38 protein-coding genes and 1 pseudogene (1 of these 39 only partly in view) are annotated in these 45,375 nt (G+C 59.7%); 18 read left to right on the forward strand and 21 right to left on the reverse strand.

The features are described 5' to 3' along the window. The 6 genes from tkt to fba form a co-directional block, all read left to right on the forward strand. Positions 1–1,814 carry the 3' portion of a transketolase gene (tkt, locus tag AD670_RS02660; protein ID WP_053128079.1) on the forward strand. 184 nt of this gene lie to the left of the window's left edge, so 1,814 of the gene's 1,998 nt are visible here — the last part of the coding sequence; its start codon lies beyond the left edge, outside the window; it ends in the stop codon at positions 1,812–1,814. A 138-nt stretch (positions 1,815–1,952) separates the two neighbouring features. Then, the gene (gene epd / locus AD670_RS02665; protein ID WP_053128081.1) at positions 1,953–3,008 is read left to right on the forward strand and encodes an erythrose-4-phosphate dehydrogenase; all 1,056 of its coding nucleotides are present in this window, start codon (positions 1,953–1,955) and stop codon (positions 3,006–3,008) included. A gap of 17 nt (positions 3,009–3,025) precedes the next feature. Then, entirely contained in the window at positions 3,026–4,189 is a 1,164-nt protein-coding gene (locus AD670_RS02670; RefSeq protein ID WP_053128082.1) for a phosphoglycerate kinase, read from the forward strand. A gap of 29 nt (positions 4,190–4,218) precedes the next feature. Further along, a complete protein-coding gene (locus AD670_RS02675; protein ID WP_053128084.1) occupies positions 4,219–4,446 on the forward strand; it encodes a hypothetical protein in 228 nt (75 codons plus the stop codon). Between the two features lie 60 nt (positions 4,447–4,506). After that, entirely contained in the window at positions 4,507–4,839 is a 333-nt protein-coding gene (locus AD670_RS02680; RefSeq protein WP_027606036.1) for an MliC family protein, read from the forward strand. A gap of 274 nt (positions 4,840–5,113) precedes the next feature. Beyond that, a complete protein-coding gene (fba, locus tag AD670_RS02685; protein WP_053128086.1) occupies positions 5,114–6,178 on the forward strand; it encodes a class II fructose-bisphosphate aldolase in 1,065 nt (354 codons plus the stop codon). A gap of 60 nt (positions 6,179–6,238) precedes the next feature. Here fba and AD670_RS02690 read toward each other — a convergent pair whose 3' ends face one another. Further along, complete coding sequence (locus tag AD670_RS02690; protein WP_053128088.1) at positions 6,239–6,532, reverse strand: hypothetical protein; 294 nt, start codon at positions 6,530–6,532, stop codon at positions 6,239–6,241. Positions 6,533–7,298: 766 nt separating this feature from the next. Between AD670_RS02690 and AD670_RS02695 the strand changes: the two genes are divergently transcribed. After that, positions 7,299–7,862: a hypothetical protein gene (locus AD670_RS02695; RefSeq protein ID WP_053128090.1), complete on the forward strand. Its 564-nt coding sequence runs from the start codon at positions 7,299–7,301 to the stop codon at positions 7,860–7,862. 330 nt (positions 7,863–8,192) lie between these two features. On the opposite strand, the gene AD670_RS02700 is transcribed toward AD670_RS02695, so the two are convergent. After that, entirely contained in the window at positions 8,193–8,858 is a 666-nt protein-coding gene (locus tag AD670_RS02700) for a polysaccharide lyase family 7 protein (protein WP_053128091.1), read from the reverse strand. Between the two features lie 309 nt (positions 8,859–9,167). On the opposite strand from AD670_RS02700, the gene AD670_RS02705 reads away from it, so the two are divergent. Genes AD670_RS02705 through AD670_RS02715 form a run of 3 tightly spaced genes read left to right on the forward strand, consistent with a single transcriptional unit; the run spans position 9,168 to position 12,133 of the window. After that, on the forward strand, positions 9,168–11,273 hold the full coding sequence (locus tag AD670_RS02705) for a bifunctional diguanylate cyclase/phosphodiesterase (protein ID WP_053128092.1): 2,106 nt from the start codon (positions 9,168–9,170) through the stop codon (positions 11,271–11,273). A gap of 43 nt (positions 11,274–11,316) precedes the next feature. Continuing rightward, complete coding sequence (locus AD670_RS02710) at positions 11,317–11,817, forward strand: M48 family metallopeptidase (RefSeq protein ID WP_027606033.1); 501 nt, start codon at positions 11,317–11,319, stop codon at positions 11,815–11,817. 19 nt (positions 11,818–11,836) lie between these two features. Continuing rightward, complete coding sequence (locus tag AD670_RS02715; protein ID WP_053128093.1) at positions 11,837–12,133, forward strand: helix-turn-helix domain-containing protein; 297 nt, start codon at positions 11,837–11,839, stop codon at positions 12,131–12,133. 106 nt (positions 12,134–12,239) lie between these two features. Here AD670_RS02715 and AD670_RS02720 read toward each other — a convergent pair whose 3' ends face one another. Continuing rightward, complete coding sequence (locus tag AD670_RS02720) at positions 12,240–12,692, reverse strand: GNAT family N-acetyltransferase (RefSeq protein WP_053128094.1); 453 nt, start codon at positions 12,690–12,692, stop codon at positions 12,240–12,242. Between the two features lie 201 nt (positions 12,693–12,893). Here AD670_RS02720 and AD670_RS02725 point away from each other — a divergent pair, with 201 nt between their 5' ends. Beyond that, on the forward strand, positions 12,894–13,631 hold the full coding sequence (locus AD670_RS02725; RefSeq protein ID WP_053128095.1) for an ABC transporter substrate-binding protein: 738 nt from the start codon (positions 12,894–12,896) through the stop codon (positions 13,629–13,631). A gap of 29 nt (positions 13,632–13,660) precedes the next feature. Here AD670_RS02725 and yccS read toward each other — a convergent pair whose 3' ends face one another. From yccS to betI, 10 genes are all read right to left on the reverse strand, one after another. Continuing rightward, a complete protein-coding gene (yccS, locus tag AD670_RS02730; RefSeq protein ID WP_053128096.1) occupies positions 13,661–15,844 on the reverse strand; it encodes a YccS family putative transporter in 2,184 nt (727 codons plus the stop codon). Positions 15,845–16,063: 219 nt separating this feature from the next. Beyond that, the gene (locus AD670_RS02735; protein WP_156338067.1) at positions 16,064–17,248 is read right to left on the reverse strand and encodes an NAD(P)/FAD-dependent oxidoreductase; all 1,185 of its coding nucleotides are present in this window, start codon (positions 17,246–17,248) and stop codon (positions 16,064–16,066) included. 92 nt (positions 17,249–17,340) lie between these two features. Then, on the reverse strand, positions 17,341–18,678 hold the full coding sequence (gene dbpA / locus AD670_RS02740; RefSeq protein WP_235865629.1) for an ATP-dependent RNA helicase DbpA: 1,338 nt from the start codon (positions 18,676–18,678) through the stop codon (positions 17,341–17,343). Positions 18,679–18,808: 130 nt separating this feature from the next. Next, entirely contained in the window at positions 18,809–20,236 is a 1,428-nt protein-coding gene (gene mdtD / locus AD670_RS02745; RefSeq protein WP_053128100.1) for a multidrug transporter subunit MdtD, read from the reverse strand. Between the two features lie 36 nt (positions 20,237–20,272). Further along, on the reverse strand, positions 20,273–21,163 hold the full coding sequence (locus AD670_RS02750) for an alpha/beta fold hydrolase (RefSeq protein WP_053128102.1): 891 nt from the start codon (positions 21,161–21,163) through the stop codon (positions 20,273–20,275). 225 nt (positions 21,164–21,388) lie between these two features. Beyond that, the gene (locus AD670_RS02755) at positions 21,389–22,705 is read right to left on the reverse strand and encodes a TldD/PmbA family protein (RefSeq protein WP_053128104.1); all 1,317 of its coding nucleotides are present in this window, start codon (positions 22,703–22,705) and stop codon (positions 21,389–21,391) included. Then, positions 22,705–24,147 (reverse strand): TldD/PmbA family protein, encoded by a 1,443-nt coding sequence (locus AD670_RS02760; RefSeq protein ID WP_053128106.1) that lies wholly within the window; start codon positions 24,145–24,147, stop codon positions 22,705–22,707. Before AD670_RS02760 ends, AD670_RS02755 begins: the two co-directional genes overlap by 1 nt. A gap of 205 nt (positions 24,148–24,352) precedes the next feature. Next, entirely contained in the window at positions 24,353–26,056 is a 1,704-nt protein-coding gene (gene betA / locus AD670_RS02765) for a choline dehydrogenase (RefSeq protein ID WP_053128108.1), read from the reverse strand. A gap of 142 nt (positions 26,057–26,198) precedes the next feature. Continuing rightward, positions 26,199–27,671: a betaine-aldehyde dehydrogenase gene (gene betB / locus AD670_RS02770; protein WP_053128111.1), complete on the reverse strand. Its 1,473-nt coding sequence runs from the start codon at positions 27,669–27,671 to the stop codon at positions 26,199–26,201. 110 nt (positions 27,672–27,781) lie between these two features. Next, positions 27,782–28,375, reverse strand: a complete 594-nt coding sequence (gene betI / locus AD670_RS02775) for a transcriptional regulator BetI (RefSeq protein ID WP_053128113.1) — start codon at positions 28,373–28,375, stop codon at positions 27,782–27,784. A 390-nt stretch (positions 28,376–28,765) separates the two neighbouring features. On the opposite strand from betI, the gene AD670_RS02780 reads away from it, so the two are divergent. Next, entirely contained in the window at positions 28,766–30,700 is a 1,935-nt protein-coding gene (locus tag AD670_RS02780) for a BCCT family transporter (protein ID WP_256243849.1), read from the forward strand. 152 nt (positions 30,701–30,852) lie between these two features. On the opposite strand, the gene choV is transcribed toward AD670_RS02780, so the two are convergent. From choV to AD670_RS02795, 3 genes are all read right to left on the reverse strand, one after another. Continuing rightward, positions 30,853–32,031 (reverse strand): choline ABC transporter ATP-binding protein, encoded by a 1,179-nt coding sequence (gene choV, locus AD670_RS02785; protein WP_053128117.1) that lies wholly within the window; start codon positions 32,029–32,031, stop codon positions 30,853–30,855. Next, entirely contained in the window at positions 32,028–32,873 is an 846-nt protein-coding gene (gene choW, locus AD670_RS02790; protein WP_015886271.1) for a choline ABC transporter permease subunit, read from the reverse strand. The genes choV and choW overlap by 4 nt, the downstream gene beginning before the upstream one ends. A 66-nt stretch (positions 32,874–32,939) precedes the next feature. Next, positions 32,940–33,887: a choline ABC transporter substrate-binding protein gene (locus tag AD670_RS02795; protein WP_053128119.1), complete on the reverse strand. Its 948-nt coding sequence runs from the start codon at positions 33,885–33,887 to the stop codon at positions 32,940–32,942. A 415-nt stretch (positions 33,888–34,302) separates the two neighbouring features. On the opposite strand from AD670_RS02795, the gene AD670_RS02800 reads away from it, so the two are divergent. Together AD670_RS02800 and AD670_RS02805 are read left to right on the forward strand one after the other, a co-directional pair. Then, positions 34,303–35,679 carry an L-serine ammonia-lyase gene (locus AD670_RS02800; protein WP_053128121.1) on the forward strand — a complete coding sequence of 459 codons (1,377 nt, stop codon included), beginning with the start codon at positions 34,303–34,305 and terminating at the stop codon, positions 35,677–35,679. Between the two features lie 456 nt (positions 35,680–36,135). Then, complete coding sequence (locus AD670_RS02805) at positions 36,136–37,239, forward strand: GlxA family transcriptional regulator (protein WP_053128123.1); 1,104 nt, start codon at positions 36,136–36,138, stop codon at positions 37,237–37,239. Positions 37,240–37,389: 150 nt separating this feature from the next. Here AD670_RS02805 and AD670_RS02810 read toward each other — a convergent pair whose 3' ends face one another. The 5 genes from AD670_RS02810 to AD670_RS02830 form a co-directional block, all read right to left on the reverse strand. Continuing rightward, positions 37,390–37,653, reverse strand: a complete 264-nt coding sequence (locus AD670_RS02810) for a hypothetical protein (RefSeq protein ID WP_053128125.1) — start codon at positions 37,651–37,653, stop codon at positions 37,390–37,392. Positions 37,654–37,903: 250 nt separating this feature from the next. Further along, the gene (locus AD670_RS02815; RefSeq protein WP_053128127.1) at positions 37,904–38,380 is read right to left on the reverse strand and encodes a thioesterase family protein; all 477 of its coding nucleotides are present in this window, start codon (positions 38,378–38,380) and stop codon (positions 37,904–37,906) included. A gap of 13 nt (positions 38,381–38,393) precedes the next feature. Next, positions 38,394–39,359, reverse strand: coding sequence for an L-carnitine dehydrogenase (locus AD670_RS02820; protein WP_053128129.1), 966 nt, complete (start codon positions 39,357–39,359; stop codon positions 38,394–38,396). A 71-nt stretch (positions 39,360–39,430) separates the two neighbouring features. Beyond that, positions 39,431–40,318, reverse strand: coding sequence for a 3-keto-5-aminohexanoate cleavage protein (locus AD670_RS02825; protein WP_053128131.1), 888 nt, complete (start codon positions 40,316–40,318; stop codon positions 39,431–39,433). Positions 40,319–40,392: 74 nt separating this feature from the next. Further along, positions 40,393–41,337: a choline ABC transporter substrate-binding protein gene (locus AD670_RS02830; protein WP_053128132.1), complete on the reverse strand. Its 945-nt coding sequence runs from the start codon at positions 41,335–41,337 to the stop codon at positions 40,393–40,395. Between the two features lie 194 nt (positions 41,338–41,531). Here AD670_RS02830 and AD670_RS02835 point away from each other — a divergent pair, with 194 nt between their 5' ends. From AD670_RS02835 to AD670_RS31345, 4 genes and pseudogenes are all read left to right on the forward strand, one after another. Beyond that, entirely contained in the window at positions 41,532–42,521 is a 990-nt protein-coding gene (locus AD670_RS02835) for a GlxA family transcriptional regulator (protein ID WP_053128134.1), read from the forward strand. Positions 42,522–42,575: 54 nt separating this feature from the next. Further along, positions 42,576–43,007 carry a pyrophosphatase gene (locus AD670_RS02840; RefSeq protein WP_053128136.1) on the forward strand — a complete coding sequence of 144 codons (432 nt, stop codon included), beginning with the start codon at positions 42,576–42,578 and terminating at the stop codon, positions 43,005–43,007. A gap of 4 nt (positions 43,008–43,011) precedes the next feature. Continuing rightward, entirely contained in the window at positions 43,012–44,166 is a 1,155-nt protein-coding gene (locus AD670_RS31340) for a hypothetical protein (RefSeq protein WP_156338061.1), read from the forward strand. Further along, positions 44,166–45,375, forward strand: a pseudogene (locus tag AD670_RS31345) (hypothetical protein); the annotation flags it as partial. The gene AD670_RS31340 and the pseudogene AD670_RS31345, both read left to right, overlap by 1 nt.

Below are 45,375 nucleotides of genomic sequence, written 5' to 3' on the forward strand. Positions count from 1 at the left end.
TGTCCAACGGCCACGGCTCGATGCTGATCTACTCGCTGCTGCACCTGACCGGCTACGACGTCACCATTGATGACCTCAAGAGCTTCCGCCAGCTGCACAGCCGCACCCCGGGCCACCCGGAATTCGGCTACACCCCAGGCGTCGAGACCACCACCGGTCCCCTGGGCCAAGGCCTGGCCAACGCCGTTGGTTTTGCGCTGGCTGAAAAAGTCCTGGGCGCGCAATTCAACCGCCCCGGCCACGACATCGTCGACCACCACACCTACGTGTTCCTGGGTGATGGCTGCATGATGGAAGGCATTTCCCACGAAGTCGCTTCCCTGGCCGGCACCCTGGGCCTGGGCAAGCTGATCGCCTTCTACGATGACAACGGTATCTCCATCGACGGCGAAGTCGAAGGCTGGTTCACCGACGACACCCCTAAGCGTTTCGAAGCCTACAACTGGCAGGTAATCCGCAATGTCGACGGCCACGATCCGGAAGAGATCAAGACCGCCATCGACACCGCTCGCAAGAGCGCGCAGCCGACCCTGATCTGCTGCAAGACCACCATTGGTTTCGGCTCGCCGAACAAGCAAGGTAAAGAAGACTGCCACGGCGCCCCATTGGGTGACGCGGAAATCGCCCTGACCCGCGAAGCGCTGAAGTGGAACCACGGCCCGTTCGAAATCCCGGCCGACATCTACGCCGAATGGGATGCCAAGGAAAAAGGCCTGGCCACCGAAGCCGAGTGGGACCAGCGTTTCGCTGCCTACTCCGCCGAATTCCCGGCGTTGGCCAACGAGCTGGTGCGTCGCCTGGCCGGTGACCTGCCTGCCGACTTCTCGGAAAAAGCCTCGGCCTACATCGCCGAAGTCGCGGCCAAGGGCGAGACCATCGCCAGCCGTAAAGCCAGCCAGAACACCCTGAACGCCTTTGGCCCGCTGCTGCCTGAGTTCCTCGGCGGTTCGGCTGACCTGGCCGGTTCCAACCTGACCCTGTGGAAGGGCTGCAAAGGTGTTTCGGCCGACGACGCCAGCGGCAACTACATGTACTACGGCGTGCGCGAGTTCGGCATGAGCGCCATCATGAATGGCGTGTCCCTGCACGGCGGCCTGGTGCCTTACGGCGCGACCTTCCTGATGTTCATGGAATACGCGCGCAACGCCGTGCGTATGGCTGCGCTGATGAAGAAGCGGGTGATCCATGTCTACACCCACGACTCCATCGGCCTCGGCGAAGACGGCCCGACGCACCAGCCGGTCGAGCAACTGACCAGCCTGCGCACCACGCCGAACCTGGATTGCTGGCGCCCAGCCGACGCGGTGGAATCCGCCGTGGCCTGGAAGCACGCGATCGAGCGCAAGGACGGCCCTTCGGCGCTGATCTTCTCGCGTCAGAACCTGCAACACCAGGTGCGTACCGACGCGCAGATCGCCGACATCAGCCGTGGCGGCTACGTGCTCAAAGACTGCATCGGCGAGCCGGAGCTGATCCTGATCTCCACCGGTTCCGAAGTGGGCCTGACGGTTCAGGCGTACGACAAGCTGACTGCCCAAGGCCGCAACGTGCGCGTTGTGTCCATGCCGTGCACCAGTGTGTTCGAAGCCCAGGACGCCGGCTACAAGCAATCGGTCCTGCCGTTGCAGGTCAGCGCGCGTATCGCCATCGAAGCGGCTCACGCCGACTACTGGTACAAGTACGTGGGCCTGGAAGGCCGCGTGATCGGCATGACCACCTACGGTGAGTCGGCGCCGGCGCCAGCGTTGTTCGAAGAGTTCGGTTTCACCCTGGAAAACATCCTGGGTCAGGCTGAAGAGCTGCTGGAAGACTAAGTCAGTCTGCGTTGTCTGTACTGGCGCTATCGCGGGCAAGCCCGCTCCCACATTTGGATCTCGGTCTACTGTGGGAGCGGGCTTGCCCGCGATGGCGATACTGCATTCAACACCGAACTAACCTTGATCGAGAACCCCATGCCCCAACCGCGTCCCTACAAAGTTGCACTCAACGGCTACGGCCGCATTGGTCGTTGCGTCTTGCGTGCACTGTTTGAGCGAGGATCGGCGGCCGGGTTTGAAATTGTCGCGATCAACGATCTGGCCGACATGGCCAGCATCGAATACCTGACACGCTTTGACTCCACCCACGGCCGCTTCCCCGGCGAAGTGCGGGTCGAAGGCGATTGTCTGCATATCAAGGGCGACTGCGTGAAAGTATTGCGCAGTGCCACCCCCGAGGGCATCGACTGGGCGGCGCTGGGCGTCGACCTGGTGTTGGAATGCTCCGGTGCCTACAACACCCGCGCCGATGGCCAGCGTTTTCTCGACGCCGGCGCACCGCGTGTGCTGTTTTCCCAGCCGATGGCCAGCGAGGCGGATGTCGACGCCACCATCGTATATGGCATCAACCAGGATTGCCTGACCGGCAATGAGCTGCTGGTGTCCAACGCCTCCTGCACCACCAACTGCAGCGTGCCGCTGTTGCGCCTGCTGGATCAGGCGATCGGCCTGGACTACGTGTCGATCACCACCATCCACTCGGCAATGAACGACCAGCCTGTGATCGATGCCTACCACCATGAAGACCTGCGCCGTACGCGCTCGGCGTTTCAGTCGGTGATTCCGGTGTCCACAGGCCTTGCTCGCGGTATCGAGCGCCTGCTGCCGGAACTTGCCGGGCGAATCCAGGCCAAAGCCGTACGGGTGCCGACGGTGAACGTGTCCTGCCTGGACATCACCATGCAAACCGTCAGCGACACTGACGCGACGGAGGTCAACCGGATCCTGCGCGACGCCGCCACCAGCGGCCCGCTCAAAGGCTTGCTGGCCTACACCGAGTTGCCCCACGCCAGTTGTGATTTCAACCATGACCCGCATTCGGCGATTGTCGATGCCAGCCAGACCCGCGTTTCCGGCCCGAGGCTGGTGAACATCCTGGCCTGGTTCGACAACGAGTGGGGGTTTGCCAACCGAATGCTCGACGTTGCGGAACATTATCTGCATATCGCCTCTAAACAACCTCAACAGTAACTCAGGAACTGCGACCCATGACCGTGTTGAAGATGACCGACCTCGATCTGCAAGGTAAGCGCGTACTGATCCGCGAAGACCTCAACGTCCCAGTCAAGGACGGTGTTGTCACCAGCGATGCGCGAATCCTGGCTTCGCTGCCGACCATCAAGCTGGCCCTGGAAAAAGGCGCGGCCGTGATGGTCTGCTCCCACCTGGGTCGCCCGACCGAAGGTGAGTTCTCCGCCGAAAACAGCCTAAAGCCGGTAGCTGACTACCTGAGCAAGGCCTTGGGCCGTGACGTGCCGTTGGTAGCTGACTACCTGGACGGCGTTGACGTTAAGCCTGGCGACATCGTGCTGTTCGAAAACGTGCGCTTCAACAAAGGCGAGAAAAAGAACAGCGACGAACTGGCCCAGCAATACGCCGCCCTGTGCGACGTGTTCGTGATGGATGCCTTCGGCACCGCCCACCGCGCCGAGGGCTCGACCCACGGCGTGGCCAAGTTCGCCAAGGTGGCGGCTGCCGGCCCATTGCTGGCGGCTGAACTGGATGCACTGGGCAAAGCCCTGGGCGCTCCGGCCCAACCGATGGCTGCCATCGTTGCCGGCTCCAAGGTGTCCACCAAGCTGGACGTGCTTAACAGCCTGAGCCAGATCTGCAACCAGTTGATCGTCGGCGGCGGCATTGCCAACACCTTCCTGGCTGCTGCCGGCCACCCGGTGGGCAAGTCCCTGTACGAGCCGGACCTGCTCGACACCGCCCGCGCCATTGCCGCCAAGGTCAGCGTGCCGCTGCCGGTGGACGTGGTGGTTGCCAAGGAATTCGCTGAAACCGCCGAGGCCACCGTCAAGCTCATCGCCGACGTGGCCGCTGACGACATGATCCTGGACATCGGCCCGCAAACTGCGGCCAACTTCGCAGAGCTGCTGAAAGCCTCCCAGACCATCCTGTGGAATGGCCCGGTCGGCGTGTTCGAGTTCGATCAGTTCGGCAACGGCACCAAAGTGTTGGCCAAGGCGATTGCCGAGAGCTCGGCATTCTCCATCGCTGGCGGCGGCGACACCTTGGCGGCTATCGATAAATATGGCGTCGCTGACCAGATCTCCTACATTTCCACCGGTGGCGGCGCATTCCTCGAATTCGTCGAAGGCAAAGTCCTGCCGGCCGTCGAAGTGTTGGAAACCCGAGCCAAAGGCTAAGGCTCGTGATCCGGAAAAGGAGCATTCCCATGATCAAGTCATTGGCACTGGTAATCGCAGCGGGCCTGTTGGTCGGCTGCGGCAGCACGCCAAGCGCAGCGCCGCAGGCAGGGAAACCTGCCCCGGAGCAGAAAAAAAGTTGCTACCAGGCTGACTGGCAAGCCGAAACCATGCCGGTGATCAATAAGCGCATCGGCAACGAACGGCTGGAGAAATACGACTCTGCGCCCAACGGTCAGGAACAGGGTTGTCCTTGACGGGTCTGATCAACTAACCGACGGCATCGGCGGCCTTTGGCCCCGCTGCGAGGATTGGCAATGAAAGGCGTTTTCGCCCTGGCAGCCCTGGCCCTACTGGCCGGTTGCAGCAGCATGAACATGTTCAACAAGGCAGAGCCGGAAGGTAAGTGGACCACCTGGACCTGCGACAGCAAGGCCGAGGTCAACTGGCGCTTCGCCAACCAGGCCCGCAGTGAGGTGGATGTACGCCTCGGCGGTTCCGACCAGGTTTATCGCCTCAAACAGGATGTGGCGGCTTCGGGCGTGCTGTACAGCAACGACCAGTTGGCGTTTCACACAAAAGGTGAGGAAGGCCTGGTTTACTGGGTTGCCACCGACGATTTGATCGGGCGCGGCTGCAAGGCTCAATAAGATTTCAAATTTGATGCGATCCAAATGTGGGAGGGGGCTTGCCCCCGATAGCGGTTTGTCGGCACACCCATGTGCTGGCTGATCCACTGTCATCGGGGGCAAGCCCCCTCCCACATTAAATCCGGTTCCAAAGTGGCATAGGTGGTGAACCGGACGATGCAATAACGATTCAGCACGCCAGGCATGCAAAGCCTGACCTGCAATAACTTGAATAGCAGCCGCCGCTACGGCAGGCTTGCACGATTAACGACCCTCGACCGGGAGAGACAACACAATGGCACTTATCAGCATGCGTCAAATGCTGGACCACGCAGCCGAGTTCGGCTACGGCGTCCCAGCCTTTAACGTCAACAACCTTGAGCAGATGCGCGCCATCATGGAAGCCGCTGACAAGACCGACTCCCCAGTGATCGTCCAGGCTTCGGCCGGTGCCCGCAAATACGCCGGTGCTCCTTTCCTGCGTCACCTGATCCTCGCAGCGATCGAAGAATTCCCACACATCCCGGTGTGCATGCACCAGGACCACGGCACCAGCCCTGACGTGTGCCAGCGCTCCATCCAACTGGGTTTCAGCTCGGTGATGATGGACGGCTCCCTCGGCGAAGACGGCAAGACCCCGACCGACTACGAGTACAACGTACGCGTAACCCAACAAACCGTGGCCATGGCCCACGCCTGCGGCGTCTCGGTTGAAGGCGAACTGGGTTGCCTGGGTTCCCTGGAAACCGGCATGGCCGGTGAAGAAGACGGCATCGGCGCCGAAGGCGTGCTGGATCACAGCCAGATGCTGACCGACCCGGAAGAAGCTGCCGACTTCGTCAAGAAGACCCAAGTGGACGCCCTGGCGATCGCCATCGGCACCAGCCACGGCGCCTACAAGTTCACCAAGCCACCGACCGGCGACGTACTGGCCATCGACCGCATCAAGGAAATCCACAAGCGCATCCCTAACACCCACCTGGTGATGCACGGTTCTTCCTCGGTACCGCAAGAGTGGCTGGCGATCATCAACCAGTACGGCGGCGACATCAAAGAAACCTACGGCGTACCGGTTGAAGAAATCGTCGAAGGCATCAAGTACGGCGTGCGTAAGGTCAACATCGACACCGACCTGCGCCTGGCGTCCACCGGCGCGATGCGTCGCCTGATGGCCACCAACCCGAGCGAATTCGACCCACGTAAATTCTTCGGCGCCACCGTGACCGCGATGCGTGATGTGTGTATCGCTCGCTACGAAGCCTTCGGCACCGCCGGTAATGCGTCGAAGATCAAGCCGGTTTCGTTGGAAGCGATGTACCAGCGATATTTGAAAGGTGAGTTGAACGCTAAGGTGAACTGAGCCTCAGGCGTTTAAAAAGAAGCCCGCAGCGATGCGGGCTTTTTTGTTTATGGAATTTGATCAGGCGACGGTGGAGCTGTCGAAACCCCGGTGTTCAATCACCCGGAATACATCGCTCACGTCCTGGACGAGAATACGTGCGGTATTGGCCACGTTATTCAGATCACGCTCGGCGAAGTCCGGCAGGCTGGAGCAGGCGATCAGGTTGAGGTGTTCAAGGGCGGTGTTGAGGCGTTCACGCAGGCAGGCGTGAAGGTCGAGCAGTGGGGCGTTGCTGTCGATCAGGAGCACGGGGTAATCGGTGGCGGTTTCCGTGCAAGGGGTGAAGCGGCGGGGTGGTAGTTGATCGTTCATGGCAAATATTCCTCGTATCTAAAAAGGACTACCGCTGTTCGCTGCGAAACGAAAGGGTGGTAGCTGTGTGCGGGTTCGCAGACCGAGGATACGAGGAACCCGGCAGACCCGAAGGTCTCCCACACACAGCCACCATAAAGTGAACGCCGGACGCAGAAGCGCTCGTCGTTGCATTCATGATGCTTGGTTGCACACGTATCGTTAGGGCTGCGAAACCCCATCGCCGATCAATACCAGCGACGGGGCGAACTATAAGCGGCGAGTAGGCTTGCTGCAACGGCCGCGTAGGACGAGCACCGAATCCTCAGCCTGCACAGAACAAGGGAGAGGGCAGCCCTAATACCGATCAGTTAAGCGTACTTGCCTTCTGTAGGAGCGAGCTTGCTCGCGAAAAACGTCAACGGTAACGCGTGCATCCTGGATAAATGCGGTGCCTGTGAGTTCTTCGCGAGCAAGCTCGCTCCTACAGAGGGCGGTGGTGGGTTTAAGTGCTTGGATTTAGCAGGGAATCAGCCTTGCACTCATCAGACAATGCCTACTCGAAATGAGGCCAATCCATTCACTCGTGACCATAAGCGCTATCGAACTTTTGTTATCAAGTGCTTTATTGGGTATAAATTTAATTTCGAAACCCTCTAAAAAACTGTCAGTTATAACAGGTGTTTTTGGGGAGGGTGTTTTCTATTATAGGTGCGGCAATTGATTTGCGGTTTTTGAAGTGTCCCATGTTTTCAAATTATAATTTTTATTTTCATGGAGGTATTTTATGAGCTCTTCTGATGTCGAACAATCATTTACCGGCCGATTGAAGTATATGTATGCCAGTGACTCAAAGAGGGCGGCGGTTACTTTCAAAACGTTGGTGGCGACCAGTAATCCCGATGGTTCGAATTCACTTGCTCAACCGAAGATTAGTGAGTATTTGTGTGCTAATACGTTTGAGAGTGAAGGTGCGCTTCTCTATTTTCGCTGTGTTGAAGGGGCCTATGTCATTTATAGTCGCGATCAAAATCAGCAGTATGGAAAATGCATAGGTTTATATAAAAAATACCTTTGTGTCGGGGACACTACAAGTAATTTTGATATTGCGACTTATGATGAATCCTATAAAAATCAAGTTAAATTTGATTTGACGAAGGTTGATGCTGGTGTGAGCACTGTAAAAATCAGCTTGAACTCTTTAAGTGAAGGAATAGTGGGGGTGTATGAGCAGGTTGATGTTGCAGGCTGTTGGTGGGGGTATTTATATGCCCAAGGTCGCAGAGGGGGCGTGGGGTTTGAATTGACCATCGTTGAGCGGAATGTCGACTGGGTATCGAAATCGCAGTGATCGATTGTCTGTTGAGTGAGTAGGGCGTTCGTTCTGGCAGCAAACCCTTTCGCCAGTCAATACCAGCGACGGGGCGAACTATAAGAAGCGGCGAGTAGGCTTGCCCTATTGCCGATCAGTTAAGCGTACTTGCCTTCTTCTGTAGGAGCGAGCTTGCTCGCGAAAAACGTCAACGGTAACGCGTGCATCCTGGATAAATGCGGTGCCTGTGAGTTCTTCGCGAGCAAGCTCGCTCCTACAGAGGGCGGTGGTGGTTTAAGTGCTTGGATTTACCAGGGAATCAGCCTTGCACTCATCCGACAATGCCTACTCGAAATGAGGCTAATCCATTCACTCGTGATCAATATCCAACTTCGCAAACGTCACCTTTGCGCCTTCCTTGCTATTCCCGCTGTTGTCCTGCACATAAGCGCCCGCCTTGAAGTACAGCGGCTTGGCCGCCCACGCCGCACCGATGCGCTCGTTCCACTCACTGTCGGCGGCGTACACGCTGAGCAGGCCGGCCTTGTTGAGGTTGATCACGTAGGTGAAGCTCTTCTCCAGCGGCACATTGGACGCGACGATGATCACGCGGCTTTCATCTTCATCCGGGCGCATGCGCACTTTGGCGACGATGTTGCCGGTCTGGGTCTTTTCCTTGAACTGGTATTCGAGCTTGATCAGCGGTTTCTGGCTGTCATAGGCGTGGATCTGGCCGATGACGATTTTGCCGCTGGAGGGCACCTGGTTGACGGCCAGGGTGGCGCGCAGGAAGTTGTCGGCTTCAGGGTAGGTCCAGTTGCGCAGGCGGCCGTCGGCGTAGGTTTCGCGCAGTTCGCTGCGCGGGTACACGGCGTTTTCGGTACGGGTGCCGGTGACGGGTGTCCAGAATTGCACGTTGCTGCCTTCGGCCTGGAAGTATTGGTCATTGAAGCCGCTGAGCAGCTTTGGCGTGTCGATGGTCGCGGGGGGCGAGCCGACCGGAATGCTCAGGTTCCAAGTAGAGAGGTCGATCATGGCATTGGCCTTTTACAGGGGGGTGAAGGCTTTGGCCCGGGGGCCTGACAGGTTCTTTATAGGCGGTGGTCGGCCAGTTGTTAAACGTTTGCTGGCAATTTATTGGCGCCAAGGGAATGCCAAAAAGCCATGTTTCCCATGAACCGTGGGCTGTAGAGGTTGACCGTTAGTCGGCTGACTGAACTTTGGCGCAATGATGGCATCCACGTCACTTCTGATTTTCAGGATCCAGGGCTAGAGTGAGGCCTCAATGTTTGTCCGGGTTTTCTCTCAGAAGTGACCGGAGTAGACCCAAGGAAGAGACCCAGCATGGAATGCGCTCCACCTCATGGCGATGGCAGTTCGGTTCTTCTGGTGGTCGATGACTACCCAGAAAATCTGATCAGCATGCGTGCGCTTCTGCAACGTGATGATTGGCAGGTGGTGACCGCCGCGTCCGGGGTGGAAGCCCTGGAGTTGCTGCTGCAGCATGACGTCGACCTGGTGCTGCTGGATGTGATGATGCCCGGCATGGACGGCTTCGAAGTCGCCCGCTTGATGCGCGGCAGCCACCGAACGCGCATGACCCCGATCATCTTTCTGAGTGCCAACGCCCAGTCGCCCGCCGCGGTGCTGGAAGGCTACGCCAGCGGCGCCATCGACTACCTGTTCAAACCCTTCGACCCGCACATTCTCAAGCCCAAGGTCCAGGCGTTGCTGGAGCACCAGCGCAACCGCCGGGCCTTGCAGCGCCTGAGCCATGATCTGGAATCCGCCCGGGCGTTCAACGCGTCGGTGTTGGATAACGCCGCCGAGGGCATCCTGGTGGTGAGTGAGGAGGGGGTGATCGAATACGCCAATCCGGCGATTTCACGTCTGCTCAATGCCACGATCCAGGAACTGCAAGGCCAGGAGTTCCTGAATTTCCTGCAAAAGCCCCATGTACCCACCTGGCTGGAATCGCAGATGTACGCCGGCTACTGCCGCGGTGAAACCTGGCGTTTGCACGACGCGCTCCTGCGCACCGGCCGTGGTCAGCAAGTGCCGGTGGCATTGTCCTGCGCGCCGCTGCCTGCTGAGCAGAAGGCCATGGTGGTGACGGTGCTGGATATGTCCGAAGTGCGCCACCTGCATCAACAATTGGAGTTCCAGGCCGTGACCGATCCGCTGACCGGGCTGCTGAACCGGCGCGGTTTTTACCAGGCGGTGGAGAACACCTTATTGCGCGGCGAGCGGACAGAGCTGTCCCTGGTGTTGCTGTACCTGGACCTGGACGGCTTCAAGCGGGTCAACGATTCCCTCGGCCATGATGCCGGCGACCGTGTACTGCGCTGGGTCTCTGAGCAATTGCAGGGCTGTCTGCGCTCCTACGACATTATCGGCCGCATGGGCGGCGATGAATTCACGGCGTTGCTGGAACTTGAGTTCCCGGAGCAGGCGGCAAAAGTTTCGGAAAAACTGATCGAACGGGTCTCGGCGTGCCAGCAGGTCGACGGTTTGGACGTGATGCTCGGCGTCAGTATCGGCATTGCTACCTTTCCCGACTGTGGCTCGGATTTGAACGGTTTGTTGCGTGCGGCCGACATCGCCATGTACGAAGCCAAGCGCGCGGGCCGTCAGCAGTATCGCTATTACGACCAGGAAATGAACGGGCGCGCCCGCTCGCGGCTGATGCTCGAAGACAGCGTGCGCACGGCGATTCAAAACAAGGATTTCACCCTGGTCTATCAGCCTCAGGTCTCGCTGGTGGATGGGCGTTTGCGCGGCGTTGAGGTGTTGTTGCGCTGGCAACACCCCAGTGTCGGCGATGTGCCGCCGGGGCTGTTTTTGCCGTTGCTGGAAGAGGCGCGGCTGATCAGCCAACTGAGCGCGTGGATTTACCAGCAGGTCGCCGCCCAGCGCCAGGCATGGCAAGCCACGTTCGACGATGAATTGGTGCTGAGCGTGAGCCTCAGCAGCAGCCAGTTCAATATGCCTAACCTGGCCAATCAGTTGCAGCAGATGCTGGAGCGACATGGGCTGCAGGGGCGCCAGTTGGAGGTGGAAATCGGCGAGGACTGCCTGATGAGTAACCTGGAAGAGGCTGCCAAGCAGCTCAAGTTGCTGCGCCGCATCGGGGTGCGTATCGCCCTGGATGACTTTGGTTCGGGGCAGTGTTCCCTGGCGCATCTGCGCGACCTGGCGTTCGATACGCTCAAGCTTGACCCGCAATTGGTCGCGCGACTGCCGGGCTCGGCAAGGGATGCGGCGTTGGCGCGCAGCATTATCGAGCTGTGCGGGCATTTTGAGGTGGTCGTGGTGGCCGAAGGTGTAGAGACCCAGGAACAGGCCCAGTGGCTCAAGGCTCAGGGTTGTGCGTTTATCCAGGGACCATGGGCGGCGCAGCCGTTGATGGCTGAAGAAGTGGTCGACTGGTCACGCGCCCGCGTGCGCTGAATTCGCTACACTGGCGCCCATCCGAATCCTGTTGCAGACCCCAATGACCGCGCTGAAATACCTCCAGGCCTACCCCGCAGCCCTCCAGGAGCAAGTCCGCCAACTGATCGCCAAGGACCAGTTGGGCGCCTACTTGGAGCAGCGTTACCCCGATCGCCACGGGGTGCAGAGCGACAAAGCCCTGTACGCCTATGCCCAGGCCTTGAAGCAGGAACACCTGCGCAACGCGCCGGCCATCGACAAAGTGCTGTTCGATAACCGCCTGGACCTGACCCACCGCGCCCTTGGCCTGCACACCACGATCTCGCGGGTGCAGGGCGGCAACCTCAAATCCAAGAAAGAGATCCGCATTGCCTCGCTGTTCAAAGAGGCCGCGCCGCAATTCCTGCGCATGATCGTGGTTCACGAGCTGGCGCATTTCAAGGAATCGGACCACAACAAGGCGTTCTACAAACTCTGCGACTACATGATGCCCGGCTACCACCAGGTGGAATTCGACCTGCGGGTGTACCTCACGTATCGCGACCTGCAGGGCAAACCCTGACCGCACAAGGCGACTGACCATGGATGTGAGCAAGACCAAAAGCAGCTTCTACCGCCGCCTGTACGTGGCGTACCTGATCGACAGTGGGCTGGCCAGCAGCGTCCCGGCGCTGACCGACGTCACCGGCATGCCCCGGCGCACCGCGCAGGACACGATTGCGGCGCTGGCCGACCTGGATATCGTGTGTGAGTTCGAGCAGGAAGATGGGGCCCGCAACCATGCCGGGCACTATCGGATTCGCGATTGGGGCGCGATTGATCGGGGGTGGATCGAGGTGAATCTCAGCCAGATCAAGCGGGTTCTGGATTACCCCTGAGTTCAGCGGTGGCTGGGCCGACGCTATCGGGAGCAAGCCCCCTCCCACATGTTGACTGTGTTCACAAATCAAAACTGTGGGAGGGGGCTTGCTCCCGATAGCGTCCTCAAGCGCGCCGCATCCCTATATGTGGAATGTCATCCTCCAGGTATTCCTCACCCGCCACCACAAACCCATACCGCCCGTAATACCCCTGCAAATGTGCCTGGGCTGACAGGAAGATCGGCGTCTCAGGCCAGATCTCGTCAATCTGCCTGAGGGTTTCTTCCATCATCTGGTGACCAAGCCCGGTACCCCGTGCAACCGGCGCTACGATCACGCGGCCGATCACCACATCGCCGCCCTGGGACTCCGGGTCCAGCAGGCGCAGGTAGGCCACCAGCTCATCGTCTTTCCAGGCCATCAGGTGGTGGGTATCGCCCTCCAGGTCCTGCCCGTCGATGTCCTGGTAGATGCACTTCTGTTCGACAACGAAGACCTCGCCGCGCAAGCGCAAAATGGCGTACAGCTGCTCCTTGCCCAGGTCAGTGTGATGCTTGCAGACCCAATCGACTGTCATGGTGTGATCTCACGTAAATGTCTGTTCTGGATAGTAAGCGCGGCGAGCAGCGGTGTCTAAATCAACTATTTTTGTGAGTGAAATCAATTTGCCATCATTGAGTGCGTTCGCCGCCCGTTACTTTGTGTAATCTGAGCTAATGTTAGAACCTCAGGCGCTGCCTGAGCTAAGGCCACCGCCTGCCCGCCAAGGACTTTGAGCATGCCGCGATTGTCTCGTGCCGTTGCTTTGATTGGAGTGTTGTTGCTGGCAACGCCTGTGTTTGCACAGCGTCTGCGCCTGGTCGCGGATGCCTGGCCGCCCTTTACCGATGCCACCTTGATCAATGGTGGCTTGGCCACCGACATCGTCAGTACCGCCCTGGCCCGTGCGGGCTATGCCAGTGACTTCGAGCAAGTGCCCTGGGCTCGCGCGTTGATGGGCGTGGGCGACGGGCGCTATGACGTATTGATCAACGCCTGGTACGACGATGCCCGTACGCAATTGGGTCAGTTCTCGGGCGAGTACCTGCTCAACCGCGTGCGTTTCATCAAGCGCCGTGACGACCCCATCGAGTTTCAGAACCTGGAGCAGTTGCACGCCTATCCCATTGCGGTGGTGCGCGGTTATGCCTATTCGGCGCCGTTCGATGGGGATGCGCAGTTGCAGAAAATCCCGGTGCATAACTTCGCCATGGCCGTGCGCATGCTGGCGGCGCAGCGGGTGCGGTTGACGGTGGAGGATGAGTATGTGGCGCGCTATTACCTGTCGCGCGAGTCGGCGCGGGTGCGCAATGCGGTGGAATTCTTACCCACGCCGCTGAGCGAAAACAGCCTGCATATTCTGGTCAGCCTGAAGAACCCTGAGCATGCGCAGATAGTGGCGAGCTTTGACCGTGAGATTGCCAGGATGAAGGCGGATGGCAGTTATGCGCGGTTGATGAAGGCCCATGGCATGTAGTGCCTGTGCGGGCCTCATCGGGAGCAAGTCTAAGCCGCGCTGGTATCTTTGATCAAATGCGCCGCCAAGGTGCGCAACGGCCCCAACTGCCGACAGATCAACGCCAACTGTGTCTGCACCAATCGCTGCCCTTCATCAATCTCATCCGGCATCTGCTCCAGATCAGCCGCCAAGGCCTCCTCGGCATCGCTCTGAATCGCAATCGGCTGCTTGTTCGCCAGCCCCGTGGCGATTTCATCAATGCTCGCCGCCAGGCTGTTACCGGCACCATCGATCAAATGCTCGCGCACCTCGGCCGGCAGCTGGGTTTCGCGGTGTGCACCGAGCCCCGAGAGGTAGCTGAGCAAGGTGTGCGACAGCACCAGGAAGCGGAAGCCCACATCCGCTTCCTTACGGAAATGCCCAGGTTCCATCAGCATATTCGCCAAGGTGGTGGACAGCGCCGCATCGGCGTTGTGCGCATTGCGTCGGGCCAGACGGTAGGCCAGGTCGTCGCTCTTGCCGGCGGCGTATTGCTGCATGATCTGGCGCAGGTAGATGCTGTTGCAGGTCAGGGTGTTGGCCAGCACTTTGTTCAGGCGCCGACCTTGCCAGTCCGGCAGGAACAGGAAGACCGCCAGGCCTGCAATCAAACTGCCGAGCAGGGTATCGAACAGGCGTGGCAGGAAGAGCCCGTAGCCATCGCCCACCTGGTTGAAGCAGAACAGCACCATCAAGGTGATCGCCGCCGTGGCCAGGGTGTAGCGGGTGGTGCGGTTGATAAAGAACACCAGCCCGGCGGCGATGGCGAACATCGATTGCACCAGGGGGCTGGGGAACAGGTCGAACAGCGCCCACGCCACGGTGAGGCCGATGGCGGTGCCGATGATCCGCTGGCCGAGCTTGCGCCGGGTAGCGCCGTAGTTCGGTTGGCAAACAAATAATGTGGTGAGGATGATCCAGTAACCCTGGGAGGCGTGGATCGCATGCAGCATGCCGTAGCCGACGGTCAGCGCCAGGGACAGGCGCAGCGCATGGCGAAACAGCAGCGACGTCGGCGTCAGTTGCGTGCGCAGGCGCGTCCACATTTCCTTCAGGTTGCGCGGGGCGCGGTCCAGCAGGTTGCTGTCGGTCGCGTCGGCCAGGGCATCGGGGTTGCTGGCGTCGCCGAGCAGGCGGTCGAGGGTGGACAGGTTGGCTGCCAGCGCCCGCAACGAACGCAGCAGGCCGCGCCAGGCCGGGTTGCTTTGGACGCGTAGGTGTTCCAGGGAGGCATTCAAGTCGCTGAGGGCTTCGGCGAAGCTGTCGTCATAGATGAATGGCTGGCGCAGCTGGATCGACTCGGCCAGGGCCTGGCAGGCCTTGCCTTGCTGGCGTAGCAGGCGTTGGCAGCGGAACAGCACATCGCTGTGGAAGAACGCATCGGCCAGGGCGTTGTAAGGGTAGTGGGACGAGCTGGCGCGTTCGTGGATGTCCTGGGCCAGGAAGTACAGCTTGAGGTAGCGACTGACCTTCGACCCCGGCCGGCCATTGCCGACGCGGTGCAGGATGATTTCCTTCGCCGCATTCAGCGCCGCCACCACCCGGCCATTTTGCTGGGCCAGTTCCAGGCGACGAGCTTCCACGTCCAGTTGGCGAATCGGTTCGAATAACGATGATTTGAGCTTGAGGTAACGCCCTAGTTCGCGGAACAACCGCGCCAGGCTCTGCTGCACCGGCTGATTGGAGAACAGCGCCTGCCACAGCACCGACAACGCGCCATACCAGGCGGCACCGGCCACCAGCAGCAACGGCTCATGCCAGAAGTCGCTGACGGCGCCCCCGCGCTGGTCTACGCCGATCATGGTGTAGACCGACAGGATCAAGGTGGCCGAGGCAATCGCGCCATAACGTTCGCCCAAGGCGCCGAGCATGGTCAGGCAGAACGTTGCCAGGGCCAGGGAGATGGCGAAAATCCAGGGGTAGGGGAACAGCAGCTCCACCGACAGCGCGGCGATGCTGAAACACACCAGCGTCACCGCCAGGGCGTTGAGGCGGCCTTGCCAGCTGTCGTCGGTCTCGGCCAGGGCGCTGGCGATAATCCCCAGGAACAGCGGGATCAGCAGCGTCATTTCATCCTGATACCAGCACAGCGCCATGCTGCCGGTGAGGGCGATGAACACCCGAATGCTGTAGCTGAATTTATCCAGCGCCCACAGGCGCCGCATGGACTGCTTGAACGAGGTCGATGACATGAAGTCTGGAGTCTTCCGGGACGATGCCGCTAAATTGAGCCATCAGTGACGCCACGGCAAGGGTGGTGATCACATCTGGCAGCAAATTATTCCCAGGCATACCGTAAATCAAATGTGGGAGGGGGCTTGCTCCCGATTGCAGTGTGTCAGTCAGAACATCTATCACTGATACACCGCTATCGGGAGCAAGCCCCCTCCCACATTTTTTACTGCGTCGTGTCAAACAAACTGCGCGGCCGCGTAACCGGACGCCCAGGCCCACTGGAAGTTAAACCCGCCCAGGTGCCCGGTCACATCCAGCACTTCGCCAATAAAGTACAAGCCTGGGCTTTTCAGCGATTCCATGGTCTTGGACGAGACTTCCCGCGTATCCACCCCGCCCAAGGTCACCTCGGCCGTGCGGTAGCCTTCGGTGCCGGCAGGCACCAGTTGCCAGCTCGACAGTTTTTGCGCGATGTCGGCCACTTCGGCGTGGGTGTATTGCTTCATCGGCTTGGACGCGAACCAGGTGTCCGCCAGCAGGTTGGCCATCTTCTTGGTGAAGATTTCACCCAGCAGGGTTTTCAGCTCGCTGTTGGGGCGCTCGACCTGTTGCTTTTGCAGCCAGGTGTGGGCGTCGTGGTCGGGCAGCAGGTTGATCTCCACCGTGTCGCCGGATTCCCAGTAGGAGGAAATCTGCAGAATCGCCGGGCCGCTGAGGCCGCGATGGGTAAACAGGATGTTCTCGCGAAAGCTCTGGCCGTTGCAGCTGACCAGGCAGTCCACCGAGGTACCGGACAACTCGCCGCACAACTCCTTGAGCTGGTCGGTGATGGTGAACGGCACCAGCCCGGCGCGGGTCGGTAACAGCTCGTGGCCGAACTGCCTGGCCACTTGATAGCCAAAACCGGTGGCGCCCAGGGTCGGGATCGACAGGCCACCAGTGGCGATCACCAGGGATTCGCAGCGCAGTTCACCCAAGGTGGTCTGCAACTGGTAGCCGCCGTCGACCTTGGCGATTTCTTCAATCGAGGTGTCCAGGTGCAGGCTCACGCCGGTCTGGATGCACTCGTCCAGCAGCATGCCGAGGATGTCACTGGATTTGTTATCGCAGAACAGTTGGCCGAGTTTCTTCTCGTGGTACGGCACACCGTGCTTGGCCACCAGCCCGATAAAGTCCCACTGGGTATAGCGGGCCAGGGCCGACTTGCAGAAGTGCGCGTTGTGCGAGAGGAAGTTGGCGGGCTCGGTGTACATATTGGTGAAATTACAGCGGCCACCGCCGGACATCAGGATCTTCTTGCCGGCCTTGTTCGCGTGGTCGATCAACATCACCTTGCGCCCACGCCCGGCGGCGGTCAGTGCGCACATCAGGCCTGCGGCGCCGGCGCCAATGATCACAACTTCGGTCGAGCGCACAGCAATGTCCCCATACAAATTCTGAATTGGAATGCAGTTAATGTGGGAGGGGGCAAGCCCCCTCCCACATTGGATCTCCATATAGGTTGGAGGTCGTGTTACAGGATCCGCACACGCAACGAACGGCCTTTGATCTTGCCGTCGTTCAAACGCTGCAACGCCTGCTTGGCGATGCCGCGTTCCACGGCCACGAAGGCCTGGAAGTCGAAGATCGCGATCTTGCCGACCTGGGCACCCGGGATGCCGGCTTCACCGGTCAATGCACCCAGGATGTCGCCCGGACGCACCTTGTCCTTACGGCCAGCAGCGATGCACAGGGTGCTCATCACCGGCAGCAGCGGACCACCGCTTTGCGGCTTGAGGTTGTCCAGTTGGTCCCAGTTCAGCGGCGACTTCTGCAGTTGCTCGATGGCTTGGGCGCGGTGTGCTTCGGACGGCGCCACCAGGCTGATGGCGATGCCGGTCTCACCGGCGCGACCGGTACGGCCCACGCGGTGGATGTGGATTTCCGAGTCGCGGGCCAGTTCGACGTTGATCACCATGTCCAGCGCGTCAATGTCCAGGCCGCGGGCGGCGACGTCGGTGGCCACCAGCACCGAGGTGCTGCGGTTGGCGAACATCGCCAATACCTGGTCACGGTCGCGCTGTTCCAGGTCGCCATGCAGGCCGACGGCGGAGATGCCCTTGGCCGTCAGGTGATCCACGGTTTCCTGCACTTGCTGCTTGGTGAAGCAGAACGCCACGCAGGAGGCCGGGCGGAAATGCGCCAGCACCTTGGTCACGGCGTCCATGCGCTCTTCCGGGGAGATCTCGTAGAAACGTTGTTCGATCTGATCGTCGGAGTGGAACGCTTCGGCCTTCACTTGCTGCGGCGCGCGCATGAACTTCGAGGCCAGCTGCTTGATGCTCACCGGGTAGGTGGCCGAGAACAGCAGAGTCTGGCGGCGTGGCGGGGTCTTGCTGATGATGTCTTCGATGGCGTCGTAGAAGCCCATGTCGAGCATGCGGTCGGCTTCGTCGAGGATCAGGGTGTTCAAGCCGTCCAGCACCAGCGAGCCTTTACGCAAGTGTTGCTGGATACGGCCCGGGGTGCCGACGATCACGTGGGCGCCGTGCTCCAGGGAGGCGATCTGCGGGCCGAGGGACACGCCGCCGCACAGGGTCAGGACCTTGATGTTGTCTTCGGCGCGGGCCAGGCGGCGGATTTCCTTGGCGACCTGGTCAGCCAGCTCACGGGTCGGACACATCACCAGGGCCTGGCAGCCGAAGTAGCGCGGGTTGATCGGGTTCAGCAGGCCGATGCCGAACGCAGCGGTCTTGCCGCTGCCGGTCTTGGCCTGGGCAATCAGGTCCAGCCCCTTGAGGATCACCGGCAAGCTTTGCGCCTGGATCTGCGTCATCTCGACATAACCCAGTGAGTCGAGGTTAGCCAGCATGGCGGCGGACAGGGGCAAAGTATTAAAAGCGGTGGCGATGGTAGTCACGGGACTGGCTCTGCAAAACAAAATGTCGCGCAGTGTACCAGCCCTGTGGGAATTTCCCCGCAAGTTCTAGACGAGACGCCCGTTAATGCTCGATATGCTGCTCCGGGCTGGCCGCCCGTTTGCCGTCTTGGGGCGACAGTTGCAGGAAGATCGCCGCCGCCAGCATCGCCATGATGCCCACGGTGAGGAAGGTCAGCTGGAACGCGCCGAGCACCGTGCTCACGCCGTCGTTGCCCGATTCGGCGGTAAACCCGCCGAGCAGCGCACCGGCGCAGGCCACCCCCAGGCTCAGGGACAGTTGCGCCACCACCGACAGCAAACTGTTGCCGCTGCTGGCCTGGGCGTCGTCGAGGTCGATCAGGGTGACGGTGTTCATCGCGGTGAATTGCAGCGAGTTGATAGCCCCCAGCACCGCCAGCATGGCCAGCAGCAGCGGGTAGGGCGTCTGCTCGCTGACCAGGCCCATGCTCGCCAGCATGATGCCCAGCGCCAGGGTGTTGCCGGTCAACACGATGCGGTAGCCCACACGCTCGATCAGCGGCCGGGCGATGGACTTGGCAAACATTGCCGCCGCCGCCAGGGGCAGCATGCTCATGCCGGCCTGGGACGGCGAATACCCCAGGGCCACTTGCAGCAGCAACGGCACCAGGAACGGCAATGCGCCGCTGCCCAGGCGCGCGAACAGGTTGCCGAGGATGCCCACGGCAAAGGTGCGGGTCTTGAACAGTGCCGGCGAAAACAGCGGATTATCGATATGCCCGGCGCGCAGCCAATACGCCGCGAGGCACGCCAACCCGCCGAACAGCAGCAACATCACCCGCAGGTGCGGCAGGTGCAGTTCACCCAGGCCTTCCATGGCAATGGTGATCAGCACCATCGCCGCGCCGAACAGCAGGAAACCGATGCCATCGAAGCGCGTGCGCTCGCTGCCGCGCAGGTCGGGGATGAATTTCCACACGGCATAGCAACCGATCATGCCCACCGGCAGGTTGATCAGGAAGATCCAGTGCCACGTCAGGTATTGCACCATCCAGCCGCCCATGGTCGGGCCGAGCAAGGGCCCGAGCAGGCCGGGAATAGTAATGAAACCCATGATCCGCACCAGCTCGGAGCGAGGGTAAGCGCGTAGCACCACGAGTCGGCCGACCGGCAGCATCAGTGCACCGCCGAGGCCCTGGATGACCCGCGCGCCCACCAGCATGGTCAGGGTACTGGACAGCGCACACAGCAAGGAGCCGATGCTGAACAGCATGATCGCGCCGAAGAAGATTTTCTTGGTGCCGAAGCGGTCGGCGATCCAGCCCGAGGCCGGGATCAGCAAGGCGACGGTGAGCATATAAGCGATCACCACCCCTTGCATGCGCAGTGGGTTCTCTGCCAGATCCCGCGCCATCGCCGGCAGTGCGGTGTTGAGAATCGTCCCATCCAGCGATTGCATGAAGAAGGCAATCGCTACCACCCAGGGGAGCCAGCGGGCGGTCTTGGCATCGAGAGGGGCACGATCTGGCATGGGGTACCTTTTTGTTAGCCGGCTATGTGTCGGCGATTATGCGCCATTCGTCGCTCCTTTTCCCACTGGCGGTTCGTCTAAATCCGACAAGTTCGCGTGCTCTCCCACCAGGAAATCCAACAACGCACGGTGCACCGCCAAAGCCGCCTCGCGGGACTCCAGGTCCAGTAAATGCCCGGTGTGTTCGGCCACGGCAAAGCTGCTGCGGTCGACGTAGTGCTTGAACAGTTGGGCATCCGCGGCGGGGGTGTATTCATCCAGTGCGCCGTTGAGAAAGTGCACCGGGGTTTCGATCTTTTGCAGTGCCGGCAGGTAGTTGCCATCGCCCAATGCCAGCACCTGATGGATATGAAAGCGCGCCTGGCGGTACTCGGTGGTGGCCATGTTCGACAGGTGCCGATGGTTATTGCGCTTGAGGCGCGGCGACAGGTATTGGCCGACGGTTTCGTTGAGCAGGTGCCCGACGGCGGATTTGTCATCGGCCTCGATCAGCACCCGCACGCGCTCCACATAGTCGAGCATCGCCTGGTTGAGGTTGGGCGCCAGGGCCATCACCACTGAGCTTTCGATGGATGGCGGGTTGTGCGCCAGGGTCAGCAGCGTGGAGATGCCGCCCCATGAGGCCGAGACCAGGTGATTGACCTGGAAGCGCTCGACCAGGGCGCGCAGGATTTGCACCTCGTCATCCTTGGTCACCAGGTCGAGGTCGGTGTTGTGTTCGCGGGAATAGCCCGAGAAGGGCAGATCGAACAGCAGCACATTGAAATGCTCGGCCAGGCATTTACTGGTGCGGGCGAATGAGCGGGTGGTGGACAGTGCGCCGTTGACCATCAAGACGGTCTTCTTTTGCGAATCGTTTCCTAGTTGCTCAACATGAACGTTGTAGTGCTTGAACAGCTTTTCTATGACAAAACTTCCATGGTTCATGTCAACGCTCCAGCTTGTCCTTCCCGGACAAGGTCGTGCTCTCGTGGGTGAGGTGGCGTGGTGCCACTAACCGTTATAACTAGGTTTTTTGCAGGCGACAACAAGCTGCCCGTGCAGACTGGGAGGAAGAGAATTTACCGTAGGACGGGCCGAAACCGAGCTGTCTGAAATCAGCGCAAGACAATGCGGGAGGGGGCAAGCCGCCCTCCCACACGGGTTTTGTATTTACAGGGTCAGGGTCAGGCGTTTGACCAGGGCACCCGGCAACAGGTTGGACGCGGTATTGCGCTGACTGTAGGTGCTGGCCGACAGCAGCAGTTCGCGCTCAGCCGTCAGCGCTTCCAATTGCGACCCGAGCAACTGGTAGACGCTGTCATCAAACCGCATGGTGCTGACCGGCGCCTTGATCTCGCCGTCTTCCACCCAGAACGTGGCGAAGCGCGTCATTCCGGTCAGGCGTGCGGCGGGCAGGTCGGAGTAGTTCAGGTACCACAGGTTACTGATGTAGAGCCCGGTGCCCAGTTGCTTGAGGATATCGGCCTGGGCCAGGGTGCCCGCCGCAATCTGCAAGGCGCTCGGTGACTCATCGCCGCTGGCGCCGTTGGCGCTGAGGCCATATTCGGCGGCGCTGCGCGAGTTCACCAGTTGGCCTTCGGCCTGGCCGGCGTTGATCAGCGTGACGTCACTGCGCGGGTAGCCTTCGCTGGAGAACGCCTGGCTCAGGGAGTCGGTGATGTGTTCTTTCACCGTCACCAGCGGGCTCAGGGACTGTTCACCGGCATACAGCCGTTGCAAAGAGCTGCCTTTGCTGGCGATGGCCTGGGCGGAAAAACCACCCCAGGTGATGATGCTGAGAATTTCTTCCAGCGCCGCCGGGGCGAGGTAGGCGCGGTATTGTCCGGGCGCCAATGGGTGCAGCGGGCGGCCGAGGAACTCCAGCTGTTCACGGGCGAGCTGGAAGCGCCGGGCGAACTCGGCGCTGTCCCAGGCATCGCCGGCGTAGCTGGCTTTTACCGCCTCGCCATTGGCGTGGAACAGGCTGAAATCGAAGTTGAAGCTATTGGCCTGATGCCAGCCAAACGCGCCGTCCGAACTGGCGAAGCCCCGGCTGATCGGACCGGCGGCATAGAAGCCGACCAGGTCGACGCCATCGGCCGCCTGGCTGATTTCTTCCAGCACCTGGGCCAGGTCGGGCAGGGGGCGGGCCTGTTCGTTGTGGCTTTGCCAGGCGTTGTGGTTGAGCAACAGGTACGGGTCATGCGGCAGCAGCGGCAGGGTTTCGCGCAGTTGCTGCAGACCGTCGGCGAGACGCTGACGATCCAACTCGGGCTCGCCGGCCAGCGTGATGCCGAGGTCGGCATGGCGGCCATCGTTGATCAGCTTGAGGGTGAGGCTGGCCTGCTGCACCTGCCCGGCCTGACGCACCTTGGCGTGGTTGAAGCGCACGAACTCCGACGATTCTGCCGCGTAGCCCAGGTGAAATTGTTCCTTGTCGGTGATGGCCTGCTTGAGCCACTGCACCAATGCCTTGAAGTTGTTCATCAGGCATCTCCCCCAAATACGTCAACGTTGCTGAACACACAGGCCGGCGACGCATGGCCGACGCGGATCACCTGGTTGGGCTCGCCCTTGCCGCAGTTCGGCGTGCCCAATACCTTGAAGGTACTGGCGTCGCCCACGGCGCTGAGGTTGCGCCAGAACTGCGCGGAAATCGCCCGGTAGTTGGGGTTTTTGACCACGCCCTTGAGTTCGCCGTTTTCAATCAACTGGCCCCACTCGCAGCCGAACTGGAACTTGTTGCGCGCATCGTCGATGGACCACGAACGGTTGGTCGACATCAGGATGCCGCTTTCGATGCCGCCAATCAGTTGCGCCAGGCTCTTGTCACCGGCTTCGATATTCAGGTTGGCCATGCGGTCGATCGGCGGGCGGTTCCAGCTGCTGGCGCGGCTGTTGGCCACGCCGCTCATGTCGGCGCGGAACTGCGACAACGCCCCACCCAGCGGCTTGAGCAGCAGCCCTTCGCGGATCAGGAATTGTTTGCTGGCCGCGGTGCCGTCGTCGTCATGGCCGTAGCTGGCCAGTTGCTCGGGAATGTCCGGGTCGAATGTCACGTTCAACAGCTTGGAACCGTATTGCAGCTGGCCGAAGTCGCTGGCCTTCACAAAACTGGTGCCGGCGTAATTGCGCTCGTCGCCGAGGATGCGGTCGAGTTCCAGCGGGTGGCCGATGGACTCGTGGATCTGCAGGATCATCTGGTCGGGCATCAGCAGCAGGTCGCGCGGGCCCTGGGGCGTGTTTGGCGCCAGCAGCAGTTGCAGGGCTTCGTCGGCAATGCGCGGCGCGGCGCCGACCAGGCCGAAGCGGCTGATCACGTCAAACCCGCCTTGCTGGCCGAAGTTGCTGCCGCCGAGGGTGCGCGACTGGCTGTCGTTGCCGTCGTAGGCGGTGACATTGATGCCAGGGAACACAAACCGCTGGGCCTGGCGCAGGTCGGCGCCGGCACTGTTGAGGTAGATCTGCTCGACGTGGGTCAGGCCGAGGCTGACTTCCCAGTTCACCAGGCGCTCGTCCTGGGGGACTGCCGAGGACTCATCGCCGAGCAGTTGGTAGCAGTCGCTCAGGGGCGGGAAGGCTTGCTCAATATTGGGCGACAGGTAGTCGGCGACGTCGCTGGACACCTGTTGGTCGCGCAAGTCGAGCAGGGCATGGGGTTTTATCAAGCGGGCTTGCTGTTCGGCGCGCTCAAGGGCGGCCTGCAGGCCGGCAAGGGAAATATCGTGGGTGGCGGCGTAGGCTTCTGCACCGTTGACACGCACGGTGAGCATGACGCCTTCGTCGTGGTTCAGGTGGGGCGGTTCGGCGACGTTCTTGCGCACCGACAGGTACTGGCCGGATTCGCGCACGTAGCGCAGGGAGAAGAACTCGGCGGTGGTGCGCAGGGCACTGAAATGCTTTTTGAGTGTGGCGTGGTGGTCGAACATGGGGCCTTCCTTGTGGGCGGCTCAGCGCGGGCAGGCAAACAGAGTAGGCCTGGGCTGAGGGCTGATCAAGGAGAGGTGATTCTTTGTGCCAAGTGCCCCTGTGGCGAGCGGGCTTGCCCCGCGTTGGGCTGCGCAGCGGCCCCAAAAATCTTGGGAGCGCTACGCACTCCAACGCGGGGCAAGCCCGCTCGCCACAGGGAATGGGTTACTGCGCAGTCGGCCCCACTTCACGCAACGGCTTACCACGCACCGGCGCATCGCCCGCCACGTAGTAGTCGGCGGTGCTGCGCGGCAGCGGCTGGCGGCCACGGATCTTGTCGGCGATTTTCTCGGCGATCATGATCGTCGGCGCGTTCAGGTTGCCGGTGGTGATGATCGGCATGATCGACGCATCGACTACGCGCAGACCCTGCATGCCATGCACGCGGCCTTCGCCATCGACCACGGCCATCTCGTCGTCGCCCATTTTGCACGAGCAGGACGGGTGGAACGCGGTTTCGGCGTGCTCGCGGATGAACTTGTCCAACTGCTCATCGGTTTGCACCTCGATGCCCGGGCTGATTTCGCGGCCACGGTACGGATCCAGGGCCGGCTGCTGCATGATTTCACGGGTCAGGCGGATGCCGTCGCGGAATTCCTGCCAGTCCTGCTCGGTGGCCATGTAGTTGAAGAGGATGCTCGGGTAGTCCCGTGGATTCTTCGACTTCAGTTGCACGCGGCCACGGCTCGGCGAGCGCATGGAGCCCATGTGCGCCTGGAAACCGTGCTCTTTCACACCGTTGCTGCCGTTGTAGTTAATCGCTACCGGCAGGAAGTGGTACTGGATGTTCGGCCATTCGAATTCTTCACGGGTACGGATAAAACCGCCCGCTTCGAACTGGTTGCTGGCGCCGATGCCGGTACCGTTGAACAGCCACTCGGCACCGATGGCCGGCTGGTTGTACCAGAGCAGCGACGGGTACAGCGACACTGGCTGAGTGCACGCATATTGCAGGTACAGCTCAAGGTGGTCCTGCAGGTTTTCGCCGACGCCAGGCAGGTCGTGGACCACCGGGATATCGAGGCTTTCCAGCAGTTTGGCCGGGCCCACGCCGGAGCGTTGCAGCAGTTGCGGCGAAGCGATTGCACCGCTGCACACCAGCACTTCTTTACGCGCACGGGCTTCAACGCGCTCTTCGGCGGCACCGATCAGGTAACGCACGCCCACGGCACGCTTGCCTTCGAACAACACTTTGTCGGTGAGGGCGTGGGTGACGATGGTCAGGGTCGAACGCTTCTTGGCCGTGTCCAGGTAACCGCGCGCGGTGCTGGCGCGACGGCCGTTCGGCGTGACGGTACGGTCCATCGGGCCGAAGCCTTCCTGCTGGTAGCCGTTCAAGTCTTCGGTGCGCGGGTAACCGGCCTGCACGCCCGCTTCAACCATGGCGTGGAACAGCGGGTTGTTGCCGGCTTTAGGCGTGGTCACGCTGACCGGGCCATCGCCGCCGTGCCAGTCGTTCGGGCCGATGTCGCGGGTTTCGGCCTTGCGGAAATACGGCAGGCAATCCAGGTAGCTCCAGTCTTCCAGACCTGGCAGCTTCGACCAGTTGTCGTAGTCCATGGCGTTGCCACGGATGTAGCACATGCCGTTGATCAGCGAAGAGCCACCCAGGCCCTTGCCGCGCCCGCATTCCATCCGGCGACCGTCCATGTGTGGCTCTGGATCGGTTTCGTAGGCCCAGTTGTAGCGGCGGCCTTGCAGCGGGAAGGCCAGGGCGGCGGGCATTTGGGTACGGAAGTCGAGACGGTAGTCGGGACCACCGGCTTCCAGCAGCAGGACGGTGACGCCTTCGTCTTCGGTCAGACGGGTCGCCAGGGTGTTACCGGCGGAGCCGGCACCCACAATGATGTAGTCGTATTCTTGGGACATAAATGCACCCTCTTTGATGTGTGGTCAGGTCGGGCCTCACCGGGGGCAAGCCCCCTCCCACATTTGATCGGGTTTACACAGTCAAAGGTGGGAGGGGGCTCGCCCCCGATGGCGGCCTCAAAGGCAACGCAAGGCTCGGGTCTTAGAACACCGAGGCGTAGTCGCCCAGCTCAACCTGTACCGATTTGATGCGGGTGAAGTTGTTCAGCGAGCTGATGCCGTTCTCACGGCCCACACCGGATTGTTTGTAGCCACCGACCGGCATCTTCGCGTCGGATTCGCCCCAGGCGTTGATCCAGCAGATGCCCGCTTCCAGTTGATGAATCACGCGGTGCGCGCGGTTCAGGTCCTTGGTCACAAGGCCCGCAGCCAGGCCGAAGTCGGTGTCGTTGGCGCGGCGGATCACTTCTTCTTCGGTTTCGTAGGTGAGGATGCTCATCACCGGGCCGAAGATTTCTTCACGGACGATGGTCATCTCGTCGGTGCAGTCGGTGAACACGGTCGGGGCCACGAAGGCGCCTTTGGCCAGGTCGCCGTCGGTCAGACGGTCGCCGCCGCACAGCACGCGAGCGCCTTCTTCCTTACCTTTGGCGATGTAGCCCAGCACGCTTTCCATGTGGGCGAAGCTGACCAGCGGGCCGAAGTTGGTGTTGTCGTCCTGCGGGTCGCCAACGCGGATGCGCGCAACACGCTCAACGATCTTGGCTTCGAACGCCGCTTGCAGGTGCTTGGGCACGAACACGCGGGTGCCGTTGGTGCAGACCTGACCGGAGCTGTAGAAGTTGGCCATCATCGCGATGTCGGCCGCACGATCCAGGTCGGCGTCTTCGAACACGATCAGCGGCGACTTGCCGCCCAGTTCCATGGTCACTTCCTTGAGCGAAGAACTCGACGCGCTGGCCATGACTTTCTTGCCGGTGTCGGTGCCGCCGGTGAACGAGACTTTCTCGATGCGCGGGTGCTCGGTCAGCCAGGTGCCGACTTCACGGCCGCTGCCGGTCAAGACGTTGAACACACCAGCTGGAACGCCGGCTTCGGTGTAGATCTCGGCCAGTTTCAGGGTGGTCAGCGACGTGACTTCGCTTGGCTTGAAGATCATCGCGTTACCGGCGGCCAGGGCCGGTGCGGATTTCCACAGGGCGATCTGGATCGGGTAGTTCCAGGCGCCGATACCGGCGACCACGCCCAGCGGCTCGCGGCGGGTGTAGACGAACGAGGTGTCGCGCAGTGGGATCTGTTCGCCTTCGATGGCCGGCACCAGGCCTGCGTAGTATTCCAGCACGTCGGCACCGGTGACGATGTCGACGTACTTGGTTTCGGAGAAGGCTTTACCGGTGTCCAGGGTTTCCAGGGCGGCCAGTTCATCGTTGCGCTCGCGCAGGATGTCGACGGCACGACGCAGGATGCGCGAACGCTCCATGGCGGTCATGGCGGCCCAGATTTTCTGGCCTTTTTCAGCGCTGACCACGGCACGTTCAACGTCTTCTTTCGTTGCGCGTTGCACTTGGGCGAGAACTTCACCGTTAGCCGGGTTGATGGCTTCGAAGGTGGCATCGCTGCCAGCGTCGCTGTAGCCGCCGTCAATGTAGAGTTTTTGCAGGTCGAAACGGGCCATAAAGTCCTCGCAAGTGCATAAGTGGTTGGCGTTACCCGCCGCAAAGTGGGCCATAAGGGTGTGGCAACACTGAGCGGCAGACGTTCAGGGGTTGAGCGTTTGTAAGGGCTCTAACTCACCTGCTTGGCCAATTGGAAATCCATGTATTCGTAAGCGATCCGTTGCGCCTGCGCCGTGTCGAAAGCGTCTCCCGACAGGGCGCCGCGCAACCACAAACCGTCGATCAACGCCGCCAGGCCTCTGGCTGCTTTGCGTGCGTGCGGCAGCGGCAGCACTCGGCGGAACTGGCAGCACAGGTTGGAATACAGACGTTGATCGTTGATCCGCTGCAACCTGTGCAATGACGGGTGATGCATGCTGGTGGCCCAGAAGGCCAGCCAGGTTTTCATTGCCGGGCCATTGACCTGGCTGGCGTCGAAGTTGCCCTCGATGATCACCCGAAGGTGCGCCCGTGGGCTGTCGTCCTTCAGCGCCAGCCTGCGTTCATGAACGTTCTCGATCAGCACGTTCATCAGATAGCGCATCGTCGCGGCGATCAGGCCGTTCTTGTCCTGAAAGTAGTGACTGATGATGCCGTTCGAGACCCCGGCCAAACGGGCGATCAGCGCAATGCTGGCGTCTCCCATTCCGACCTGATCGATGGCCGTCAACGTGGCTTCGATCAACTGTTGGCGGCGTATGGGTTGCATACCGACCTTGGGCATGTAGCACCTCTCCTTAGGCCTGCCGACGGGTGATGCACGTTCGTCGACTTGAAGGCCAGTCTATTTTGTTTTGATTGAACGTTCAATCAACAAAGAATAAGCTCTGCGACAAATGGTCGCTGCCTACAGGTATTTCCTACATGAGGGCGGCGACATCTGACACCTGCAAAAACCTTTGAAACAGGCGGTATCAAGGCCTGCCCACTGCCTGGTGGGGCTCAAGAATTTTCGGGGTGTCTTTATAACACCCGTCCGTCGACTGCCGAAAAATCGATAGGTCGGGATAACCGTTGCCTTGTGTTTCTCTCTCGCACTGCCTGGAGCATCTGCGCCATGAGTTCTGCCTCTCTTATAAAGACCCCGCCGGAAAAGGTGCGGGTCAACGGTTGGGTGTTCTACACCTCCACCGCGCTGATTCTGTTGTTGACCGCCATTCTGATCATCGCCCCACAGGAGGCCGGGCGCATGCTCGGCGTAGCTCAGGCGTGGCTTTCCAAAAGCTTCGGCTGGTACTACATGGTGGTCATCGCCGCTTACCTGGTGTTTGTGGTCGGCCTGGCGTTTTCGTCCTACGGCAAATTGAAACTGGGCAGCAAGGACGACACCCCGGACTTCAGCTACGGCGCCTGGGCCGGCATGTTGTTCTCGTCGGGCATCGGTATCTCGTTGCTGTACTTCGGTGCCTCCGAGCCGCTGGATCACTACTTCAACCCGCCCGAAGGCGCCGCCGCCAGCAATGGCGCAGCCCGCCAGGCGTTGCAGTTGACCTTCCTGCACTGGGGCCTGCATGGCTGGGCGATCTATGCGCTGGTCGGCCTGGCCGTGGCGTACTTCGCCTATCGGCATAACCAGCCGCTGGCCTTGCGTTCGGCGTTGTACCCGCTGGTGGGTGAGCGTTGGGTGAAAGGCGCGGCCGGTCACGCGGTGGATGGTTTCGGCATGTTCGTGACCCTGTTGGGCCTGGTGACCAACCTGGGCATCGGTTCGATGCAGGTGTCGTCCGGCCTGGAAAACCTGTTCGGCATGCAGCACAGCAACACCAACCTGCTGATCGTGATCATCGTGATGAGCACCGTAGCGACCATCGCCGCCGTGTCGGGCGTGGAGAACGGCATCCGCCGCCTGTCCAACCTCAACATCGTGCTGTTCAGCGGCTTGCTGATCTTCGTGCTGCTGTTCGGCCCGACCCTGCACCTGCTCAACGGCCTGGTGCAGAACACCGGTGACTACCTCAACGGCATCGTGCTGAAGACCTTCGACCTCTATGTGTACGAAGGCGACGGTGACAAAACCGAACGCTGGATGGGCCTGTGGACCCTGTTCTACTGGGCCTGGTGGATTTCCTGGGCACCGTTCGTGGGCATGTTCATCGCGCGTATTTCCCGGGGCCGCACAGTGCGTGAGCTGGTGGCCGGCGTGCTGCTGATTCCCCTGGGCTTTACCCTGGCGTGGCTGTCGATCTTCGGTAATTCGGCGCTGGACCTGGTGTTGAACCACGGTGCGGTGGAGTTGGGCAAGACGGCGCTGGAACAACCGTCCATGGCCATCTATCAATTGCTGGAGCATTACCCGGCGTCGAAAGTCGTCATCGGCGTGTCGATCTTCGTGGGCTTTGTGCTGTTCCTGACCCCGGCGGATTCCGGCGCGGTGATGATGGCCAACCTTTCCTGCAAGGGCGGCAATGTGGATGAAGATGCGCCGCACTGGCTGCGCATTTTCTGGTCGGCGGTGATCACTCTGGTGACCATCGGCCTGCTGTTTGCCGGCAATTTCGAAGCCATGCAAACCATGGTGGTGCTGGCGGGGCTGCCGTTCTCGGTGGTGCTGATTGTCTTTATGTTCGGTTTGCACAAGGCGATGCGCCAGGACGTGGCGATCGAACAGGAGCAGGCGCAACTGGCTGAACGCGGGCGTCGTGGCTTCAGCGAGCGTTTGACGGCACTCGACCTGCAACCGAGCCAGGGCACTGTTCAGCGCTTTATGGACAAGCACGTCACGCCGGCGCTGGAAGAGGCGGCGGTCGCGTTGCGTGAGCAAGGGTTGGAAGTGCAGACGCTGTTGGGCAAGTCCAAGCGCTGCATCGGTGTGCGCATCGAGATGGAAGAGGGCAACCCGTTCGTTTATGAAGTGAGCCTGGATGCTTACTCGTCGGCGCCGAGTGACCTGCCCGAAGAAGAACGCACCCGCTATTACCGTGCCGAGGTGTACCTGCACAACGGGCCTCAGGAATACGACCTGATGGGCTTCGCCCAGGAACAGATCACCCGGGACGTGCTCGATCAGTTTGAAAGCCATCGGCAGCTCCTTGGCCGTGTCTATAGCTGATGCGTTGAAAGCCCGGTGGTGTCACTGACGCCACTGGGGCAAAAAATGTGGGAGGGGGCTTGCCCCCGATTGCAGTGTGTCAGTCAGTCCATCTGTTACTGATCCACCGCTATCGGGGGCAAGCCCCCTCCCACATTTGTTATGCAGTGTGGTTAGCCCAGGTTTTTGCCCAGCAGGGCGTGGTAGAGCTCACTGTCACCCAGGATGCCCACCACCTGGTTGTTGTCATGCAACACCAGCTTGTTCCCGGTCTGATAACGAATCTGCAGCGCATCACGCATGCCGATATTCGAATCCACCAGTGTCGGTACCCGACCCAAACCTTCCACCGGTTGCCCCGGTGCCCAGTTCTGCAAATTCATCACCACGCCATTCTGCCGCGCGCCCTGGATGGTGTTGCCTTCGGCCAGGTCCAGCCACGAGTCGCCGCCCGGATCCAGGCACACCGAACCGTTGACGCGTTTGCAGTTGTCCAGCGTGCGCATCAGGCTGCGGCCGCACAGTACGTTCAGCGGGTTGGTATGGGCGACGAAGGTGCGCACATAGTCGTCCGCCGGGTTCAGCACGATCTCTTCCGGCACGCTGTACTGGATGATCTTGCCGTCTTTCATGATCGCGATGCGGCTGCCCAGCTTGAGCGCCTCGTCGAGGTCGTGGCTGACGAACACGATGGTCTTGCTCAACTTGCTTTGCAGTTCCAGCAATTCGTCCTGCAGGCCTTGGCGGATCAGCGGGTCGAGGGCGGAGAAGGGTTCGTCCATCAACAGGATGTCGGCATCCATCGCCAACGCGCGGGCCAGGCCGACGCGCTGCTGCATGCCGCCGGAGAGTTCATCCGGCTTCTTGTTGCGCCACTGGGTCAGGCCCACCAGCTCGAGTTTTTCATCCACCAGCTTGCGCCGTTCTTTCTCCGGGCGGCCCTGCATTTCCAGGCCAAAGCTGATGTTCTCGCGCACCGTCAGCCAGGGCATCAGGGCGAACTTCTGGAACACCATGGCGATGCGTTTGGTGCGCATCATTTTCAGCTCGGCAGGGGTGCAGGAGGCGATGTCGATCTGGCGACCTTCATGCTCCACGAACAGCTGACCACGGCTCACGGTGTTGAGGCCGTTGATGCAGCGCAGCAGGCTTGACTTGCCGGAGCCCGACAGGCCCATCAGCACGCAGATCTCGCCTTTTTCTACATCCAGGCTGGCTTTTTCAACGCCGACAATCTGCCCGGTTTTTTTCAGGATCTCGTTACGGCTCATGCCCTGGTCCAGCAGCTTGAGCGCTTCGCGTGGGTCTTTGGAGAAGATCACGTCGACATTGTCGAATCGGATAATGCTCATGCATCACCCCCTACTTTGGCGTCGGGTTGTTTGCAGATGCGGTCGAGCATGATGGCCAGCAGCACAATCGCCAGGCCGGCTTCAAAGCCCAGGGCGATGTCGGCGGTGTTCAGCGCGTTGACCACTGGTTTGCCGAGGCCGTCGGCACCCACCAGGGCGGCGATCACCACCATCGACAACGACAGCATGATGCATTGGGTAATACCGGCAGCGATGCTCGGCATGGCGTGGGGCAGTTCAATGCGCGAGAGCAACTGACGGCGCGAGCAGCCAAAGGCCTTGCCGGCGTCCATCAACTCTTGCGGTACGTCACGGATACCCAGGTAGGTCAGACGGATCGGCGCGGCAATCGCGAACACCACCGTGGAGATCAAGCCAGGCACCACACCCAGCCCGAAGAGGGTCAGGGTAGGGATGAGGTAGACGAAGGTCGGTACGGTCTGCATCAGATCGAGCACCGGCCGCATCAGGGTGTAGAACATCGGTTTGTGCGCGGCAACAATGCCCAGCGGCACACCGATGACCACGCAGACCAGCGTGGCGAACAGCACCTGCGCGAGGGTCTCCATGGTTTCCTGCCAGTACCCCAGGTTGAGGATCAGCAGGAAGGAGGCGATGACAAAAACAGTCAGTCCCCATTTACGTTGAATAAAGTGAGCCAGCAGCGCAATCAGACCGATCAATGCCAGTGGATTGAACCAGGTCAGCGCGAACGTCACGCCGTGGATCATCGTTTCCAGTGTCGATGCGATTGCGTCAAAGTAGTTGGCGCCGTGTTGGGTCAACCATTCGACGAAGGCAGCGATGTACTGGCCTAGTGGGATTTTCTGTTCAGTCAGCATGGTAGTGAATGTCCACATGCGAAGGGGAAAACATCCCGAGGCAGCGCACCGCCCCGGGGTCAGCAGTTACTTGTTCAGATACGCTTTGACGGCTTCCAGACCGGGTTTGCCATCGACGGTGGTGACACCGGCGAGCCAGGTGTCGAGTACTTGCGGGTTCTTCTTCAGCCAGGCTTTCGCCGCAGCGTCGGGCTTCATCTTGTCGTCCAGGACGTTACCCATCAGGGTGCTTTCCATGTTCAGGGTGAACGACAGGTTTTTCAGCAACTGACCGACGTTGCTGCATTCCTGGGTGTAGCCCTTGCGGACGTTGGTATAGATGGTGGCCTGGCCGTAGTTGGGACCGAACGAATCGTCACCCCCGGTCAGGTACTTCATCTTGAAGCGGGTGTTCATCGGGTGCGGTTCCCATCCTAGGAACACGATGGCCTGGTCGCGCTTGGAGGCGCGTTCCACCTGCGAGAGCATCCCGGCTTCGCTGGATTCGACCACTTTGAAACCGGCGGTTTTCAGGCCGAAGGCGTCTTTGTCGATCAGCGTCTGGATGGTGCGGTTGCCGTCATTACCCGGCTCGATGCCGTAGATCTTGCCGCCCAGTTCATCCTTGAATTTGGCGATATCGGCGAAGTCTTTCAGGCCTTTGTTGTACAGCGCCTCGGGGACGGCCAGGGTGTACTTGGCGTTCTCCAGGTTGGCGCGCACGGTTTCCACGGTGCCGGCATCACGGTACTGCTTGATGTCGTTTTCCATGGTCGGCATCCAGTTGCCGAGGAAGATGTCCATGTTCTTGCCGTCGGCCAGGGACTTGTAAGTCACAGGTACCGAAATCATCGTGGTGCGCGGCTTGTAGCCCAGGCCCTTGAGGACTTCGCTGGTGGTCGCGGTAGTGACGGTGATGTCGGTCCAGCCGACATCGGAGAAGTTGACGGTCTTGCACTGTTCCGGTTCTGCGGCGTGCGCCATGACTGGCAGACTCAGCATGGCGGCCAACAACAACGAGGGTGAACCTTTCATCTGGGTAGACTCCTGTGTTTTTTCTGGCGGCAGTTGCCGCGCTTTATAAGTGTTGCGGTTGGAGCGTGCGACAACAGCTCTGCCACGGTGCCTTGCAAACGAGTCGTGACTGATCATGTACCAGTGAAAATCTGACGCCTACAGGGGGCGTCGTATCCAGTACAGGGAGGGTCGTATCCAGTGTCGGTGACGTCGCTTACAGGTTTTTCCCAAGGCAAAACGGCTGTTTTTGCCCATCTGCACCGCTAAAAACGGCCAAAACGCCTGTTCGCACGGGGGCGGCGTTAGTGAGCATGGTTACGTCGGTGTGAGACGTCGTGACGGCGGATAAAAGCTTGATGATGCCGCCATCTGGGCGATCTGAGCGTAGCACCTCGTTCAAGCCTGGCCGTGCTTATCGAGGAGTTCTACCGCAATGGCTATCAGTGTTTTCGACCTGTTCAAGATCGGCATCGGGCCTTCTAGTTCTCACACCGTCGGCCCCATGCGCGCCGCGGCGTTGTTCGTCCAGGCATTACGTGAACGTGAACTGTTGGAACAGGTTCGGCGTGTCGAAGTTCAGCTATACGGCTCATTGTCGGCTACCGGCATCGGCCACGGCAGCGACACCGCCACCATCATGGGCCTGATGGGCGAGTGGCCGGACGCGATCGATCCGTCGCAGATCGGCCTGCGTATCCACACCCTGCGTGAGACCGACACACTGCTGCTCGACGGGCGTTTGCCCGTGCCGTTCCTGTGGGCCCGGGACATGCGCCTGCTCGACGAAAACCTGCCCTTTCACCCCAACGCCATGACCCTGGTGGTGTTTGGCGATGACGGCGAGCTGCACCGCGACACCTACTACTCGGTGGGCGGTGGTTTTGTGGTGGATGAAGCCCAGGCGCAGAGCGGTGTGGCGGACATGGACCGCACCGAACTGCCCTATGATTTTTCCAGTGCGGTGGAGTTGTTGCAGCTGTGCAAGACCCACAACCTGCGCGTTGCCGAGTTGATGCTGGCCAACGAAAGAGTCTGGCGCTCCGAAGACGAAATCCGCAGCGGCCTGATGAAACTCTGGCGTGCCATGCAGGCGTGCGTGGAGGAGGGCCTCAAGCACGAAGGCATCCTGCCCGGCGGCCTCAACGTGCGCCGCCGCGCCGCCAAGTTGCACCGCAGTCTGCAAGAGTTGAACAAGCCGAATGTGATCGGCTCGACCTTGAGCGCGATGGAATGGGTCAACCTGTTCGCCCTGGCGGTGAATGAAGAAAACGCCGCCGGTGGACGCATGGTCACGGCACCTACCAACGGTGCGGCGGGGATCATTCCGGCGGTGCTGCACTACTTCATGAAGTTCAGCGACGAAGTCACCGAAGCCAACGTGGTCGACTACCTGCTCAGTGCGGCGGCGGTGGGGATCCTGTGCAAGAAGAACGCCTCGATCTCCGGAGCCGAAGTCGGTTGCCAGGGTGAAGTGGGTTCAGCCTGCGCCATGGCCGCTGCCGGGCTGGCGGAGATCCTTGGTGCAACCCCGGAACAGCTGTGCAACGCCGCCGAAATCGGCCTGGAGCATAACCTCGGCCTGACCTGCGACCCGGTGGGTGGCCTGGTGCAAGTGCCGTGCATCGAGCGCAATGCGATTGCAGCGGTCAAGGCGATCAACGCGGCGCAGATGGCCCTGCGCGGTGACGGCCAGCACTTTATCTCCCTGGATCGGGTGATCCGCACCATGCGCGATACCGGGGCGGATATGCATGACAAGTACAAAGAGACATCGCGGGGTGGGTTGGCGGTCAGTGCGGTGGAGTGCTGAGACCGAGTCGCCTGTATCGGGGGCTTGCCCCCGATACTGTAATCCAGACGATACTGCTCAAAAAGTGAACACTCCAACCAAAAGCGCCACCTTTTAGCGCGTCGCAAATAGATAAGTAGCTTCCGAACGATTTCCCCTCCGACCACTCGTTACCTGTGCGTGTGGTGACAGACTTTTCCTACGCGCTGAAAGCGCCTTCCCACAAGTGCTACCGAACTGCTCACACACCTTGAGCGGGCGGCTCCTACGTCCATTTTCATCCATATCCCGCACGTCCCGCACGGGCTTATTTAGACGCGTCATAAGGTCGTTTTCAGGATTTGTTGAATGGCCATTCAAACTTAGGCATGGCATTTGCTCTATACAATTCAAAGCCTCTCGCCTTGCCGGATGAAGAGCGCAATAACAAGAGCCTCGCCTGAGGCCGTCACCCGCTTTGTGTGAGGAGATATCGCCATGACGTCGTTCAACTCCGGGGCCCAACCCCAGAACCGTGCGCCTCAATCCATCGGCTTTTTGCTGCTGGACAATTTCACGCTGATTTCCCTGGCTTCGGCCGTGGAACCGCTGCGCATGGCCAACCAGCTGTCCGGCCGCGAGCTGTATCGCTGGACAACCCTGAGTGTCGACGGCAACCAGGTGTGGGCCAGCGACGGTCTGCAAATCACCCCCGATGCCTCCATGCACAAAGCCCCGGCCCTGGACACTGTGATTGTGTGCGGCGGCGTGGGTATCCAGCGCACCGTGACCCGTGAACATGTGTCGTGGCTGCAAAGCCAGGCGCGCCAGTCCCGTCGCCTGGGTGCAGTGTGCACCGGCAGTTGGGCCCTGGCCTGCGCCGGGTTGCTCGACGGTTTTGATTGCAGCGTGCATTGGGAATGCCTGGCGTCGATGCAGGAAGCCTTCCCGCGTGTGTCGATGAGCACCCGTTTGTTCACCCTCGACCGCAACCGCTTCACCAGTTCGGGTGGCACCGCGCCGCTGGACATGATGCTGCACCTGATCAGCCGCGACCATGGTCGTGAACTGTCGGCAGCGATTTCCGAGATGTTTGTGTACGAGCGCATCCGCAACGAACAGGATCACCAGCGTGTGCCGCTCAAGCACATGCTTGGCACCAACCAGCCGAAGTTGCAGGAAATCGTCGCGCTGATGGAAGCCAACCTCGAAGAGCCGATCGACCTGGACGAACTGGCGGTGTACGTCGCCGTGTCGCGCCGCCAACTGGAGCGGCTGTTCCAGAAATACCTGCACTGCTCGCCGTCGCGCTACTACCTCAAGCTGCGCCTGATTCGCGCGCGGCAGTTGCTCAAGCAAACGCCGATGTCGATCATCGAAGTGGCGTCGGTGTGCGGCTTTGTGTCCACGCCGCACTTCTCCAAGTGCTACCGCGAATACTTCGGCATTCCGCCACGGGATGAGCGCGTAGGCTCCAACACCACCCAGCAGGTGGCAATGATGCCGATACCGCAGGCGCTGGTGTTGTCACCATTGTCGGGGCCGCTGTCGGCGTTGAGCCAGGCGCGCAATGAGTCGACTTTCGCGAGTGTACGGCTCTAAACCAACCTTGTGGCGAGCGGGCTTGCCCCGCGTTGGGCTGCGAAGCGGCCCCAACACCTGCAGTTGAGGTCTGCCTGATACACCGCATCGCTCAGATTGGGGCTGCTGCGCAGCCCAACGCGGGGCAAGCCCGCTCGCCACAGGGGATTGTCAGGCGCCAGAGTTCTGCTTGAACTGCATCAGCGCCGGTAACAACTGCTTATCGATCGCCTGACGCACTGCCGGCAAAATCGTCGCACTGCCGGTGTACATCTGCTCAACCATACCCTTGAGCGCCTTGGCCCGTGCCGGGTTCAAACCGCGTACCGCGCACTCACATGCCTGCTCGGCGCTGGCGCCGCTGGACACCTCGAAACCCAGCGAGCGCAGTTGGCTCAGCAGGTCATCCTGATCAATCAAATCCGCGTGCATCATGACGTTTATCCTGGTGAAGGGAGCGGGAGCGACTTGGATTCTGGTAGCCCCCCAGCCGGTCGGCAAGGGCAGAATGCACGAATGGCTCAGATGGCTATGAACGTGTCGTTTTCGGGTCATTTACCCATTGAAGTAATAGGCACACTGGCTACCAGCAAACAGCTTGAAGGTTTGGTCACCCTCGGGATGTACGGCTCACACACAGCACTCTGCCCCGCTCCAGTCACGGCTGGACCGGGGCTTTTTTTCGCTATCTTTTGGTTGGCAATCCAATCACCCGGCCCAGAAGAGCAGGGCGTGGCAGGTCAGCGTGTTCGGCGCTGATGGTTGCGAGTTTTTCCAGCGTTACGTCGGTAAACGGCGCCGAATGTGGACCGGCCAGGTCGACGTGCAGCAGCATCTGTTCGTTGCCGGCGAGTTCTTTCTCATCGCCCACTAGATGCAGGCTGTGATAGAGGTGCAGGCGCTTGGCGTCGTGGGCGATCAGTTGTGTATGCACCTCCACGTCGGCGCCGAGTTTCACTTCGTGCAAGTAGTTCAGGTGCAGTTCGAGGGTGAACAGCGAATGGCCACTGGCTTCGCGGTTTTCACTGTCCAGGCCCAAGGTGTCCATCAGCGCGTCGGTGGCGTAGCTGAAAATCAGCAGGTAGAACGCATCGCGCAGGTGGCCGTTGTAGTCCACCCAGTCGGCAAGGACTGGGGTGGTGTAGGTGGTCAGTGCAGGCATGGTGAGGGTTCCGTTATTCGGCGAAGGTCATGCCGTGCTTGGCTTTGGTGGTTTTCACCGCTTCGAGCACCGCCAGCAGGCAATCATCACGATAGCGCTCCAGCGCCGAAATGCTGTGTTTGCCCAGTTGCTCGCTGGTGCCATCGACCACATCGTCGATCAACTTGTCGGTCAATTCCGGTGCCGGCAGGTAGGTCCACGGCAACTGCAACGCCGGACCGAACTGCGCCATGAAGTGCCGCATGCCCGCATCACCGCCCGCCAGGGTGTAGGTGAGGAAGGTGCCCATGAACGACCAGCGCAGGCCGGCGCCAAAACGGATTGCGTCGTCGATCTCGCCGGTGGTGGCCACGCCGTCATTCACCAGGTGCAGCGCCTCGCGCCACAGCGCTTCGAGCAAGCGGTCGGCGATAAAGCCGGGGACTTCCTTGCGCACATGCAGCGGGCGCATGCCGAGGGATTCATACACCTTGATCGCCGCCTGGATCGCTTCCGGCGCGGTGTGCTTGCCGCCGACCACTTCCACCAGCGGCAACAGATAAACCGGGTTGAACGGATGGCCGACCACACAGCGTTCCGGGTGGGTCGAACCCTCATAGAACTCACTCGGCAACAGCCCGGAGGTACTCGAACCGATCAGTGCATTGGGCTTGGCCGCGGCGCTGATCTTGCTGTGCAATTCCAGTTTCAGCTCCAGGCGTTCCGGGGCGCTTTCCTGGATGAAGTCGGCGTCTTTCACGCATTCTTCGATGGTGGGGACAAAGCGTAGGCGGTCCTGGGATGCGCCGGGCGCGAGGCCCTGTTTTTCCAGAGCGTCCCAGGCATTGGCGACACGTTTGCGCAGCGCCGCTTCGGCACCCGGCGCCGGGTCCCAGGCGACCACGTCGAGGCCGTGGGCCAGGGCACGGGACACCCAGCCGCTGCCGATGACACCGCTGCCGAGGGCGGCGAAGGTTTTGATCTCAGTGATAAAGCGCATGGCAAATTCCTAAAGCGTTCGGTGATTCCCTGTGGGAGGGAGCAAGCCCCCTCCCACATTTTTTGATTCGGTCAGCCGCGTTTGGTCAGGCCCATCTTGATGCGGCCTTCCGCCGGGCTCATGACCCGCGCGCCCAGGCGGCTGAGGATTTCACTGGCGCGTTCCACCAGTTGGCCGTTGGTGGCGAGTACGCCCTTGTCCAGCCACAGGTTGTCTTCCAGGCCGACCCGCACGTTGCCGCCCAGCAGCATCGCTTGCGCGGCCATGGGCATTTGCATGCGCCCGATCCCGAACCCGGCCCACACCGCGTCGGCCGGCAGGTTGTCGACCATGGCTTTCATGGTGGTGGTGTCGGCCGGCGCGCCCCATGGGATGCCCAGGCACAGTTGGAACAGCGGGTTGTCGAGCAGGCCTTCCTTGATCATCTGCTTGGCGAACCACAGGTGGCCGGTGTCGAAAATTTCCAGTTCGGCTTTGACGCCCAACTCTTGGATGCGCTTGGCGCCCGCCCGCAGCTGCGCCGGGGTGGAGACGTAAATCGTGTCGCCATCGCCAAAATTCAGGGTGCCGCAGTCCAGGGTGCAGATTTCCGGCAGCAGTTCTTCGACATGGGCGAGGCGGGTCAGCGGGCCGACCAGGTCGGTATTGGGGCCTAACTCCATCGGGTTCTCGCCGCCACCGATTTCCAGGTCGCCGCCCATGCCGGCGGTGAGGTTGACGATGATGTCGATGTCAGCCTCACGGATGCGCTCCATCACTTCGCGGTACAGGGCGACGTCGCGGCTGAACTTGCCGGTCTCGGGGTCGCGCACATGGCAGTGCACCACGGTGGCGCCGGCCTTGGCGGCTTCCACGGCGGCGGCGGCGATTTGTTTGGGAGTGACCGGCACGTGTGGGCTTCTGGCGGTCGTGTCGCCAGCACCGGTGAGTGCGCAGGTGATGATGACGTCGTGGTTCATGAGGCGGTTCCTTACAGGCGTGGTGGTGCCGTTCGCAGCTGATGCGAGCTGCGAAGCGGTGATTTAGATAGGGTTTATTTGCTGGTCAATTGCAGGTTGGCCGCCGCCGGTTTGCCGTCGAAGGTGGTCACACCTTCCAGCCAGCGCGCCTGGTCCTGCGGGTGATCCTTGAGCCACTGCTTGGCGGATTCGAGGGCGTCCTTGTGATCCAGCAGCGGCTGCATCATCCGGCTCTCGTCGGCGGCGGTGAAGGTCAGGTTGGTCAGCAACTTGTGCACGTTGGGGCACTGTTGGGCGTAGGTCGGCGCGGTGACCGTCCACACGGTGGCCATGCCTTCGTTCGGGCCCAGGGCGTCATCGCTGCCGGTGAGGTAAGTCATCGCGACGTTGACGTTCATCGGGTGCGGTGCCCAGCCGAAGAACACCACGGCTTCCTTGCGGCGTACCGCACGGTCCACGGCGGCAAGCATGCCGGCCTCGCTGGATTCCACCAGTTGGAATTTGCCCAGGCCGAACTGGTTCTTGGCGATCATCGCCTTGATCTGGGTGTTGGCACCCGAGCCCGGCTCGATCCCGTAGATCTTGCCGCCCAGCTCCTTGTCGAACTTGGCGATGTCGGCGAAGGTTTTCAGGCCCTTGTCCGCCAGGTACGTCGGCACCGCCAGGGTCGCGCGGGCGTCTTCCAGGCTGGGTTTGTCGAGGACTTTGACTTGCTTGGCGTCGACGAACGGCGTGATGGTCTGGGTCATCAGCGGGTTCCAGTAGCCAAGGAACAGGTCCAGGCGCTGGTCGCGGATACCGGCGAAGATGATTTGCTGGGAGGCGCTGGTTTGTTTGGTCTTGTAGCCGAGGCCGTCGAGCAACACTTGGGTCATGGCGCTGGTGGCGATGACGTCGGTCCAGTTCACCACGCCCATGCGCACGTTCTGGCAAGAGGCCGCGTCGGCCGCCAGTACGTTCGTGCTCAAGATGGCGCTGGCGCTGAGTGCAAGCACGCAGTGGCGAATCAGTCGGTTCATGGTGGATCCCTCGGCAGGTCGTTATTGTGGGGTCCGGCGTCTTTGTGCGCCGTAGGATCACGTTACGGAGCTTTGGCCCCGCCGAAACGCACGGCGGCGACCAGCTCTTGCACTGCAGCGACCTGTGCTCTTGAATGGCCCGTGGAACTGGCGTATCACAGTGACCACGCTGCCCGTCCTACGAGAGCGCCACCATGTCCCAGGATTTCTACTTTCTGCTGATGCCGGGGTTCTCGGCCATTGGCTTTATTTCTGCGCTGGAACCACTGCGCGTGGCCAACCGCTTTCGCGGCGAGCTGTACCGCTGGCATGTGCTGAGCGCCGATGGCGGCGCGGTGCTGGCGAGCAATGGCATGTCGGTCAACGCCGACGCCGCGCTGGAACCGCTGAAGAAGGGCGCGACGCTGCTGGTGGTGGCCGGCTTCGAACCGCTGCAGTTCGCCACGCCGGCGCTGGAACACTGGCTGCGCCGCCTGGACAATGATGGCGTGACCCTCGGCGCCATCGACACCGGCGCCTGTGTCCTCGCCGAAGCCGGCCTGCTCGACGGTCATCGCCTGACCCTGCACTGGGAGGCCATCGACGCCTTCAAGGAGTCGTACCCGCACCTGACCGTGACCCAGGAACTGTTCGAGATTGACCGCCGCCGCATCACCTGCGCCGGTGGCACGGCCTCCATCGACCTGATGCTCGACCTCATCGCCCAGGCCCACGGCGCGGACCTGGCGATCCAGGTCTCCGAACAGTTCGTCCTTGGCCGCATCCGCCCGCGCAAAGACCACCAGCGCATGCAGATCGCCACGCGCTACGGCATCAACAACAAGAAACTGGTGCAAGTGATCGGCGAGATGGAGCAGCACACCGAACCGCCCCTGAGCACCTTGGCGCTGGCCGAAGCGATCAAAGTCACCCGGCGCCAGCTGGAGCGGCTGTTTCGCCTGCACCTGAACGACACACCGAGCAATTTCTACTTGGGATTAAGGCTGGAGAAAGCCCGGCAACTGCTGCGCCAGAGCGATATGAGCGTACTGGAGGTGAGCATTGCATGCGGGTTTGAATCGCCGTCGTATTTCACCCGCAGTTACCGGGCGCGGTTTGCCAAGTGTCCGAGGGAGGATAGAGTGAGGGGGGGGAGGGCAAACGCTATCATCGAGTCCCTGCTCGGAGGAAAAGCAAAGGCTTAATGTATGTTTGCTAAAATTATACATGTGATATGTTTTTCTTAATTTGGAGTTGTAATGAATAAAGAATTTAAAGAGCGCGTTAAGTCTATGAATTTAATGTACAAGCTTCCTGTATTAGAGGTGCCTAGTATTGGTGAGGATGTTGTGGGGAAGCTTAAGAGGTTTAAGTTGACTCTATTGGATGAAGTGAACGAGATCGATGATATTGTTGAGTGTGCTAAATCTGGGGTAAGTGAGTTGGATGTGGTTGTAGCCATAGCAGATGTTTTGGGCGATATTATAGTTTATTGCAGGTCTGAAGCAATGAAGTATGGGATTCCATTGGAAGATGTTTTGAATGTTATTATGGATAGTAATGAAAGTAAGCTTGGGGCAGATGGTAAGCCAATATACGATGAGAATGGTAAGTTTTTAAAAGGGCCGGCGTATTGGAAGCCGGAGCCTAAAATAAAATATGTGCTTGAGAAGTTAAGTAAAAAAGATTAGGGAGATGATCTTGATATCAAAAAAAAAGAACATTATCGGTGAGTTGGAGTCACTTGATAGTATAGAGAAGGCTGCTTCGTTAGTAACGCTGAATTCAGGATTGCCACTCCAAATACCTAAGGACTTAATTAATAAGCGCAAAGGAGCAATGCATGATGCCTCTCGACTACAAATGCTTGCCACTTGGGCTAGATCTACAGAGGAAGCGGTATTAAACTTTCATGCATCAAACTCAATGAAGGCCGTTCTTTCTGATTTGGCTAGCTATGCACCCGGACTTGCGGTTATCAGGTTGGCGTCAGGAATAAAAGTCGGTGAGGCATTAGTTTCTAGGCGCGAAGCGTTGCGCTCTGCGACGACTAAGATGTTAAATACAGATGCTGGTAATCTTAGAAGCATTATTCGCGGTCGTACCATTGATTTGTGTTGCGTGAGTGGTGTTAATGTTCAATATCTAAAGCCTCTATTTTCGGCAAGAGATCAATTGGCCGTTCGTGATAAGGCTGGAATGAATGAGCTTTTAACTCAGCTTTTTGAAATAATTAATAAAAGAGACCTGGGGCTTATACCGAAAAGTTTTATAGAGGCTTGTAGTATTTTTGCACGTGAGCTGTTTCTGAATACTCAAGAGCATGCTACTAGTGATTGCTCAGGTATTTCTTATGACGCTCACGTTGAGGGGATGATTGTAAGCTGGGATGAAATGGAGTCAAGATTCTATAAAAAAGATTTTAAAGGACATAAAAGGTTACAAGAATTCTGGAATAGAGAGAGGGTCTCTATCAGGGAACTTGATGGTATAAGGTGCCTGCAACTAAGCTTTTTTGATACTGGGCCAGGTTTTGCGAGCCGTATTTCAGGAAAAGATGTCAGTGAATTGAGTTTGGATGAAGAACGTGAAAGTCTTGCAAAGTGTTTTTTAAAAAATGTGACAACTAAAAATCAGACTGGGTCAGGTGGTGGTCTTCCTCTCGTGCTAGAAGAATTGCAACGAATGGGTGGGTTGATACGTATTCGGTCAGGACGCTTAAGCCTCTTCAACTGCTTTGATAAGAGTCATGGAGGGGATATTCTTGGTTTTGACGACTGGGATGTCGGGCCATTTAGCAAGGTATGTGGTGCAGTAGTCTCAATTTTAGTACCGTTAAGGAGAGATTGATGGACCGTATTTTCTCCTTTGAGGCCGTCGGTAAGTGCGAAATCACTGGTCATAATTTTGATGCTCTATGTGTGTATTTTAGTGATAGGCACGAACTTAGTTGTTTGGAGTTTTACTCTGATTTGGAGGTGTCGTTAAAAACTGTTGATTTACTTCCTGACTGTGTTGTTATGATCGCCAGCGCTAAAGTGTGTGGTGATATTGAATTGCACTGGTCTAATGACCTTTTGAGAAAATCTTTTATAAAACGCGGTGAGAAATCAGGAAAACCATTTGTTAAGCACTATTATTTGTACTGTTGGAGCGTTAGCGGTTTAACAGAGGTTTTCAGAGCGTCAGCAGATCCGGGCTCCCCTCCAGGCTATAATTTAAGTGTTGAAGATTTGGTAAAGCAAGGCTCACACGAGCTTGTGGGAAAGAATAATGTTGTGCAAGTCGCACCTGTTGGCCATCTTTTTAAACACCCATCAGGTACGAGGAATAACATATTCGTCCAAGCGCGTGAGCTTGCTAAGACTGAGCCGGAGTTGTGTTTTGTAGGGCGATTAATTGGTTTGGCTTTTGGGTTTTCTAAATTTTCTAATTTGTCTGTGGTATACATAGATAGTATGGGGATTTATCAGTTTGTACGAGAGGCTTTAGAGTTCTGTGGTGTGGATGCTCGAATACATAGCTTTCACTCATATGATGAAATGCGGAAGCTTACACCTCCAAGGGTAGAGCATCTCGTGGTTATTTCTGCTTCAACATCTGGCGGTATGGCCAGAGACCTTGAAGTTATACAAGGTTTTAAGGGTGATCGAATTTTAACGTTGATCGACAGAAGTGATGAGGAACGTCATGGGAAGGTTTTGATCTCTTTGGAGCAAATTGATAAGGGTTTCTTTAGTTTTGATGCCGATGGGCTCGAAACAGAAATTGAATTGGTTGGGGAGCATTTCTCATCTAAGGCAAAGCCTCCTCGTGCTGTTACTTTAGGCAAACCACATACGCCGCAAAGATTGGTAGACTTTCTAAAAGAGTTTGGCAAGGAAGGGTTGAATAAGTTAAACGAAATTGTTGATGGTGAACCTAAAGTTTTATCGTTGGCTGGAGACAAAGTTTCAAGGAATAAAAAATTCTTAGCTTGGCTTAATAAGGAAGTAAGTTGGAAGGTTTCCATATCAACAAACACGATAGTTTGTACTGATGATGAAGGGTCTAGAGAAA

The sequence above is a fragment of the Pseudomonas sp. MIACH genome (genome assembly GCF_001269925.1).
In the GTDB taxonomy this organism is placed as follows: Bacteria; Pseudomonadota; Gammaproteobacteria; order Pseudomonadales; family Pseudomonadaceae; genus Aquipseudomonas.

Coding starts and splice junctions, on each gene's coding strand:
- epd (WP_053128081.1), top strand. CDS start 1,953: ATGCCCCAACCGCGTCCCTACAAAGTTGCACTCAACGGCTACGGCCGC.
- AD670_RS02670 (WP_053128082.1), top strand. CDS start 3,026: ATGACCGTGTTGAAGATGACCGACCTCGATCTGCAAGGTAAGCGCGTA.
- AD670_RS02675 (WP_053128084.1), top strand. CDS start 4,219: ATGATCAAGTCATTGGCACTGGTAATCGCAGCGGGCCTGTTGGTCGGC.
- AD670_RS02680 (WP_027606036.1), top strand. CDS start 4,507: ATGAAAGGCGTTTTCGCCCTGGCAGCCCTGGCCCTACTGGCCGGTTGC.
- fba (WP_053128086.1), top strand. CDS start 5,114: ATGGCACTTATCAGCATGCGTCAAATGCTGGACCACGCAGCCGAGTTC.
- AD670_RS02690 (WP_053128088.1), bottom strand. CDS start 6,532: ATGAACGATCAACTACCACCCCGCCGCTTCACCCCTTGCACGGAAACC.
- AD670_RS02695 (WP_053128090.1), top strand. CDS start 7,299: ATGAGCTCTTCTGATGTCGAACAATCATTTACCGGCCGATTGAAGTAT.
- AD670_RS02700 (WP_053128091.1), bottom strand. CDS start 8,858: ATGATCGACCTCTCTACTTGGAACCTGAGCATTCCGGTCGGCTCGCCC.
- AD670_RS02705 (WP_053128092.1), top strand. CDS start 9,168: ATGGAATGCGCTCCACCTCATGGCGATGGCAGTTCGGTTCTTCTGGTG.
- AD670_RS02710 (WP_027606033.1), top strand. CDS start 11,317: ATGACCGCGCTGAAATACCTCCAGGCCTACCCCGCAGCCCTCCAGGAG.
- AD670_RS02715 (WP_053128093.1), top strand. CDS start 11,837: ATGGATGTGAGCAAGACCAAAAGCAGCTTCTACCGCCGCCTGTACGTG.
- AD670_RS02720 (WP_053128094.1), bottom strand. CDS start 12,692: ATGACAGTCGATTGGGTCTGCAAGCATCACACTGACCTGGGCAAGGAG.
- AD670_RS02725 (WP_053128095.1), top strand. CDS start 12,894: ATGCCGCGATTGTCTCGTGCCGTTGCTTTGATTGGAGTGTTGTTGCTG.
- yccS (WP_053128096.1), bottom strand. CDS start 15,844: ATGTCATCGACCTCGTTCAAGCAGTCCATGCGGCGCCTGTGGGCGCTG.
- dbpA (WP_235865629.1), bottom strand. CDS start 18,678: ATGCTGGCTAACCTCGACTCACTGGGTTATGTCGAGATGACGCAGATC.
- mdtD (WP_053128100.1), bottom strand. CDS start 20,236: ATGCCAGATCGTGCCCCTCTCGATGCCAAGACCGCCCGCTGGCTCCCC.
- AD670_RS02750 (WP_053128102.1), bottom strand. CDS start 21,163: ATGAACCATGGAAGTTTTGTCATAGAAAAGCTGTTCAAGCACTACAAC.
- AD670_RS02755 (WP_053128104.1), bottom strand. CDS start 22,705: ATGAACAACTTCAAGGCATTGGTGCAGTGGCTCAAGCAGGCCATCACC.
- AD670_RS02760 (WP_053128106.1), bottom strand. CDS start 24,147: ATGTTCGACCACCACGCCACACTCAAAAAGCATTTCAGTGCCCTGCGC.
- betA (WP_053128108.1), bottom strand. CDS start 26,056: ATGTCCCAAGAATACGACTACATCATTGTGGGTGCCGGCTCCGCCGGT.
- betB (WP_053128111.1), bottom strand. CDS start 27,671: ATGGCCCGTTTCGACCTGCAAAAACTCTACATTGACGGCGGCTACAGC.
- betI (WP_053128113.1), bottom strand. CDS start 28,375: ATGCCCAAGGTCGGTATGCAACCCATACGCCGCCAACAGTTGATCGAA.
- choV (WP_053128117.1), bottom strand. CDS start 32,031: ATGAGCATTATCCGATTCGACAATGTCGACGTGATCTTCTCCAAAGAC.
- choW (WP_015886271.1), bottom strand. CDS start 32,873: ATGCTGACTGAACAGAAAATCCCACTAGGCCAGTACATCGCTGCCTTC.
- AD670_RS02795 (WP_053128119.1), bottom strand. CDS start 33,887: ATGAAAGGTTCACCCTCGTTGTTGTTGGCCGCCATGCTGAGTCTGCCA.
- AD670_RS02800 (WP_053128121.1), top strand. CDS start 34,303: ATGGCTATCAGTGTTTTCGACCTGTTCAAGATCGGCATCGGGCCTTCT.
- AD670_RS02805 (WP_053128123.1), top strand. CDS start 36,136: ATGACGTCGTTCAACTCCGGGGCCCAACCCCAGAACCGTGCGCCTCAA.
- AD670_RS02810 (WP_053128125.1), bottom strand. CDS start 37,653: ATGATGCACGCGGATTTGATTGATCAGGATGACCTGCTGAGCCAACTG.
- AD670_RS02815 (WP_053128127.1), bottom strand. CDS start 38,380: ATGCCTGCACTGACCACCTACACCACCCCAGTCCTTGCCGACTGGGTG.
- AD670_RS02820 (WP_053128129.1), bottom strand. CDS start 39,359: ATGCGCTTTATCACTGAGATCAAAACCTTCGCCGCCCTCGGCAGCGGT.
- AD670_RS02825 (WP_053128131.1), bottom strand. CDS start 40,318: ATGAACCACGACGTCATCATCACCTGCGCACTCACCGGTGCTGGCGAC.
- AD670_RS02830 (WP_053128132.1), bottom strand. CDS start 41,337: ATGAACCGACTGATTCGCCACTGCGTGCTTGCACTCAGCGCCAGCGCC.
- AD670_RS02835 (WP_053128134.1), top strand. CDS start 41,532: ATGTCCCAGGATTTCTACTTTCTGCTGATGCCGGGGTTCTCGGCCATT.
- AD670_RS02840 (WP_053128136.1), top strand. CDS start 42,576: ATGAATAAAGAATTTAAAGAGCGCGTTAAGTCTATGAATTTAATGTAC.
- AD670_RS31340 (WP_156338061.1), top strand. CDS start 43,012: ATGATCTTGATATCAAAAAAAAAGAACATTATCGGTGAGTTGGAGTCA.